Source organism: Janthinobacterium sp. EB271-G4-7A (assembly GCF_020858075.1).
Lineage (GTDB): Bacteria > Pseudomonadota > Gammaproteobacteria > Burkholderiales > Burkholderiaceae_D > Janthinobacterium > Janthinobacterium lividum.
The window spans coordinates 1-57,671 of the sequence record NZ_JACYMI010000009.1; the positions used below are offsets into that span (position 1 = coordinate 1).

The 57,671-nt window shown below is 62.5% G+C and carries 36 protein-coding genes, 1 pseudogene and 1 riboswitch (1 of these 38 running past the window's edge); of the genes and pseudogenes, 19 read left to right on the top strand and 18 right to left on the bottom strand.

Translation table 11 applies throughout. The annotated features are described in order from the left end of the window. The 4 genes and pseudogenes from IGS58_RS28640 to rpsL form a co-directional block, all read right to left on the bottom strand. Window positions 1-74, bottom strand: a pseudogene (locus IGS58_RS28640) (GTP-binding protein); the annotation flags it as partial. Between the two features lie 72 nt (window positions 75-146). Further along, on the bottom strand, window positions 147-2,252 hold the full coding sequence (gene fusA, locus IGS58_RS28645; RefSeq protein ID WP_034753184.1) for an elongation factor G: 2,106 nt from the start codon (window positions 2,250-2,252) through the stop codon (window positions 147-149). 108 nt (window positions 2,253-2,360) lie between these two features. Next, the gene (gene rpsG, locus IGS58_RS28650; protein ID WP_010394377.1) at window positions 2,361-2,831 is read right to left on the bottom strand and encodes a 30S ribosomal protein S7; all 471 of its coding nucleotides are present in this window, start codon (window positions 2,829-2,831) and stop codon (window positions 2,361-2,363) included. A gap of 152 nt (window positions 2,832-2,983) precedes the next feature. Continuing rightward, window positions 2,984-3,367 carry a 30S ribosomal protein S12 gene (gene rpsL / locus IGS58_RS28655; protein ID WP_010394376.1) on the bottom strand — a complete coding sequence of 128 codons (384 nt, stop codon included), beginning with the start codon at window positions 3,365-3,367 and terminating at the stop codon, window positions 2,984-2,986. Between the two features lie 425 nt (window positions 3,368-3,792). Between rpsL and IGS58_RS28660 the strand changes: the two genes are divergently transcribed. Next, window positions 3,793-5,718: a phosphoethanolamine transferase gene (locus tag IGS58_RS28660; protein ID WP_230523287.1), complete on the top strand. Its 1,926-nt coding sequence runs from the start codon at window positions 3,793-3,795 to the stop codon at window positions 5,716-5,718. A gap of 9 nt (window positions 5,719-5,727) precedes the next feature. Here IGS58_RS28660 and IGS58_RS28665 read toward each other — a convergent pair whose 3' ends face one another. Continuing rightward, window positions 5,728-7,314: a MutS-related protein gene (locus IGS58_RS28665; protein WP_230523288.1), complete on the bottom strand. Its 1,587-nt coding sequence runs from the start codon at window positions 7,312-7,314 to the stop codon at window positions 5,728-5,730. Between the two features lie 186 nt (window positions 7,315-7,500). On the opposite strand from IGS58_RS28665, the gene IGS58_RS28670 reads away from it, so the two are divergent. The 8 genes from IGS58_RS28670 (at window position 7,501) to IGS58_RS28705 (ending at window position 16,417) form a co-directional block, all read left to right on the top strand. Then, window positions 7,501-8,766 carry an efflux RND transporter periplasmic adaptor subunit gene (locus IGS58_RS28670; protein WP_230523289.1) on the top strand — a complete coding sequence of 422 codons (1,266 nt, stop codon included), beginning with the start codon at window positions 7,501-7,503 and terminating at the stop codon, window positions 8,764-8,766. A gap of 24 nt (window positions 8,767-8,790) precedes the next feature. Then, the gene (locus IGS58_RS28675) at window positions 8,791-9,504 is read left to right on the top strand and encodes an ABC transporter ATP-binding protein (protein ID WP_070259929.1); all 714 of its coding nucleotides are present in this window, start codon (window positions 8,791-8,793) and stop codon (window positions 9,502-9,504) included. 8 nt (window positions 9,505-9,512) lie between these two features. Further along, window positions 9,513-10,835 (top strand): ABC transporter permease, encoded by a 1,323-nt coding sequence (locus tag IGS58_RS28680; RefSeq protein ID WP_070259931.1) that lies wholly within the window; start codon window positions 9,513-9,515, stop codon window positions 10,833-10,835. Between the two features lie 28 nt (window positions 10,836-10,863). Next, complete coding sequence (locus IGS58_RS28685; protein WP_230523290.1) at window positions 10,864-12,102, top strand: ABC transporter permease; 1,239 nt, start codon at window positions 10,864-10,866, stop codon at window positions 12,100-12,102. 28 nt (window positions 12,103-12,130) lie between these two features. Next, entirely contained in the window at window positions 12,131-13,483 is a 1,353-nt protein-coding gene (locus IGS58_RS28690; protein WP_230523291.1) for a sigma-54-dependent transcriptional regulator, read from the top strand. Continuing rightward, window positions 13,483-14,814 (top strand): sensor histidine kinase, encoded by a 1,332-nt coding sequence (locus tag IGS58_RS28695; RefSeq protein ID WP_081345886.1) that lies wholly within the window; start codon window positions 13,483-13,485, stop codon window positions 14,812-14,814. The genes IGS58_RS28690 and IGS58_RS28695 overlap by 1 nt, the downstream gene beginning before the upstream one ends. A 239-nt stretch (window positions 14,815-15,053) precedes the next feature. After that, window positions 15,054-15,578: an FxDxF family PEP-CTERM protein gene (locus IGS58_RS28700; RefSeq protein WP_070259937.1), complete on the top strand. Its 525-nt coding sequence runs from the start codon at window positions 15,054-15,056 to the stop codon at window positions 15,576-15,578. 59 nt (window positions 15,579-15,637) lie between these two features. Further along, a complete protein-coding gene (locus IGS58_RS28705; RefSeq protein WP_230523292.1) occupies window positions 15,638-16,417 on the top strand; it encodes a spermidine synthase in 780 nt (259 codons plus the stop codon). 11 nt (window positions 16,418-16,428) lie between these two features. On the opposite strand, the gene IGS58_RS28710 is transcribed toward IGS58_RS28705, so the two are convergent. After that, window positions 16,429-17,034 (bottom strand): hypothetical protein, encoded by a 606-nt coding sequence (locus IGS58_RS28710; protein WP_230523293.1) that lies wholly within the window; start codon window positions 17,032-17,034, stop codon window positions 16,429-16,431. A 31-nt stretch (window positions 17,035-17,065) separates the two neighbouring features. After that, window positions 17,066-18,571: a MocR-like pyridoxine biosynthesis transcription factor PdxR gene (gene pdxR / locus IGS58_RS28715; RefSeq protein ID WP_230523294.1), complete on the bottom strand. Its 1,506-nt coding sequence runs from the start codon at window positions 18,569-18,571 to the stop codon at window positions 17,066-17,068. A gap of 105 nt (window positions 18,572-18,676) precedes the next feature. Between pdxR and IGS58_RS28720 the strand changes: the two genes are divergently transcribed. Continuing rightward, on the top strand, window positions 18,677-19,336 hold the full coding sequence (locus IGS58_RS28720) for a pyridoxamine 5'-phosphate oxidase family protein (RefSeq protein ID WP_230523295.1): 660 nt from the start codon (window positions 18,677-18,679) through the stop codon (window positions 19,334-19,336). A gap of 85 nt (window positions 19,337-19,421) precedes the next feature. Then, window positions 19,422-20,252: a class I SAM-dependent methyltransferase gene (locus IGS58_RS28725; RefSeq protein ID WP_081345890.1), complete on the top strand. Its 831-nt coding sequence runs from the start codon at window positions 19,422-19,424 to the stop codon at window positions 20,250-20,252. Window positions 20,253-20,320: 68 nt separating this feature from the next. On the opposite strand, the gene IGS58_RS28730 is transcribed toward IGS58_RS28725, so the two are convergent. The 4 genes from IGS58_RS28730 to IGS58_RS28745 form a co-directional block, all read right to left on the bottom strand. After that, on the bottom strand, window positions 20,321-20,698 hold the full coding sequence (locus tag IGS58_RS28730; RefSeq protein WP_139144276.1) for a hypothetical protein: 378 nt from the start codon (window positions 20,696-20,698) through the stop codon (window positions 20,321-20,323). A gap of 96 nt (window positions 20,699-20,794) precedes the next feature. After that, the gene (locus IGS58_RS28735) at window positions 20,795-22,432 is read right to left on the bottom strand and encodes a serine hydrolase (RefSeq protein WP_230523296.1); all 1,638 of its coding nucleotides are present in this window, start codon (window positions 22,430-22,432) and stop codon (window positions 20,795-20,797) included. 22 nt (window positions 22,433-22,454) lie between these two features. Further along, on the bottom strand, window positions 22,455-24,314 hold the full coding sequence (locus tag IGS58_RS28740) for a M1 family metallopeptidase (RefSeq protein ID WP_230523297.1): 1,860 nt from the start codon (window positions 24,312-24,314) through the stop codon (window positions 22,455-22,457). A 118-nt stretch (window positions 24,315-24,432) separates the two neighbouring features. Next, entirely contained in the window at window positions 24,433-26,826 is a 2,394-nt protein-coding gene (locus IGS58_RS28745) for a M1 family aminopeptidase (protein WP_230523298.1), read from the bottom strand. A 145-nt stretch (window positions 26,827-26,971) separates the two neighbouring features. Further along, window positions 26,972-27,151, top strand: a riboswitch (yybP-ykoY riboswitch). Window positions 27,152-27,161: 10 nt separating this feature from the next. Between IGS58_RS28745 and IGS58_RS28750 the strand changes: the two genes are divergently transcribed. Then, on the top strand, window positions 27,162-27,737 hold the full coding sequence (locus IGS58_RS28750) for a TMEM165/GDT1 family protein (protein ID WP_070278880.1): 576 nt from the start codon (window positions 27,162-27,164) through the stop codon (window positions 27,735-27,737). 113 nt (window positions 27,738-27,850) lie between these two features. After that, window positions 27,851-28,072 (top strand): hypothetical protein, encoded by a 222-nt coding sequence (locus IGS58_RS28755; RefSeq protein WP_070278878.1) that lies wholly within the window; start codon window positions 27,851-27,853, stop codon window positions 28,070-28,072. On the opposite strand, the gene IGS58_RS28760 is transcribed toward IGS58_RS28755, so the two are convergent. After that, window positions 28,058-36,685 carry a GH36-type glycosyl hydrolase domain-containing protein gene (locus IGS58_RS28760; protein WP_442908387.1) on the bottom strand — a complete coding sequence of 2,876 codons (8,628 nt, stop codon included), beginning with the start codon at window positions 36,683-36,685 and terminating at the stop codon, window positions 28,058-28,060. The genes IGS58_RS28755 and IGS58_RS28760 overlap by 15 nt on opposite strands. A gap of 404 nt (window positions 36,686-37,089) precedes the next feature. Continuing rightward, on the bottom strand, window positions 37,090-39,129 hold the full coding sequence (locus IGS58_RS28765; RefSeq protein ID WP_230523299.1) for an aminotransferase class V-fold PLP-dependent enzyme: 2,040 nt from the start codon (window positions 39,127-39,129) through the stop codon (window positions 37,090-37,092). Window positions 39,130-39,295: 166 nt separating this feature from the next. Here IGS58_RS28765 and IGS58_RS28770 point away from each other — a divergent pair, with 166 nt between their 5' ends. Both IGS58_RS28770 and IGS58_RS28775 read left to right on the top strand, forming a co-directional pair. After that, window positions 39,296-39,793 carry an Lrp/AsnC family transcriptional regulator gene (locus tag IGS58_RS28770; protein WP_034783259.1) on the top strand — a complete coding sequence of 166 codons (498 nt, stop codon included), beginning with the start codon at window positions 39,296-39,298 and terminating at the stop codon, window positions 39,791-39,793. A 169-nt stretch (window positions 39,794-39,962) separates the two neighbouring features. After that, the gene (locus tag IGS58_RS28775; protein WP_070259949.1) at window positions 39,963-41,930 is read left to right on the top strand and encodes a methyl-accepting chemotaxis protein; all 1,968 of its coding nucleotides are present in this window, start codon (window positions 39,963-39,965) and stop codon (window positions 41,928-41,930) included. Window positions 41,931-41,935: 5 nt separating this feature from the next. On the opposite strand, the gene IGS58_RS28780 is transcribed toward IGS58_RS28775, so the two are convergent. Then, complete coding sequence (locus IGS58_RS28780) at window positions 41,936-42,436, bottom strand: thioredoxin family protein (protein WP_071653750.1); 501 nt, start codon at window positions 42,434-42,436, stop codon at window positions 41,936-41,938. A gap of 149 nt (window positions 42,437-42,585) precedes the next feature. Here IGS58_RS28780 and IGS58_RS28785 point away from each other — a divergent pair, with 149 nt between their 5' ends. From IGS58_RS28785 to IGS58_RS28800, 4 genes are all read left to right on the top strand, one after another. Continuing rightward, window positions 42,586-42,882, top strand: a complete 297-nt coding sequence (locus IGS58_RS28785; protein ID WP_230523300.1) for a DUF3349 domain-containing protein — start codon at window positions 42,586-42,588, stop codon at window positions 42,880-42,882. An 80-nt stretch (window positions 42,883-42,962) separates the two neighbouring features. Then, the gene (locus IGS58_RS28790; RefSeq protein WP_034783256.1) at window positions 42,963-44,129 is read left to right on the top strand and encodes an HPP family protein; all 1,167 of its coding nucleotides are present in this window, start codon (window positions 42,963-42,965) and stop codon (window positions 44,127-44,129) included. Further along, complete coding sequence (locus IGS58_RS28795; RefSeq protein WP_230523301.1) at window positions 44,126-45,223, top strand: M48 family metallopeptidase; 1,098 nt, start codon at window positions 44,126-44,128, stop codon at window positions 45,221-45,223. Before IGS58_RS28790 ends, IGS58_RS28795 begins: the two co-directional genes overlap by 4 nt. 137 nt (window positions 45,224-45,360) lie before the next feature. Beyond that, entirely contained in the window at window positions 45,361-47,172 is a 1,812-nt protein-coding gene (locus IGS58_RS28800) for a DUF885 domain-containing protein (protein ID WP_151092218.1), read from the top strand. Between the two features lie 71 nt (window positions 47,173-47,243). Here the strand turns inward: IGS58_RS28800 and IGS58_RS28805 are convergent, their stop codons facing one another. From IGS58_RS28805 to rpoB, 4 genes are all read right to left on the bottom strand, one after another. After that, on the bottom strand, window positions 47,244-48,083 hold the full coding sequence (locus IGS58_RS28805; protein ID WP_070259968.1) for an HDOD domain-containing protein: 840 nt from the start codon (window positions 48,081-48,083) through the stop codon (window positions 47,244-47,246). A gap of 76 nt (window positions 48,084-48,159) precedes the next feature. Then, window positions 48,160-48,711: an ArsR family transcriptional regulator gene (locus IGS58_RS28810; protein ID WP_230523302.1), complete on the bottom strand. Its 552-nt coding sequence runs from the start codon at window positions 48,709-48,711 to the stop codon at window positions 48,160-48,162. Between the two features lie 790 nt (window positions 48,712-49,501). Further along, window positions 49,502-53,743 carry a DNA-directed RNA polymerase subunit beta' gene (gene rpoC, locus IGS58_RS28815; RefSeq protein WP_034753138.1) on the bottom strand — a complete coding sequence of 1,414 codons (4,242 nt, stop codon included), beginning with the start codon at window positions 53,741-53,743 and terminating at the stop codon, window positions 49,502-49,504. A gap of 122 nt (window positions 53,744-53,865) precedes the next feature. Next, a protein-coding gene (gene rpoB / locus IGS58_RS28820; RefSeq protein ID WP_034783248.1) for a DNA-directed RNA polymerase subunit beta crosses the window boundary here: on the bottom strand, window positions 53,866-57,671 show its 3' portion. Its footprint extends 301 nt past the window's final position; 3,806 of the gene's 4,107 nt are visible here — the last part of the coding sequence; its start codon lies off the right edge, out of view; the stop codon is at window positions 53,866-53,868.

Below are 57,671 nucleotides of genomic sequence, written 5' to 3' on the forward strand. Positions count from 1 at the left end.
TTACCGTGGTCGACGTGGCCGATGGTGCCGACGTTGACGTGCGGCTTGGTCCGTTCGAATTTACCTTTTGCCATTTTATTCTTCCTTAGAACAATGATTTAAATGTAGGGACCGGCATTCTCGTGAAAGCCGGCCCGGAACTTCTATTACTTAGCTTTCGAGCTTACGATTGCTTCAGTCACATGCTTAGGTGCTTCAGCATAGTGCTTGAATTCCATCGTGTAAGTCGCACGACCTTGGGTCGACGAACGCAACGACGTGGCGTAACCGAACATTTCCGACAGAGGCACTTCGGCCTTGATGATCTTGCCGCCACCGCCAGCAATTTCATCCATACCTTGCACCATGCCGCGACGCGACGACAGATCGCCCATCACGGTACCGGCGTAGTCTTCCGGCGTTTCCACTTCCACGGCCATCATCGGCTCCAGGATGACTGGCGATGCTTTGCGGCAGCCATCTTTGAATGCCATCGAAGCGGCCATGCGGAATGCATTTTCGTTCGAGTCAACATCATGGTACGAACCGAAGAACAGCGTGACTTTAACGTCAACGACTGGGTAGCCAGCCATCACGCCCGAAGTCAGCGTGTCGCGCACACCTTTTTCAACTGCAGGGATGTATTCGCGAGGAACGGTACCGCCCTTGATCGCGTCAACGAATTCGAAGCCCTTGCCCGGTTCTTGCGGTTCGATCTTCAGAACCACGTGACCGTATTGACCACGACCACCCGATTGCTTGACGAATTTGCCTTCCGACTCTTCGCACACTTTACGGATCGTTTCGCGGTAAGCCACTTGTGGCTTGCCGACGGTCGCTTCAACGTTGAACTCACGCTTCATGCGGTCAACGATGATGTCCAGATGCAACTCGCCCATACCGGCGATGATGGTCTGGCCCGATTCTTCATCGGTACGCACGCGGAACGATGGATCTTCTGCTGCCAGACGGTTCAGCGCCAGGCCCATTTTTTCCTGGTCGGCCTTGGTTTTTGGCTCGACTGCCTGCGAAATCACTGGCTCAGGGAAGACCATGCGCTCCAGAACTACGCTGGCTTTTTCGTCGCAAAGCGTATCGCCAGTGGTGGTGTCTTTCAGACCCACAACGGCGGCGATGTCGCCAGCGCGCATTTCCTTGATTTCTTCGCGTTCGTTCGCTTGCATCTGCACGATACGGCCGATACGCTCTTTCTTCTGCTTCACGGAGTTCAACACCGAGTCGCCCGAATTCAGGGTACCCGAGTAGCAACGGATGAAGCACAACTGGCCCACGAACGGATCGGTTGCGATCTTGAACGCCAATGCCGAGAATTTCTCATTGTCGTCAGCTGCGCGCTCGACTGGCTGCTCGTCCTCGTCCAGACCTGGGACAGGTGGAATGTCGATTGGCGATGGCAGGTACTCGATGACCGCGTCCAGCATGGCTTGCACGCCCTTGTTTTTAAAGGCGGTACCGCACAACATTGGAACGATTTCGCTGGCGATGGTACGCTGACGCAGGGCAGCCTTGATCTCTTCTTCCGAGAGGTCGCCTTCTTCCAGGTACTTGTTCATCAGGTCTTCCGACGCTTCAGCAGCGGCTTCAACCATGTTTTCGCGCCACTTGGCAGCATCAGCGGCCAGGTGTGCAGGAATGTCGCCGTATTCAAACTTCATGCCTTGCGAAGCGTCGTCCCAGATAACCGCTTTCATCTTGACCAGATCGATAACACCGGTGAAGACGTCTTCAGCGCCGATAGGCATCTGAATAGGTACTGGGTTGGCTTTCAGACGCGAACGCATCTGATCGTAGACCTTGAAGAAGTTGGCGCCGGTACGGTCCATCTTGTTCACGAAGGCCAGACGTGGCACTTTGTACTTGTTAGCCTGACGCCATACCGTTTCCGATTGTGGCTGCACGCCGCCGACTGCACAGTAAACCATGCAGGCGCCATCCAACACGCGCATCGAACGTTCCACTTCAATGGTGAAGTCAACGTGGCCTGGGGTGTCGATGATGTTGATGTGGTGAGCTGGGAAGTTGTTTGCCATGCCTTTCCAGAAGCACGTAACAGCAGCCGAGGTAATCGTGATACCGCGCTCTTGCTCCTGTGCCATCCAGTCGGTGGTGGCAGCGCCATCATGGACTTCGCCCAGCTTGTGGTTCACGCCTGTGTAGAACAGGACGCGCTCGGTCGTGGTCGTCTTACCTGCATCGATGTGAGCGGAGATACCGATATTACGATAGCGCTCAATGGGGGTCTTGCGGGCCATAATTAATCCTAAATGAATGGACAAAACCGAGCAGCATTTTTTTGCAAAAATGAGCCCGGCCTCGAACAACAGATGCTTGACAGCCGCCTTGCGGTAGCTGGCTTTATATTAGAAGCGGAAATGCGAGAACGCTTTGTTCGCTTCAGCCATACGATGGACTTCGTCGCGTTTTTTCATCGCGCCGCCGCGGCTTTCAGCCGCTTCCATCAGCTCACCGCCGAGGCGTTGTGGCATCGATTTTTCGCTGCGCTTGTTAGCAGCTTCACGCAACCAACGCATGGACAGAGCCATACGACGGACTGGGCGAACTTCAACCGGCACCTGGTAGTTTGCACCACCGACGCGACGGGATTTCACCTCAACCAACGGCTTGGCGTTGTTGATTGCGGTAGCAAAAACTTCGAGTGGATCTTTGCCCGATTTTGCTGCGATGTGCTCGAAAGCACCGTAGATGATGTTTTCTGCAACCGATTTCTTACCGGACAGCATCAGCACGTTTACAAATTTAGCGACATCAGTGTTGCCGAATTTTGGATCTGGCAAAATTTCGCGCTTGGGTACTTCACGACGACGTGGCATATCAATTCCTTTCAATCTTCAGTTGAGCGCGCGTTCTTCGCACACTCGCGGACGACCATCATAGTCCTCCACTTACTCGACCAGATGCGGTCGACTACATTCACTTAGCTAGTTGCCACTGAGCGAAACTTGGGTTTGCTGCGTACAACTTATTACTTCTTGCCTGCTTTAGCGCGCTTGGTACCGTACTTCGAACGCGATTGCTTACGGTCTTTAACGCCTTGGGTATCCAGGGCACCGCGAACCATGTGGTAACGCACACCCGGCAAATCCTTGACGCGACCGCCGCGCAGCAGCACAACACTATGCTCTTGCAGGTTATGGCCTTCACCGCCAATGTACGAAATAACTTCGAAACCATTGGTCAGACGAACTTTAGCGACTTTACGCAGAGCCGAGTTTGGCTTCTTTGGAGTCGTGGTGTAAACACGTGTGCAGACGCCACGTTTTTGCGGGCTGTTTTCCAGCGCCGGCGATTTGCTCTTCACGGTCAAAGCGACGCGTGGATTGCGAATCAATTGATTGATGGTTGGCATCGTTATAAATCCAACAAAAAACTACGATTAATAACCCGGGCAAGATGCCCGGCGACTAAAACCTCGTCCCGCTTTCATCTACTGCGCACCGGAGGCGCCCGCAGCCACTCGATAAGGAGCGGCCATGAAATGCCAAGCAATACGTAAACGATGAGCAGAATAAAATCGAGAACTCGCTAGTTTAGACCTTGTGTTACAGGGGGTCAATCAGTTTACCGCTTTTTGCTATAAAAAAAGGCAAAAAAGAGGCGCTTTTGTGGCATTTTGACTAATCTTTGGCCGCAGCGCGCGGACACCGGCACTACGCGGCAATTAATGATTTGGCATTCTTTCTCTGCGGCCAAGCACCGGACGCGCACATTCTTGTATGACCGCAAGATAACAAAAGGATTGATAATAGCGGACATTTTTCGCTGCCCTTCCTTATGCGCTCCTTGCTTCGCCCCGCCAATCTGTTCCTGCTCCTGACGTATGCCTTGCTGACGGCCGTGCCCTTCATTCCCGCGCTGCTGGGGCGCGCCCCCGAGCATCCCTGGCAGATACTCACCTTCGAGCTGCTGGCCTGGCTGGCCGTCTGGAGCGTGTTCAAGCGCCCCGCGTATTTCCACTGGCTGCTGGTGCCTGCCTTCCTGGCCCTGCCGACGGAAATCTACCTGTTCATCTTCTATGGCCAGGGCATTTCCACGCACCACCTGGGCATCATCTTTGAAACCAGCCCCAAGGAAGCGATGGAATTCCTCGGGCAAAAAGTGTGGCTGATGGGCGCCGTCATGCTGGGCGTGATCGCCTGGTGCCTGCTCGGCTGGTATGCGGCCACGCGCACGCGCGACCTCGACTGGCGCGGCAAGACGCGCCCGGCCGCCTTCGTGCTGCTGATCCTGCTGGGCGGCTTCTGGTGGTATGGCTATGAATTTGGTTTCGAGGCCAAGGTCCTGCACAGCACTGCCGCATCGGCCAAGGCCAGCGGGCCGGCGGTCAGCGGCAAGGCGGGCGCCTCCGGCTTCGGCGACGCCAGCTCGGCCGACGATGAAACGGCCGAGGAAGACGAAGAAAGCAGCAAGCCGGAAAACGCCAGCATCGCCGGCGCCGACGAGACGGGCCTGGGCTGGCCCAGCCTGCCCCACTGGGCGCGCTTGCCCTACGCCTTCGACACTGTCAGCAACTCCTGGCCTTTCGGCCTGACCGCGCGCGGCTTCGATTTCTACAAGGAGCGTCGCTACCTGGCCGAGCTGGGACAGAAAAGCAGCAGCTTCCGTTTCGGCGCGCACCAGCAGCAACCCGATCCCCATCCGGAAGTGGTGGTCATGGTAATCGGCGAATCGTCGCGCTACGACCGCTGGAGCCTGAACGGCTATGAACGCGACACCAATCCCCTGCTGAAGCAGGAAGCCAACCTGGTGCCGCTGGCCGACGTCATCACGGCCGTTTCCGCCACGCGCCTGTCCGTGCCCGTCATCATCTCGCGCAAGCCGGCCACGCAAAGCCTCAAGGACGGCTTCTCGGAGAAATCCTTCCTCACCGCCTACAAGGAAGCGGGCTTCAAGACCTACTGGCTGTCGAACCAGATTTCGTTCGGCCAGTTCGACACGCCCGTGTCCGTCTTTGCCAAGGAAGCGGACGTAGTGCAATTCCTGAACCTGGGCGGCTTTACCAACAATTCAAACTTCGACCAGATCCTGTTCGACCCGTTCAAGAACGCGCTGGCCGACCCCGCGCCGAAAAAACTCATCGTGCTGCACACCCTGGGCAGCCACTGGAACTACAGCCAGCGCTATCCGAAAGCGTTCGACAAGTGGCAACCGTCGCTGTTCGGCGTCGACAAGCCCGTCTACACGGACACGGCCATCAAGCCGCAGCTGAACAACAGCTACGACAGTTCCATCCTGTACACGGACTGGTTCCTGTCGAACGTGATCGGCATGCTGAAGGACGATGGCCAGCGCACCGCCCTGCGCAGCTCGCTCGTCTATGTGGCCGACCATGGCCAGACCCTGTACGACGGCACCTGCCGCCTGGCCTTCCACGGCCACAACACGCAGTTCGAATTCCACGTGCCCGCCTTCGTCTGGTACTCGCCGCAATTCCAGCGGCACTATCCGGACAAGGTGACACAGCTGCAGCGCCATCAAAAGGCGCGCCTGTCGACGGAAAACATGTTCCATACGCTGCTCGATCTGGGCGACATCCGCTTCGCCGGCGAACAGCCCGAGTGGAGCATCGCCAGCCCCCGCTTCAAGCAGCACAAGCGCTACGTCGACAGCTACGGCTGGACCAACTACGACAACGCCATCATCCGCGGCGATTGCCGCGAAGTGATCGACAAGAGCACGCCGGAAAAGCAGGAAAAATAAGCGCGGCTATCAGGCCCGTTCGAGCACGCCGCCGCAATCGGCCGGCTGCGCCATGTGCGTGCTGAGCCAGTCGAAGACGCGCCCGGCCTTGTCTGCGATACCGGCGTCAAAGCCGCGCTGCGCCAGCAGGGCAATGCCATTCGTGGCCTGCAGCACGCCCGGCGCCAGCAGCAGCGCGCCGGCGTCATCGCGGCCCACGCACCACGGCGCCAGGCAGTCTTCCAGCAGCGGCCCCAATACCAGATTGTGCGACGAGACGATCACCAGGTGGCGCGCGGCCAGGGAATGCAGCACGGCGGCGGCCGCCGCCACGGATTCGAGGTGGTTCGTGCCGCGGAAGATTTCATCGATCAGGAACAGCGCCGGCGCGCCCTCCTCGGCCAGCGCCAGCAATTCGCGCGCGCGCCGCAATTCGGCGATATAGAGACTTTCGCCGCCGTCGAGCGAATCGTCATTCTGCATGCTCGCATACACGGCCAGGCGCGGCACGTCAGCGCTGTCCGCATAACAGAAGCCAAAGGCCCGCGCACAGACCAGGTTCAAGCCTATGCAACGCAGCAAGGTACTCTTGCCGATGCCGTTCTGGCCGGAGATGAAGCCGCCCTTGCCCTGCACGCCGAACGACAACGGCGCAGCGTTCTCCAGCAAGGGATGCAGCATGCCCCGCAAGGCCAGCGCGCGCGGCGCCGCAATGCCCGCCCAGCAAAACACGGGGGCCGCACGCAATTGCCGCGCCAGCGCCAGGTCCGCTTCCAGCTGGGCCACCTGGGTAAAGCTATCGCGCAGGAAGGGCAACTGCTGCGCGACCAGTTGGCGCGTGCGGAAATAGCGCTTGACGTTTTTCAGCAGGAGCCAGTCGCCATATTCGACCAGCAGCGTATCGATGAAGGGCACGTAATGCAGCAGCGAGCGCTCGATGGCGCGCGTCAGCTTGGCCGCCTGCGCGCTGCCGGTAGCCAATGGCAAGGCTGCCGGTACACCGAGCCGCACCAGCGCGGCACGGGTTTTCAGCAGATGGCGCAAGGTATCAAGCGTGCGTTCCCATAGCTTGGCGCTTTCGTAAAAACGCACCTGCACGGTCATCAGCGCAACACAGGCGGCCAGCACGCCAAACAGCGCCGGCCAACCTGCCAGCCAGCTGGTGGCGATGGCCAGCAGCAAGGCCAGCGGCACCAGCCATAGCCAGGCACTCCACCATGGCGCCGCTGCCAGCGCCGCACCGAACAGGGTCTCGCTCACTTCCGTATCGGCCTGGCGCAAGGGCAGGCAGGCGCGCTGCAGGCTCGCCGCCTGGGCCGGGTCGTCCAGCAATCGCTGGACGCGCGCAATGGAGCCAGGATCGGCCTGGCCGCCGCTAAGGCGTCGGTGCAGCTCCTGCTGGCCAAAGATGCTGGTCTCGCGCGCCAGTTGCGACGCGTACTGGTCGAGCAACAGTTCGTTCCAGGTCTGACCATCGAGCGATGGCGCCTCGCCCGTCAGCCGCTGCAGCATCGCCACGTCGCTGCGCGCAAAAGGATAATCGAGCGCTGGCGCAAAGGCACGGGCAGGGAAAATTTGCTGGAAAAACGGATGCATGGCGCCTTGGGGAGGAGTCAAAAAAGAGTCGCCACAGCAGATGCTGGCGATTGCCAATTTATCAAGTGTAACCTGCGCGGACGGACACGCTGGACAGCGCGGACACGGCGGACAGCCGGACGCCAGAATTTTTCCCGATTCAAATCAATGACTTAACAACTGGCATGGATCGTGCATTAGAAACGCTATCCTTCACGAGACCCGACCATGATCCGCGATACTTCCTCCCAAGACGCCGTACTGTCCGCCCCGCCGGGCCAGCGCCACAAGAAACGCGCCCTGCTGCTGGCCGGCGCCGCCGTCGTCATCGGCGCCGCCATCGCTGCCGTAGCCGGCTGGCGCAACAGCGAGCATTCCGTCAACGCCGACCGCCTGCGCATCGCCGACGTCACGCGCGGCACCCTGATCCGCGACGCCGCCGTGAACGGACGCGTGGTGGCCGCCATCAGCCCCACGCTGTATTCGACCACGGTGGCCACCGTCACGCTGAAAGCGAAGGCCGGCGACACCGTCAAAAAGGGCGATATCCTCGCCGTGCTGGAATCGCCCGACCTGTCGGACGCGCTGAAACGCGAGCAGTCGAGCGTGCAGCAGCTGGAAGCGGAAGTGGCGCGCCAGCAGATCCTGGCCAAGAAACAGAAACTGCTGGCCCGGCGCGAAGCGGATACGGCGGAAATCGAGCGCCTGTCCGCCCAACGCACGCTGGAGCGCTATGAAAGCGTGGCGCAGGTGGGCATCATTGCCAAGATCGATTACCAGAAGGCCAAGGATGCCTTGAATTCCGCCGAGATCCGCAGCAAGCACGCTTCGCAGGCGGCGGGCCTGGAAGGCGAGGACGTGACCCTGGCGCTGAAGACCCGGGTCAACGAACTGGAACGCCAGCGCCTGAGCCGCGACAACGCGCAGCGCAGGGTCGACGAGCTGACCGTGCGTGCGCCCGTCAATGGCTTCATCGGCACGCTGTCGGTGGCCAACCGCAGCGTGGTGCAGGCCAACACGGCCCTGATGACCCTGGTCGACCTGTCGCAGCTGGAAGTGGAGCTGGAAGTGCCGGAAACGTATGTGGCCGACATCGGCCTGGGCATGAGCGCCGAGATCGAGACGGGCGCCATCAAGGCGACCGGCAAGCTGTCGGCGCTGTCGCCCGAAGTGGTCAAGAACCAAGTGCTGGCGCGCGTGCGCTTCAACGGCGAACAGCCGGCCGGCCTGCGCCAGAACCAGCGCGTCTCGGCACGCCTGCTGATCGACGAGCGGCCCAATGTGCTGATGCTGGCGCGCGGTTCCTTCGTCGAAGCCGAAGGCGGACGCTTTGCCTACGTGGTGCGCGATGGCGTGGCCGTCCGCACGCCCATCAAGCTGGGCGCCACCAGCATCTCTGCCGTCGAGATTCTCGGTGGCCTGAAACTGGGCGACAAGGTGGTGGTCGCCGGCACGGAAAATTTCGCGAACGCGGCCCGCGTCGCACTCAATTAATTTCAGTCAACAAGGAGGCTTCCCATGCTGCGCATGCAAAACCTGAGCAAGATCTACCGCACCCACATGATCGAAACGCACGCGCTGCGCGGCTTCGAGATCCACGTCCGCCAGGGCGAATTCGTCACCGTCACGGGACCGTCCGGCTCCGGCAAGACGAGCTTCCTGAACATCGCCGGCCTGCTCGAGGAATTCACGGATGGCGAATACATCCTCGACGGTGTCAACGTCAGGGGCATGGACGACAATGCCCGCTCGCGCCTGCGCAATGAAAAACTGGGCTTCATCTTCCAGGGTTTCAATCTGATTCCCGACCTGTCGCTGTTCGACAATGTCGACGTACCGCTGCGCTACCGGGGTTTCAACCGCGCCGAACGCAAGGAGCGCATCGAGGAGGCGCTGGCCAAGGTGGGCCTGGCGTCGCGCATGAAGCACTATCCGGCCGAATTGTCGGGCGGCCAGCAGCAGCGCGTGGCCATCGCGCGCGCACTGGCCGGCTCGCCGAAACTGCTGCTGGCCGATGAACCGACGGGCAACCTGGACACGCAGATGGCGCGCGGCGTGATGGAGCTGCTGGAAGAAATCAATGCGCAAGGCACCACCATCCTGATGGTCACGCACGATCCGGAACTGGCGCTGCGCAGCCAGCGCAATGTGCACATCATCGACGGCCAGGTGTCGGACCTGGTACAGCATGGCGCCACGCTGTCGCTCAAGCCGCAGCACGCGACCGCCTAGGAGCCGCCATGTTCCACTACTATTTCAAGCTGGGCCTGCGCAACCTGCGCCGCAATCCCGCCCTGACGGCGCTGATGGTGCTGACCCTGGCCGTCGGCGTGGCCGCCAGCGTGGCCACCGTCACCATCCTGCATGCGATGTCGGGCGATCCACTGCCGCACAAGAGCGACCGCCTGTTCGTGCCGATGATCGATGTAGTTCCCTTGAAAGGCTATACGCCGGGCACCAAACCCAGCTTTGGCCAGTCACAGCTCGCCTATACCGATGCGAAGAACTTCATGGCCAGCAAGATGGGCATCCGCCGCAGTGTCATGTACGGCGTGGCCGGCCCCGTGGAGCCGGCGCGCAGGGACCTCGGCGCCTTCCGGGCCCAGGGCCTGGCCCCCACGCGCGATTTCTTCGCCATGTTTGAAGTACCCTTCCTGTATGGCCAGCCATGGAGCGAGGCCGACGACGCCAGCGGCGCCGACGTCATCGTCCTGAGCCGCGCCCTGGCGGAAAAGCTGCTGGGCACAGTCAATCCCGTGGGCCAGCGCGTGACGGTGCTGGGACGCCCCTATCTGGTCAGCGGCGTGCTCGATCGCTGGGATCCCGTGCCGCGCGTGCACCGCATCATCGGCAGCAAGGGCGCCTTTGGCACGGAAGATGAATTCTTCATTCCGTTTGCCAGTGCCATTCGCCACGAAACGGGACATGACGGCGGCATGGCCTGCAGCGGCGTCGAGCGCAGCCCCGGTTACCAGGGTATCCTGGCATCGGACTGCACCTGGCTGCAATTCTGGTTTGAAATGGCCAGCGCCGGCGAACGCAGCGAGCTGCAGGCTTATCTCGACAGCTATGCGGCCGAACAGCGCAAGCTGGGCCGCATGCCACGCCATGCGCCCAACATGCTGTACGACGTCAGGCAGTGGCTCGATTTCCTCAACGTGGTCGACAACGACAACAAGCTGGCTGCCTGGCTGGCCTTCGGCTTCCTGCTGCTCTGCCTGGTCAACACCATCGGCCTGCTGCTGGCCAAGTTCTCCGCGCGGGCGGCGGAAGTCGGCATCCGCCGCGCACTGGGCGCCACGCAGCGCGACATCTTTCGCCAGTTCCTGATCGAGACCGGCGTCATCGGCCTGGCCGGCGGCGTGCTGGGCCTGTTGCTGGCCTATGCCGCCCTGGCCGTGGTGAGCGCGCAATCGAGGGAGCTGGGCACCGTGGCGCACCTGGATGTCCCGATGCTGCTGCTGACGTTTGCCGTTTCCGTACTGGCGGCTTTGCTCGCAGGGCTGTTGCCCACCTGGCGCGCCTGCCAGGTCACGCCGGCGATGCAGCTCAAATCCCAATGACACCCACCTTTTCACAATGAGGCCCCACATGGAAATCCGCCCCATCCTGTCGGCGCTGATGCGCAACAAGACCGGCGCCGTGCTCGTCGCCGTGCAAGTTGCCATCAGCCTGGCCATCCTGGCCAACGCCTTGTACATCGTCAACCTGCGCCAGGCCATCGCCGCCCGTCCCACCGGCGTAGCGGCCGAAAACGACATCTTCTATGTCAAAGTCCAGAGCATGGACAAAGGCAGCCCGCAGCGCCAGATAGCCGAACAGAAGCGCCAGGCCGCGATACTGCGCGCCCTGCCGGGCGTGGTCTCCGTGGCGCAAACCACGCAGGCCGTGCTGTCGCGTTCCGGCAGCAGCACCAACGTCGCGGCCAAACGCGGACAGGCCGAGGCCAGCGCCGGCACCTCGATGTACGTCACGCCCGATTCGCTGGTCAGGACATATGGCCTGAAGCTGGTGGAAGGGCGCGATTTCCATCCCGACGAGGTCCCGGAAATCAATGAAGACATCGATGAAACCTTCCCCAAGGTGGTGATCGTGACGCGCGCCGCGGCGCAAAAAATCTGGCCAGGCGAAACCAGCTTTGTCGGCAAACCCCTGTTCAATGGCACCGGCGACAACGATGACGAGATGCGCGTGATCGGCGTGGTGGAACGGCTGCAGACGCAGGTCGGCCAGGTCAGCGCCCAGGGCGAGTATTCGATCATCCTGCCGGCGCGCCTGACGGGCGGGCGCGATTCGCTGCTATTTGCCGTGCGGGCAGAACCAGGCCAGCGCAACCGCCTGATGAAGGAGGCGGAACAAGCCATCCGCACGTCCAGCACCGAGCGCCTGCTGGTGCGCACGGATACCCTGGAGCAGCACCGCAAGACACGTTATCTGGCCGACCAGGGCTTGTCCTGGATGCTCATCGCCGTCAGCACCCTGCTGCTGCTGGTGACGGCCAGCGGCATCGTCGGCATCGCCAGCCTGTGGGTCTCGCAGCGGCGCAAGCAGATCGGCGTGCGCCGCGCGCTCGGTGCGCGCCGCATCGACATCCTGCGCTACTTCCTGACGGAGAATTTCATGATCACCAGCGTCGGCGTGGCGGCTGGCGTGGTGCTGGCGCTGGGCCTGAATCAGCTGCTGGTCAGCCAGCTGGAAATGGCGCGCCTGCCGCCCGGCTACCTGCTGGCCGGCGCGCTGGTATTCTGGCTGCTGGGCGTGGGCGCCGTGTATGGGCCAGCCTGGCGCGCTGCCAGTATTTCGCCGGCCACTGCCACCCGCAGTACCTGAGCCGGCACCTGAGTGATATGCTGCGCGCATGCCTACCGTACTGATTATTGACGACAATGCCGCCGTGGCCATCGCGCTGGACGTGCTGTTCTCCCTGCACGAGATCGACGCCGTGCGCGCCGCCTCGCCCGAGGAAGGCCTGCAGCTGCTCGAGCGCCACGCCATCGACCTGGTGGTGCAGGACATGAACTTCACGGCCGACACCACTTCGGGAGAGGAAGGCAGCGCGCTGTTCCACGCGATCCGCGCGCGCTACCCGGATCTGCCCGTGATCCTGCTGACGGCATGGACACAGCTCGACGCGGCCGTCGACCTGATCAAGTCCGGCGCGGCCGACTACCTGGCCAAGCCATGGGATGACCGGCGCCTGATCGCTTCCGTGCAGAACCTGCTGGAACTGGGACAGGCCAGCCGCGCGCTGCGCCAGCGCGTGGTGGCCGAGCAGCGCCAGCGCCTCGCGCTGGAAAAAGACTTCGACTTGCGCGGCATGGTGTGGCAAGACCCGGCCACGGAAAGAGTCGTGCACCTGGCGTGCCAGGTGGCCCGGGCCGACGTGCCCGTGCTCATTTCCGGGCCAAACGGCAGCGGCAAGGAACGCATCGCCGCCATCGTGCAAGCCAATTCCCAGGTCGCCAGCGGCCCCTTCGTCGTGCTCAATTGCGGCGCCGTGCCGGTCGAGCTGATCGAGGCGGAACTGTTCGGTGCCGAGGCGGGCGCCTACACGGGCATCACGCGCGCGCGCGACGGCAAGTTCGACGCGGCGGACGGCGGCACCTTGTTCCTCGACGAGATCGGCAACCTGCCGCTGGCCGGGCAAATGAAACTGCTGCGCGTACTGGAAACGGGACGCTTCGAGCGCCTCGGCTCGAACCGCGAACGGCAAGTGAAAGTGCGCGTCATCAGCGCCAGCAACGCCGACCTGCCGGCGATGATCAAGGCCGGCACGTTTCGCGAAGACCTGTTCTACCGCCTGAACGTGATCGAACTGCGCCTGCCGCCGCTGGCCCAGCGCCCGCTCGACATCCTGGTGCTGGCACAGCATTTCCTGGGCAGCGAAAAAACCCTGGACGCGCAAGCGCAGGCCACCCTGCTGGCGCACGGCTGGCCCGGCAACGTACGCGAACTGAAAAACGTCATGCAGCGCGCCAGCCTGCTGACGACCGGTCCCGTGATCCGCGCACAGGAAACGGGCTTGCCGCTGGCGGGTGTGCCATCGCTGCGCGCGCCGCAGGATGGCGCAGCGACGGAGCCGGACCGCGACAGCGTCACTGCGGCGCTCGCGCGCGCACACGGCGTGGTAGCGCAGGCGGCACAGGAACTGGGGCTGTCGCGCCAGGCGCTGTACCGGCGCATGGAACGCCTGGGCATCGCGCGCGGCTGATGGCCTACCGTCCCATGCGCCTTTCCCTGCTCACGCGCTGGACGGCGCTGATCGTCACCCTGCTGGTGCTGGGCATCGTCATCGCCCTGCTGCTCGCGCATTTTTTACCCGGCCAGCCACTGCTGGTGCTGGCGGGTACCCTGCTGTGCGTGCTGCCGGTGGCCGTGATTACCATCCGCGCGCAGCTGCAAGCGATGCTGTCGCTGTTTCGCGCCTTGAGCGGCACCGTCGCCAGCTACCAGGACGGCGACTTCGGCTTCAGCCTGCGCTGGCCGCAGAATGACGAACTGGCCGACCTGGTGGCGGCCCATAATGCGCTGGGCGACGTGCTGCGCAAGCAGCGCCTGGACCTGGTGCAGCGCGAACTGCTGCTCGACACCATGGTGCAAAACACGCCGGTGGCCATGCTGCTGGTGGCCGAGGGCAGCGCTATCGTCTACGCCAACCTGGCCGCGCGCCAGCTGCTGCACCACGGCCGCCGGCTCGAGGGGCATCACCTGGCCGACATCGTGCAACAGGCGGCGCCGGCCCTGGCCGAAGCGCTGGCGCGCCGCCACGACGGCTTGTTTACCAGCGGCGAAGGGGAGCAGGAAGAGGTATATCACCTGGCGCGGCGCAGCTTCAGCCTGAACGGGCGCAAGCACGAACTGCTGCTGTTGCGCCAGCTGACCCTGGAACTGCGGCGCCAGGAAGTGCAGACCTGGAAAAAAGTCATCCGCGTCATCAGCCATGAACTCAACAACTCGCTGGCGCCGCTGGCCTCGCTGGCCCATTCCGGCGCCGAGCTGGTGCGCCGCGGCCAGACGGAGCGCCTGCCGCAAATCCTTGCCACCATCGAGGAGCGCACGCGCCACCTGGAAACCTTCATCCTCGGCTATGCGCGCTTTGCCAAGCTGCCCGCGCCACGCCTGGCGCCGTGCGAGTGGCAGCCTTTTCTCGACAGCCTGGCCTCGCAGGCGGCCTTCACGCTCGACTGCGTACCGCCCGCACAGGCGGCCGTGTTCGATGCGGCGCAAATGCAGCAGGCACTGTTGAACCTGCTCAAGAATGCGCTGGAATCCGGTTCGCGGCAAGAGCATATCGGCCTGCACGTCAGCCAGGCGCAAGGGCAGCTGCGCATCGAAGTGCGCGACCGCGGCCCGGGCATGAGCGGCGCCGTGCTGGAAAACGCGCTGGTACCGTTTTATTCCACCAAGCGCAGCGGCACGGGACTTGGCCTGGCGCTGGCGCGCGAAATCGCCGAAGCCCATGGCGGGCGCATCACCCTGGCCAACCGCGAAGGTGGCGGCCTGGCGGTGACATTGATTCTGCCCTTGCTGGACAGAAATTAGTTACTGGCGTAACGATTTTTTCATCACACGCTACGCAATTATTTTTCGGTACAATATTGACAATTAGAGTTTTTAATATTGCAACTTCATGGGCGCCATGCCCGTGTGTTAGAAATAAGCTATTTAAGTTTGCATAATGATATAAAAATAGCTCATTGACAATGAAATGTCCTGGCGATAATTTATCTGAGCGGCACGGTTTTTTTTGAAACATTAATCGTTTTTTCGCGGGGATAAATATGAAACTGAAATCACTCATCGCAGCAGCGGTACTGGGCGCTGCAACCATCGGTAGCGCATATGCTGCGTCGTACACCATCAACCTGACCAACACCACGGGCAACCTGTGGACGGGGGGCTTCAACGCCACTCCCACGCCGCTAGGCGTCTTTACCGATACGTTCACGTTCACTCCCGACGCGACTTTCGGTTCGACCGCGCAAGCCTTCCTGGCCAACCTGTCGGTCACGGGCAGCGACCCGGCTTCCATCAACTTCACCAGCGCCAATCTGAACGGCATCTCCCTGACCGGTTTTGGCGGCCCCACTGTCTTCGGCTATGCCCAGGGCGAGGTGCTGGCGCCAACCACACTGCTGTTCAACGGTCCGATGGTCCTCACCGTCATGGGCAACAGCAACGGCGGCAGCTATGGCGGCACCTTCAACCTGAACCTGGCGCCCGTTCCTGAACCGGAAACGTATGGCATGCTGCTGGCCGGCCTGGGCATACTGGGCTTCCTGGCACGACGCCGCAAGCAATCTTGAGCGCACCACCCAAAAGACGCTGCGGCGTCTTTTTTTCACCCGGCTGCTAAACTGGCGCCATGACGACCGACTTTACCTCCACCAGCCATACCGCTTTCAGCCACCCGGGCCACCCGCCTGCCACCACCACCGAACACCGCGGCATCCGTTACCTGCACCTGGGAACCAAGTGGGTGCAGGGCGCCATGCGCCTGGACAAGCCAGATGCCATCGAGCTCGAATACGTGCAGATGATGATGATGTGGATGCTGTTCAAGACGCAGCCCAAACGCATCGTGCAGCTGGGACTGGGCAGCGCCGCGCTGACCAAATTCAGCTACCGCCGCTTCCCCGAGGCCACGGTCACGGCCATCGAACTCAATCCGAACGTGATCGCCATCTGCGGCGCCCAGTTCGCGCTGCCGCCGAACGACGCGCGCCTCGATGTGCGTGAAATGAATGCGCTCGACTTCGTGCTCGATCCTGCCAACCACGGCACGGTCGACGCGCTGCAAGTGGACCTGTACGACGAAGACGCGCGCGGTCCTGTGCTCGACACGCCAGAGTTCTACCAGGCTTGCCACGACTGCCTGGCCGACGACGGCATCATGTGCACGAATGTCTTCGGCGACTTCCCCAACTACGACAAGAATCTACAGGCGATGGAACTGGTTTTCGACGCCGTCGTCTGGGTGCCGGAAATGGAAGATGAAAACATCGTCGTGCTGGCCTTCAAAAAATCGCCATCGCTCGACTTCAGCGATTTATACGAACGCGCCGCCGCCATCAGGAAGCAGTTCAACCTGCCCGCCAAGAACTGGGTCAATGGCTTGAAGCAGTGGATGCAGGACCAGCAGTAAGCCATGCGATCTCATTCCAGGACAGGCTGCCAGTTTCCTGCGGCGCGATAAAACCCCAGGCTCTTGCCGCCGTTGAAGCGCGCGGCTTTCATCAGGCCGGCGAGCTCGCTGGAGATCAACAGGTCGCCCGATTGCGCATCCCTGGCGATCTGCCTGGGCGCCAGTTCCTCGTCGCGCAAAAACGTCCGCGTGAAGTAGATGATGTTGCCCTTGTCATCTTTTTCCGCGATTGAACGTTCGAGGTCCACCGTCTGTACGAGTTGCGTCGCATTCACGATGTAAAACGGCTGCTCCACCGGTTCATCGCCCGCCATGATGCAGGCGGGGGCGAGCAATTCCACGTCCTGACCGACGGCGCCGGCGAGGAACCCGGCCAGACGGGCCGAGACCAGCGGCACGTCCCCCAGCAGCCACAGACAGTCGTGCTTCAGGAGCCTTTCCCTGGTGCAGACGAAATGCACGGGTGGCCTGTCCATGCCGAACGGATATGGAGCCCCCTGCAGCAGCGCCAGATAGTCGAAGTTCGATCCTGCCGTCTCATATGATCCACATTCCTTGTCGTAGGAGCCGGTCAGTTTGTCATGGTAATCAACCGGGGCTTTCCAGCTCAGTATCATGGGTAGTCCTCTTCCTCGTCCTGGCAAAGGCCTATTGTGACCGCTTCGCCTGCCCAGCCGCGCCAGCTTGCGCAAGCAGCGCGCCCAGGCGGCGTGCCAGGCCGTCCATGTTCTCGGCCGGCACCTGCGCATAACCGAGCAGGAACCCGTTCCAGCCCATCCCTTCTCCCGTTCCATGCGCGGACAGGGCGAGCGCCACGATGCCGTCCTGCGCGGCGCTCCGGCTCAGCGCCAGGTCATCCCATTCCGCTTCATGAAAACGCAGCGCCAGGTGCATGCCGGCCGTGCCGCCATGGATGGCCGCGCCGCCACACGCATGGCGCTGCAAGGCCTCGCTCAAGGCGTCGCGGCGCTGGCGGTACAGGCGGCGCATGCGGCGCACGTGGCGCGCAAACAGGCCGCTGCGCAGGAAGTCGGCCAGCGCCAGCTGTTCGGCTACCCGTCCGCGCGCGGCGCCCTGCGCCTGCATCTGCGCGAAGGCGCCGGCCAGCGCGGACGGCACGACGATAAAGGCGATGCGCAAGGCGGGAAACATGGTCTTGCTGAAGGTGCCCAGGTACACGACGGGCGCGTCGGCCACCAGTCCCTGCATAGCGGCCAGGGGCGGGCCGCCATGGCGAAATTCGCTGTCGTAATCGTCTTCGATGATCAAGGCGCCGGCCGCGCGCGCGCGTTCGAGCAGCGCCATGCGGCGCGCGGGACTGAGCACGCTGCCCGTCGGATACTGGTGCGACGGCGTGGTGTAGATCAGGCGCGGCGGCGTCTCGCGCCAATCGTCATCCGTCGGCGCGATGCCATCCATGTCAACGGCGATGCCCGTCACCTGCAAGCCGGCGCCGCGGCCCGCAGCCAGCGCGCCGCCATAGCCGGGATGCTCGATCCACAAGGTATCGCCCTGGTCGGCAAAGGCGCGCAGGCAGACATCGAGGCTGCTCTGCGTGCCGTCCGTGATGAACACCTGGCCCGCATCGCAGACGACGCCGCGCGCGGCGCGCAAATGCTCGGCGATGGCCATGCGCAGCTGCGGCTCGCCGGCAGGGTCGCCGTAATTGAGCTGGCGCGGCGTCAGCGCCCGCCATGCGCGGTCCAGCATGCGCCGCCACTGCGCCAGCGGGAATTCATCGAGCGCCGGCACGCCAGGCGCGAACGCGCCCATGGCGTCGGCGGGAAACACCAGCGCCGCATTCACATCCTGTCCCGCCACGCCGCGCAAATGCCGGGCGCGGCGCGACAAGCCATCCTTGCTGCCGGCCGCCGGCACGGCTTCCGGCATGCCGGCGCTGCCGGCGACGACGGTGCCGCGCCGGTCCGGCAAGACAAACCCTTCGCTGGCCAATTGCTCGTAGGCGTACAGCACGGTATTGCGCGCCAGTCCCAGTTCGGCGGCCAGCACGCGCGTGGCGGCCAGCCGCGTGCCGGGCGCCAGCTGCCCGTTGCGGATCGCCGCGCGCAGGCATTCATGCAGCAGGCGCTGGCGCGGCCAGCCCCGCTCGCGGTGCGTGCGCTCGAATGCATCAAGCAGCAAAGCAAAATCCATGCGTTTCCTTGGTGGCTCCAAATTATTTGTCGGTTCTGGATCTTTTTTCAGGGCCAGATGCCGATTATAGTGCGGCCTGCTTCTTCAACCAACCGGACTTCCGCCATGACCGCTACCGCCCTGCCTCCCAGCCCCCGTACCCGCGTGCGCCGCGTCGCCGAACTGGCCAGCTACGAGCAAGCCAGCCTGTACACCATCGTCGATGCCGCCTACCTGTGCCATATCGCCTTCCGCGACGACACGGGCAGCCATTGCATCCCGACCGCCTGCTGGCGCATCGGCGGCTACCTGTACATCCATGGCTCGAACGGCAGCCGCATGCTCAAGCAGCTCTTGCACGATACCGATGTGTGCGTGACGGTGAGCCATCTCGACGGCCTGGTGCTGGCGCGCTCCGCCTTCAATCACACGATGAACTACCGCTCGGCGATGGTGTACGGGCAGTTTGAAAAAGTAAGCGATATCGGCCAGCAGCATGCGGCCATGGATGCGCTGATGGAAAAACTGGCGCCGGGACGCCTGGCCCAGGTGCGCGGCGGCAGCGCCAAGGAATACGCGGCCACCACCGTGCTGCGCATCGCGCTCGACGAATGCGCCGTCAAGCAGCGCAAGGGCGGCCCGCTCGACGACGCGGGCGACATGGCGCATGCCGTCTGGACGGGCGAACTGCCGTTTACGCACGGGCGGGGCACGGCCATCGCCGATGCACTCAACACCAGCGAAATTCCCGCATATGCCGCCGCATGGCGGACGGAATCCGCTTGACCGGCCAGCGTCCTTGCCCGATGATCGGCGTTGATGGCGATCGCCACCAATTGAGCAACCGACCCAATCACGCATGGAGCATATGATGATGAAGCGAGTAACCCTGGCCGCGGCCTTGACGGTCATGCTGGCCTGTGGCGGCAGCGGTGCGGCACTGGCCGCCGATGCGGGCGACGCGGCCCTGAAGGCGGCCATCGCCGGCAGTGCGCGCACGCCGGCCAACGCGCTGCGCGACAGCGCCCGCCATCCGTATGAAACGCTGGCGTTCTTCGGCATCAAGCCGACCATGACGGTGGTGGAACTGGCGCCCGGCGGCGGCTGGTACACGGAGATCCTGGCGCCCTACCTGCGCGACAACGGCAAGCTGATCGCCGCCGGCAACGACCCGCAGTCAAGCAGCGAAGGCGCCCGCCGCGGCGCGGCGCGCTTCCAGCAAAAGCTCGACGCCAACCCGGCGGCTTTCGGCAAGGTGGAAATCGGCGCCTTCGCGCCCCCCACCACCTACCGCATCGCGCCCAAGGGCACGGCCGACATGGTGCTCACCTTCCGCAATATCCACAACTGGATACCCATCGGCGAAGCCGGCATGCAGACCTTATTCAAGGAAGTGTATGACAGCCTGAAACCGGGCGGCGTGTTCGGCGTCGTCGAGCACCGCCTGCCGGCCAACAAGGCGCAGGATGCCACGGCCAGCAGCGGCTACATGCACGAAGCGTATGTGATCAAGCTGGCCGAAGGCGCAGGTTTCAAACTGGCGGCCAAGTCGGACATCAACGCCAATCCGAAAGACCATGCCGACCACCAGGGCGGTGTGTGGGCGCTGCCACCGACCTATGCCAACAAGGATGTGGACCGGGCCAAATACACGGCCATCGGCGAGAGCGACCGCATGACCCTGAAATTCGTCAAGCCCTGAGTCACTGACAAGACGATGGCGGCGGGCCGAAACGGTGCGCCGCCATCGTCCTGTGCGCGCAGCGCGCCTTACAGGTAAATGCCGTACACGCCACACAGGCGCTTGACCAGGGAGCAGGAGCTGGCATCGCCATCCGTCACGCACGCGGTATAGGCTTCCTCGCAGGTTTCACGGGTTGGCAGGGCATATGCGGAAGAACTGATGGCGCCGGCAAAACCGACGGCGGCGCAAAAGACAAATACGGCTTTTTTCACATTGATCATTTTTATCCCGTTCCCAAAGAGTTGAGTTGTTATATAAAACCACTGGAAGACAAAGACGCCAGCCGCCAGAAACTGCCTGTCGAGAGACGAATTTCGTGGCGCACGGAAATAGTAACACCTTGAAAAGTTAATAAATACGCAAACAAGAAAACAAGATAACGTTTCTTTTTCATCCCATTTCATGGAATAAAAACTGGCCCGCCGCCCTCCTGCCGTGCATTTACATGGAAACAGGCGAAAAAAAACCGCAGCACAGGCTGCGGTTCTTGTATCGATACCTTATTTCTTTACTTCCTTCGGCTTCACCGGCACCAGGCTCAGATCCTGGAAGTCGTAGCTGAAATCCGTCTCGGCCGACACCGGCGCCATTTTTACCCGGTCGATGCTGCCATCGGGATTGAGCGAGAACGTCACGTAGGCATCGGCGTTGAAATTGCGCTCCTTCCAGCGCACGATGAAGGTGTCGTGCTGCCAGTGTTCCAGCTCGCCCGTCAGGTCCGGCGTGCGCGTAAAGCTGAGGATGTGCTTCTTGCCTTCCGGACGGATAGTGACCTTGCCATACCAGGCATCCTCATACTCGCCGTCATACGCCGCCAGCGGCAGCGATGGCTGCGATCTGGCCGCACGTGCGCTCGACGCCTTGCCCTGCTTTTTCACTTCCTCGGCATGCTGGTCCTGCTCCACCTTGGCCACCAGCGCCAGCCAGTCCGACGGCGCCGCCTGCAGGTAATGGTCGAGGATGCGCCATTGCAGCGCCGTCATGGAACCGCCATTTTCCGCATTGGTCAGAATGGCCACGCCCAGCTTTGCTTCCGGCACCATCACCACGCGCGAATAAAATCCTTGCAGCGCGCCGCCGTGCATGGCCACTTTCATGCCCTTGTAGTCGCGCAGCTGGAAGCCCAGTCCATACGCGCTGAAATTCGGTTTCGTTGCGGCCAGCGCCGGCTTCGGCTCGGAAATCTTGATCGGCGTTTGCGCCGTCCACATCTCGCGGCCCTGCTTTTCACTGAACAGGCGCGCGTCCTTGCCATCCTTGTCCTTCACGCCGGCGATCTTGCCGCCGTCGAGCAGCACCATCATCCACTTGGCGATATCTTCCGCATTCGTGTTGATGCCGACGGCACCCACGGCATTCGGCACGGGCATGGACTTCACGGCGGCGATCTTGCCGTCGATCTTGCTGTGGGCACTGGCGACGTCGGACTTGCCCGCGTTTTCAAGCAGGCTGGTGGTGGTGCCCGTCATGCCCAGCGGCGCCAGGATGCGTTCATGCATGGCCTCGCCCCAGCTTTTCCCCGCCTTGTCGGCGATGATCTTGCCGGCCACGATATACAGCAGGTTATCGTAGGCATAGCTGTTGCGAAAACTCGTGGCCGGACGGATGTAGCGCAGCTTCTCGATGATCTCGTCGGTGCTGAACGTGGTGGTCGGCCACCACAGCAAGTCGCCCGCGCCCAGGCCCAGGCCACTGCGGTGCGTGAGCAGGTCGCGGATGGTCATGGCACCCGTCACGTAGGAATCGTGCATCTGGAAACCGGGCAAGTGCTTGGTGACGGGATCGTCCCAGGCCAGCTTGCCCTCGTCGACCAGCATGGCCAGCGCGGCGGCCGTGAAGCCTTTCGAATTCGATGCCACTTCGAACAGGGTCTGCGCATCGACAGCGGCCGGTTCACCCAGCTTGCGGACGCCAAAGCCCCTGGCGGTGACGACCTTGCCATCCTTGACGATGGCGATCGCCATGCCGGGCACGTCGAACACTTTCAGGGCGGTGGCAACGTCGCGGTCAAGATCGAAGGCGGGCGCGGGCGTCGGCGCAGCGGCAACAACGGGTGCGGCGTCAAAAGCCAGCGCCGGCACGGTGATGCTGGAAAACGCCAGCACGATGGCGGCGGCAAGACAGTTCATGGTATGCATGGTCAGGATGTCCAAAGAAGGTTCAATGCGCTTGCGCGGCCATCAATTTATCGACGCTTTCCTGCGTCACCGGGTGGTAGCGTTCACGCGCCTTCGCATACACGTCCTTGGCCCAGGCATGGCCTTGCGGCGTCTTCATCAAGGCGCTGTACAGGGGCACGACGAACTTCTGGCGGCCCACGCTCATCAGGAATGCCTGCAAGGGTTGGCGCACATCGTAGCCGGCGTTCACGGAGGCCAGATAAAAGCGGTAAGCGACTTCATTGTTGCCGCTCTTGCCCACGCCGTAGGCCTGGTCCAGCTCACGCAATTGCGCTGCGCTGGCCTTGTTGTTGATATCGTTCAGGAAGTGCATCGATTCGATGGCGATCCACTTGTCCATGCCCAGGTCCTTGGTCGCCAGCTCGCCTTTCAGCCAGGCGTCGCGGTGCTGGTCGAGCAGCGCCAGGCGCGGCGAGACGACGCGCTGCGCGCTGGCCGGCACGCCCGTGCCATACAGCCATTCATCGAGTTCCGCTTCCGGCATCACGTCCGGATGCTGCGCCAGCAGGTTCTTGCGCAGGTAGGCGATGAACTGCTCCGTCGTCACGCTCTGGAACGCGTGCTGGTCGAACCAGCCGCGCAGGAAGGGGTCGAATACGGCGCGGCCGGCACGGCGCTCCATGGTGGCCAGGAACCAGGCGCCTTTCGGGTAGATGATGCCATCGTCCGTGTAGGTTTCAGCGGGGTTGGCGTCCGCATCGCGCGTGATCAATGCCGTTTTTGCTGCCGGCAATTCGCGGATCGCAGCGGCCAGTTCCTCCTGGTCGACCTGCACGCCCATCTGCGCCACTTCGCTGCCATACAGCTGCTCGACGATGCGCGTGGTGACGTAGGTAGTGAAGCCTTCGTTGAGCCACATGTGCTTCCACGAGGCATTGGTGACCAGGTTGCCAGACCACGAGTGGGCCAGTTCATGCGCGATCAGGTCGACCAGGCTGCGGTCGCCCGCGATCATGGTCGGCGTGAGGAAGGTCAGGCGCGGGTTTTCCATGCCGCCGTAGGGGAACGATGGCGGCAGCACGATCATGTCGTAGCGGCCCCAGCCATACGGACCGTACAGCGCTTCGGCTGCCTGGATCATCTTTTCCGTGTCGGCCAGCTCGTATTCGGCCGCCTTGATGCGCGGCGGCTCGGCATACACGGCAGAACGGGGACCGAGCTTGCGCACTTCCAGTTCGCCGATGGCGATGGCCAGCAGGTACGAGGGGATCGGCTGCGGCATCCTGAATTTCCAGCCGCCCTTGCCCGTCGCTTTTTCGTCATTCTCGGCGCTCATCACGACGCGCATGCCCGCTGGCGCATCGATGCGCGCGCTGTACGTAAAGCGCACGGCCGGCGTATCCTGCGACGGCACCCACGAGCGGGCGTTGATGCTTTGCGACTGGCTGAACATGAAAGGCAGCTTGCCCGACATGGTCTGCTGCGGCGTGAGCCACTGCAGCGCGATGGCGTTCGGCGCCGTGTGATAGTAGACGCGCACCTTGCCCGGCTGGCCCGTGGTGGTGATGCGCAGCGCCTGGCCTTTTTCCGGATCGGCCTTGTCCAGCTGGTACGGCGCCATCTGCCATGCGCCGCGCTTGTCCTGTACCTGCACTTTCGCGATCGACAAATCGCGCGTATCGAGCACCAGGGTGCGCGCCGCCGGATCGATCCAGTTCAAGGACAGCTCCGCATAGCCGGACAGGGTCTTTTGCTTGAAGTCCGCTTTCAGGTCCAGCTGCAGGTCGCGCGTGCGCACCTGGTCGTAGCGCGCGTAGCTGAGGGGGTCGGCGTGCGCGGCCAGGGTTACCTGGCAAAGTAGCGCACAGCCCAGCGCGCGCAGGAAGGTCAAAGTTTGCATGGTCGTCTTTTGAATGATTTGCGAAAGCCCCGGTCCGTGTGCGCCGGGGCGTCGCGCAGAATAGCACTTCCGGCGCAGGCCGGCAGAAAAAAGCGCCGGACTGGCCGGCGCCGTTTCCCTATTTCGTCTCGGCCTTGGCTTCCGGCTTGGCCTCGGGTGCCTTCAGCGGCGCATTGAAATCCTTCATCAGGTTGTTCTTGTCGCGGTCCTGCTTGAACAGTTCGAGGCGCGATGGCGTGATTTTTCTCGGCCACGCATTGTTGCTGGTGTCGATATCGGCCGTCTCCCAGTACGGGTCCTGCACCAATCCCACCATCGGCTCGTCCGTAACGATCACCTTGCTGATCTTGTGCGGCGCATAGCGCCACACTTCGGCAGGCACGCGTTCGATGATCTTCTTGCCGCTTTTCAGTTCAATCTCCAGTATCAGCGGCATCACCAGGCCGCCGAGATTCGAAAAGTCGACCAGGTACAGATGCTTGCCCATGTTGCGCTGTTCCAGCAGCTGTCTCTCCCACGGCTCCAGCGCTTCCTGCTCTTCCGCATAGCTGTTGCGGTCCTTGTTGGTGACCGTGAATTCATCGTGCCGGTTATAGAAATCCTTCAGCGCGGGATCGACATCGACCTTCTTCGGCAGCGCCTTGTTGCGCTGGTCCGAGATCGAGATGGGCTGCCCGGCCTTCTGCGCCTTCTTCCACGCTTTCTCGACTTCCGGATTCTTCGTGCTCACGCCATATTCGCTGATGCCGTCGATGCTGATGTCGACCGCGTCCGTGGTATAGAACCAGCCGCGCCAGAACCAGTCCAGGTCCGTGCCGGAAGCGTCTTCCATGGTGCGGAAAAAGTCGGCGGGCGTGGGGCGCTTGAACTTCCAGCGCAAGGCGTACTGCTTGAAGGCGAAGTCGAACAGTTCGCGCCCCAGGATGGTCTCGCGCAGGATGTTGAGTGCCGTGGCCGGCTTGTCGTAGGCATTCGCCGTGAACTGCAGCAAGGACTCGGAATTGGTCATGATGGGCACTTGGTTCTGGCTGCGCATGTAGTCGACGATCTTGCGCGGCTCGCCATTCCAGGAGGGGAAATGCTCTTCCCACGCCTGCTCGGCCAGGTACTGCAGGAAGGAATTCAAACCCTCGTCCATCCACGTCCACTGGCGCTCGTCCGAGTTGACGATCATGGGAAAATAATTGTGGCCCACTTCATGGATGATCACGCCGATCAGGTCATATTTGGCCGTCTTCGAATACGTGAGTTCTCCCGTCTTCTTGTCCTTCACGGGGCGTCCGCCATTGAACGCAATCATCGGGTACTCCATGCCGCCGACGGCGCCATTGACGGAGATCGCGTTCGGATACGGATAGTCGAAGCTGTACTTGTTGTACTGCTCGATCGCGTGCACGACGGCGCGCGTGCTGTACTGCTGCCACAGCGGATTGCCCTCGTTAGGATAGTAGGACATGGCCATCACGCGCTTGCCGCCGCTGTCCAGTCCCTGCGCATCCCAGATAAACTTGCGGCTCGAGGCCCACGCCACGTCGCGCACATTGGCCGCCTTGAAGTGCCAGGTTTTCATCCCCACCGCTTTACTCTTTTCCGCCGCCAGCGCCTCGGCGGGCGTGATCACCAGCAGCGGCGTATTGCTGTTCTTCGCCCGCGCCAGGCGTTCGCGCTGCGCCGCGCTCAACACGCTAGCAGGGTTTTGCAGCTCGCCCGTGGCGGCCACCACATGGTCGCCCGGCACCGTCAGGTACAACTCGTAATCGCCAAACTCCAAGGTGAATTCGCCGGAGCCGAGGAACTGCTTGTGCTGCCAGCCGACGGCGTCGTAATACGCAGCCATACGCGGGAACCATTGCGCGATCTGGAAAATCGTGTTCTTGTCGTCTTCAAAGTACTCATAGCCGGAGCGCTCGACCAGCACCTTCTGGTCATTGATCTGATACGACCAGTCGATGTTGAAGGTGACGCTCTGGCCAGGCGCCAGCGCCACCGGCAAATCGATGCGCAGCATGGTCTGGTTGACCACATGCGGCAGCGGCTTGCCGTTGGCCGCTTTCACGGCGGTGAGCTTGAAGCCGCCGTCAAATTCGCGGCCCGCATGGATGGCGCGCAAGTCCTCGAATTTCAGCGCTTCGTCCTCGCTGCCGCTCAACCAGGCCTGGCGCGAGGGCGCGCTCAGTACGCGGCGCTGGTCGGCATCCTGGCGCAAGCCATTCTGGTCCAGCTGCAGCCACAAGTACGCAAGGCTGTCGGGCGAGCGGTTGTGGTAGGTGATCTGTTCGCTGGCCGTGATGGCGCGCCGTGCCTCATCGAGCGTGGCGCGGATCACGTAATCAGCGCGCTGCTGCCAGTAGGCGTGACCCGGCGCACCGGACGCCGTGCGGTAGGCATTCGGCGTGGGCAGCAGTTCTTCCAGCTGGCGGAACTTGTCGTCGAAGGGCGCGGCGGCGCACAGGCCGGGCAAGGGAGCAAACAAGGTCACACATAAGGCAAGCAAGCGGACAAGGACCGGCATGGCGCATTCCATCTGGGAGTCGTGGGCACACTGCATTCTAAGTCGAGTCTGTTTGCAAATCGATCATTGTTGTCGAAGTCCCACACACCAGGCCGTGACGTGCCCCGCCGGTACTGGCGCCGGCGCGGGCATTGGCGTATGATGCGCCTCGAACATTGGGGAGTAGTCGTCCCGCGGTCCTGCCGCGGGAACCTGTATCAACATGATTGGCCCGCAGGCCATGGTGCAGGTGGTTGCAGAACTTGACGAGACCATTGATCCAGGGCGGCCGCATGGGCCGGAGTCGCCCGTGGATCATTGGTTAATTCGTCCGGCCCGCGTACTCTTGCAATCTCATGGAAGCATTCCTCATCTCCACCGGCATCGTCGGTCTCGCTGAAATCGGCGACAAAACCCAACTCCTGGCCTTTTTGCTGGCCGCCAAATTCCGCAAGCCCCTGCCCATCGTGCTGGCGATCTTCGTCGCCACCATCGCCAATCATGCGTTTGCCGCCGCCGTCGGTACCTGGATCACCAGCATGCTGGGGCCCGATGTGCTGCGCTGGGTACTGGGCGTATCATTCCTCGCCATGGCCGCCTGGACCCTGATCCCCGACAAGCTCGATGAAGGCGAAACGAAGCTGGCCAGGTATGGCGTCTTCCTGACCACTCTGATCGCCTTCTTCATGGCGGAAATGGGAGACAAGACGCAGGTGGCGACCGTAGCGCTGGCGGCGCGCTATCACGACATTGTCTCTGTTGTGCTGGGCACCACCTTCGGCATGATGCTGGCCAACGTGCCGGCCGTCTACCTGGGCGACAGGATCGCCAACCGCGTGCCGCTGCGCCTCGTGCACGGCATCGCGGCGCTGGTCTTTGCCGTGCTGGGCGTGGCCACCCTGCTGGGCGCGGGCGCGGCACTAGGGTTCTGAGGCAGCCTGATATAATTTCTCATTTACAATATTCATGCTCATAATTACAATGTCGGCGACATGAGTACCGGCGCGCCCATCCCGAGCGGGCAGCGCGCCTTCTTGAGGAATGTATGCAGTTAAACAGAAAAGTGGCGGCGCTGTGCCTGGCCGCTTGCGCCAGCCAGCCTATCGCCGCCCTGGCGATACCCTTGAACTACCACCGCCAGACAGCAGCGCAGTCCGCGCCCGAAGTACGCACGCGCGACCTGCTGCTGTTCGGCGCCGGCTTGATCCTGCTGGCTGGCCGCCGCCGGCCCGAACACGACACCTGGACAATACTAGAGCAGCAGTAGCACCGCATACTCGCGGCCCTCGTCGCGCAAGGCAATGCTGTTGCCGCCCTGCGCGACGCCATCGAGCGACAATCCCGCAGGCCGCCCCTGCGCCTGCTCCACCGTGATGGCATAACTGCTGGCACCGAAGCGGTAATGCAGCTTGAAGCTGTCCCATTCGGCCGGCATGGTGGGCGCCATGCGCAGCACGTTCGCTTCACGCGTCAAGCCCAGCAGGGATTCGACGATCAGGCGGTACAGCCAGCCCGACGATCCCGTGTACCAGCTCCAGCCGCCGCGTCCCACGTGCGGCGCGACGGCATACACATCGGCCGTCACCACATACGGTTCCACCTTGTAGCGCGCCACCGCCTGTGCGTCCATGCCATGGCGCACGGGATTGATCAAGCGCAGCAGTTCCCACGCCTTTTCGCCGTCACCCAGGCGCGCAAACGCCATCGCCGTCCAGATGGCCGCATGCGTGTACTGGCCGCCGTTCTCGCGCACGCCCGGCACATAGCCGCGGATATAGCCGGGATTGAGGCCGGCTTTGTCGAACGGCGGATCGAGCAGCTGGATCACGCCGGAATCACGGCGCACCAGGCGCGCATCGACCTGGCGCATGGCGCCGGCAACCCGCTCCTTGTTGGCCGCGCCCGACAGCACGCCCCAGCTTTGCGAAATCGAATCGATCTGGCACTCCTCGTTCGTGTGCGAACCCAATGGCGTGCCGTCGTCGAAATACGCGCGCCGGTACCACTCGCCATCCCACGCATGTTCCTCGACGCTGGCCGCCAGTTTCACAGCTTCGTCGCGGCAGAACTGGGCAAACGCAGCATCGCCGCGCAGCACGGCTACCTCGGCAAAGCGCTGCAGCACTTCGTACAGGAAGAAGGCCAGCCACACGCTCTCGCCCTTGCCATGTTCGCCCACCTTGTCCATGCCGTCATTCCAGTCGCAGGAACCGATCAACGGCAAGCCGTGCACGCCCAGGCGCAAGCCATGGCGGATGGCGCGCACGCAGTGCTCGTACAGGTCGGCCGACTCGCCCGAACGCACGGGCAAGTCGTAATACGAATCCTCTTCCGGCTTGACGGCGCGGCCCTCGATGAAGGGCGCCACTTCCGACAGCACGTTGACGTCGCCCGTGGCGATCACATAGCGGCAGGCGGCCAGCGGCAACCACAGGTAATCGTCGGAGCAATGCGTGCGCACGCCGCGGTCCGATGGCGGATGCCACCAGTGCTGCACGTCGCCTTCGACAAACTGGTGCGCCGCACACAGCAGCAGGTGATTACGCAGCAGCTGCGGCGCCGTGTGGATCATCGCCATCGCATCTTGCAGCTGGTCGCGGAAACCGTAGGCGCCGCCCGACTGGTAGTAGCCGCTGCGCGCCCACAGGCGGCAGGCGATGGTCTGGTACATCAGCCAGCCATTGGCGATCACGTCCAGCGATGGATCGGGCGTTTCGATGCGCACGGCGCCCAGGGTATTTTCCCAATGCGCGCGCACCGCGTCGAGCGCACTGCGGGCCGCATCCTTGCCCGCATGGCGCTGCACCATGGTGCTGGCGTCGGCATTGCGGCGCCCGCCCACACCGAGCAGGAAGACGATTTCACGTTCCTGCCCCGGCTGCAATTCAAACGGGACCTGGATGGCCGCGCACGGATCCAGTCCCGTGCCCGCCTTGCCGGACAGGCGCACGCGGCGCAAGGCGGCCGGCTGCGCCAGGCTGCCATTGCGGCCGATGAATTCATTGCGGTCGCAAGTGATGGAGCGGATGCTGGCATCCGTATTGAAGAAGCCGACCCGGCCCGAAAACTCCGTGTTGTAGTTATTGCGCGCAAACAGGGCGCCGCTGATCGTGTCGACCTCCGTGGCCACATGCATGCCGGACTTGGCGCGCAGGTCGGCCATCACCCATTCCACATAGCCCGTGACGGACAGGCGGCGCGGCACGCCGCTGTCGTTGCGCACCTTGATGACCGAATATTTGACGGCCGCATCGAGCGCCACATAGGTGCACAGTTCCGTGGCGATGCCGCCTTCGCTGTGTTCAAACACGCTGTAGCCGAAGCCGTGGCGCGTGACGTAGTCGCCGCTGCCGCGCGCGGGCAGGGACGAGGGTGACCAGAACTGGCCCGTTTGCTCATCACGCACATAGAACGCTTCGCCGGACAGGTCGGACACGGGGTCGTTCTGCCATGGCGTGAGGCGGAATTCATGCGCATTCTCGCTCCACGTATACGCCTGGCCGGCTTCGGACACCACCGTGCCGAATTGCGCATTGGCCAGCACGTTCGACCACGGCGCCGGCGTCTGCTTGCCCTCTCCCGTGGTAATCACGTATTCGCGGCCATCGGGCGTGAAGCCGCCGAGGCCATTTTCCAGGATCAGCTCGCGCGCCTGCGCCCGGTGCGGCACGCCGCCATGTTCGCGGGCCGGGTCCTGCAGCAGCGGCGGCATGCGCAGCACGGGGCTCGGCGGACGCTTGACCTGCTCGGCCAGAGTGCCGCGCAGGTCGCTGATGATGGCGCGTGCCACCGATTGCAGCAAGATGCGGTCCTCGTTGGCGATCTGCTCGGCCAGGCGCACGAAGATGCCGCCCGGGCGGTCGATCGCCTGCGCGTCGATGCCCGAGGCGATCAAGCCCATGATCTGGTCGTGCAGCAGCTGGCGGTAGCCCGACTGCTCTTCATACCAGATCACCAGGTCGACGATCAGGCCTTTCAGGCGCCAGTAGGCATGCGCCTGCACCATCTGGCGCGCCAGTTCGATATTGGCCGCGTCGCGTATCTGCAGCAGCACGATGGGCAAGTCGCCGGAAATGGCATACGCCCACAGGCCCGACTGGCCACGCTGGTTCTTGATCAGGATGCTGGCCTCGGCGCGCAGGGCCGCATTCGGATAGATCACGGCATTGGCCAGGCGCGCATACAGCTGCGCGTCCGCTTCGCTGGCATTCAACTGGCGCAGCACCACCTGGCTGTGCGTCCAGGCCAGTTCGAACACGCGGTCGGCCAGGTGGCGGTCCTGATATTTGTCGATCAGGTGCAGTGCCGCGTCGCGCTGCTCCACCATGCCGGTGACGCTGTCGACCGTGACGGCCTGGTCGGGTTCGAGCGTGATGACATAGCGGATGGCCACGATGGGATCGAGCACGGAGCCGTGGCCGCCACTGAGCGGGCCACTTTCCTGCAGCGCCTGCGGCAGTTGCACCGTATTGCCGCGGCCGATGAAACGCGCGCGGTCCGTCTCGAACGATACTTCGTAGCGCTCGATATCGTGCACCGTCATCACATGCAGCAGCCACGGCATCTGCTCTTCCTTGGAGCGGGGCCGGCGCGTACATAAAATCGCTTTTTCATGCGCGAGGATTTCTGTCTGTACGAACAGCTTGCTGAACGCGGGATGGGCCGCATCGGCCGCCGCCGGCGCCATCACCACTTCGGCAAAACTGGTGATCTCGATGCGTCGCTGGCGGTTCGAATTATTGCTGATGCGCGTGCGGCGGATTTCGATGTCGTCCTCGGGCGAGACAACGATTTCCGTGTACAGGTCGAGGCCATGGTCGGCACGGCGGAACTCCGCCCGCCCCTCGGAAAAGATCACTTCATATTTCTTCGGTTCGGCCAAGGTGGGCTGGTACATGGTGGACCAGACGGCACCGTCGTCGAGGTCGCGCAGGTAGCAGAAATTGCCCCAGTTATCGCGCGTGCTGTCTTCGCGCCAGCGCGTCACGGACAGGTCTTTCCAGCGGCTGTAGCTACCGCCCGCATTGCTCACCATGACGTGGTAGCGGCCATTCGACAGCAGCTGCGTTTCCGGCACGGCGCTGTTGGCTTGCGTGAGGATGCGCATCGGCATGGCTTGCTCGGGCGCGCCGCTGCGCAGCACCGCCAGTTCGGCCGTGTTCGAGTAGAACGCGCCGGCCTGCGGCGTACGCTCCTGCAGCACCAGCAAGGCCGATTGCAGCAGCGGATCGGACTCGAAACGGCGCTGCATCGGACGGTCGTGCAGCAGGTAGCTGAGGGCCAGAAAGCCCATGCCCTGGTGGTGCACCATGAAGGAGCGGATGATGGCGCTGCCCTGCCCGCGCGGCAGGCGCGCCGTCGTGAAATCGATGGCTTCAAAGAAGCCGTAACGGCCCATGTAGCCGGCCGCCTGCATGCGCTGCAGGTTCTGGCAAGACGCTTCCGGCTGGACCATCAGGCCCATCATGCTGGCATATGGCGCCACCACCAGATCGTCAGCCAGGCCCCGTTTCAAACCCAGTCCCGGCACGCCGAAGGCGCGGTATTGATAGTTCAAACTGGCGTCGACCGTGTTGTAGCCGGATTCGGAAATCCCCCATGGCACGTCGCGCTGGCGGCCATAGTCGATCTGCGCCTCGATGACGGAGTGGTAGGTCTGGTCAAGCAGGGTATTCGGGTAGTTCGGCATCACCAGCAGCGGCATCAGGTACTCGAACATCGAGCCGCTCCACGACAGCAGCACGGGCTGGCCGGCCACCATGCACAGCTGGCGGCCCAGGGCGAACCAGTGCTCCTGCGGCAGCTGGCCCTGGGCGATGGCGATGAAGCTGGCCAGGCGCACTTCGGAAGCCAATAAATCGTAGTAGCTGGGGTCCAGGCGCCGCTCGCTGACGTTGTAGCCGATGGCCAGCAGTTTTGTCGATGGGTTGTACAGGAACGCGTACTCGATCTGCGCGAAGTCGCGCGCCTGGCCCGCCGCGTGGGCGATATCGCGCATGTGGCGGCCAGCCTGTTCGCGGCCCTGCGCCAGCAAGGCGGCCAGCTCCGAAGGCGTGCCTTCCGGCGTTTCCAGGTTGGCCAGTTCGCGCAGGGTGGGCACGCGCAGCCACGCAGGATCGACGCCCGCCTGCGCCGCCCATGGCGCCAGCTGCAGCAACTCGGCCAGCGCCGCGCGGCACTGGCGCGCCAGCGCACCGCTCCACATGGACAGCTCGCCATCCTCGCTTTGCAAGGTCAGCGACAGCAGCGCGTCGGCGGCGCCATTCGCGGCGGCGAGATAGGCATGCCATTCGGCCAGGCTGGCGGGCGCGGCCTGCGCCTGCAGCAGGCTCATGCTCTCGCGCATGGCCTTGCCCTCGCCTTCGGCGGCGATGAATTCCTGCAGCACTTGCGCCGTCGTGCGGATGCCCTGCACCACCTGCGCGCCGATGATCGGGGCGTCATACAGTTCCACCAGTCCCGGCTGCAAGGTCAGCAGATGGCCGGCCAGGTTGCCGCTGTCGACCGTCGAGATGTACATCGGCTGCAGCGCCTTCAGGGTCTGCGTGTCGTACCAGTTATAGAAGTGGCCCTGGAAACGTTCCAGCTCACCCATGCTGTGCAGGGTGGCGCGGCTGCGCTCGATCAACTGGCCCAGGGTGAGATAGCCGAAATCGTATGCCGTCAAATTGGCCAGCAGCGCCAGGCCGATATTCGTCGGCGAGGTGCGGTGCGCCACCACCAGGTTCGGATGCTCCTGCATGTTATCGGGCGGCAGCCAGTGGTCGTCCGGCCCGACGAAGGTATCGAAATAGGCCCAGGTCTTGCGCGCCACGCCATGCAGGAAGCGTCCCTGCTCGGCCGACAGGCGCGCCACGGCACGCTCGATGGGGCGGCTGATCCACCAGGCGATGGCGGGTGCGGCCAGCCACAGCAGCAGCACCACGGCGGCGGCGGGCAAGGCATCAGGGCGCCAGTAGAGCAAGGCGCCGAAGGCGGCCAGCGCCAGCGCGGGCGAGCACCACATGGCGCGCCAGCTGTCGGCCTGCGAACCCGACGATACATGCAGGTTCGAGGCGCGCCAGTCGAGCAAGTGCTTGTGCGACACGCCCAGGCGCCACAGGGTGCGCACGATGGCGTCCAGGCTGATCCACGCTTCATACGGCAGGAAGACGAGGGTCAGCATGGCGTGCGAAAACTGCACGCCGCAGCGCCGCTCGAAGGCGGCCAGGTGCTGGCGCCACAGGGTGTCGCGCGGTTTGCGCAGCAAATCGTACAGGGCCGAAAACACGGGCGGCAGGAAGATGATGGCCAGCACGGCCGCGCTCCAGAATGCCACCTGCGGCAGGAAGCCCCACGCCAGCAGCAGCGACAAGGTGGTGGCCGGCGCCACGACGCTGCGGCGCAGGTTGTCGAACAGCTTCCAGCGCGACAGCATCGACAAAGGATTGCGTTCGCGCTTGCCGGCGCGGCCCGGCACCCGGCCCAGCAGCCAGCCGATCAGCTGCCAGTCGCCGCGTATCCAGCGCTGGCGGCGGCTCACGTCGGCGTCGTAGCGGGCCGGATATTCCTCGTACAGTTGCGAGTCGCTCAGCAAGCCGGCGCGCAGGTAGCAGCCTTCCAGCAAATCGTGGCTGAGGATTTTATTGTCGGGCAGGCGCTGGCCCAGCACGCGCTCGAACATGTCGAGGTCATAGATGCCTTTGCCGATGAAAGAGCCTTCATAGAACACGTCCTGGTACAGGTCGGAGACGGTGCGCGTGTAGGGGTCGATGCCCGGCTCGCCGCCGCACAGCAGCTCGTAGCGCGAGGCGTTGGCGCTGGGCAGCGCCACGGCCACGCGCGGCTGCAAGATGCCGTAGCCGGCCACCACGCGCGTGCCGGCCGCGTCCAGCACGGGACGGTTCAGCGGGTGCATCATGGTGGCGATGAATTCGCGCGCCGCGTCGCGCGGCAGCTGCGTATCCGTGTCGAGCGTGATCACGTATTTGATCGTGCGCAGGCCGCGCAACTCGCCTTCCACCAGCGAGAATTTGTCGCGCGCGCCGCCCCGCAAAAATGCGTGCAGGTCGGACAATTTACCGCGCTTGCGCTCCTGCCCCATCCACGCATTCTGCTGCGAATTCCACAGGCGCGGACGGTGCAGCAGCAGGAACGGCCCCACCTGGCCCAGCTGTTCCGGGTCGGCCGGGTCGCCGTTTTCCTTGGCCGCCACGCCCTCCACGCGGTATTTCTCGTTCAAGCCACGGATGGTCTCCTGCGCCTGGCGCAGCAAGGCTTCGTCGCCCGGCATCGTTTGCGCTTCCGCGTCGACGAAGTCGGTCAGCAGGCAAAAGCGCAAATTCGGATCGCGGTTGGCGAGATAACGCACTTCCAGCGCCTCGCACAGGGCCGCCACGTTTTCCTGGCTGTAGATCAGGGTCGGCACCACGACCATGCCGCGCGCATCCGATGGAATGCCGGCCTGGTAATCCATGCGCGGCAGCGGGTGCGGCGACGTCATCAGGGTCGCCAGCCAGTTCACCACGGCCACGGCCAGCTGGCTGCTGCCCAGCAGCGCCAGCGCGCCCAGCGCCGCCAGGGGCCAGCCCTGCACGCCATGGCGCACGGCGCGCTCGAGCAGCAAGGCGCTCGTCGCCAGGGTCAGGAACGAAATCGCGCCCAGGTAGACGGCCAGCGGCGCGGCGCGCGCCGTATGCTGCAGCGCCTCGATGAAAGGCAGCCTGGCGCCGGCCTGCTTTTCCAGCACCAGCACGCCGCGCCCCACCAGGTAAAAGCCGATGTGCCCGCGGCGCGCGTCATTGCCGTTGCCGTGCGTGTGCGCCAGTTGCACCACCATCTCGGCCACCTCCACTTCGCTGCGCGCGCTGCGCCTGGCGATGCGTTCAATGGCATGGCGGTAGCTGTCGCGCGTGGCAAAATCCATCAAGCCATACGTGCCGGCCGGGTCCAGGCGCAAGGTCTGCTCGACCACGCTCATGGTTTCGACGAATTCCTGCCAATCCATGGTGCCGAGAAAACGCAGGCTGCCGATGCTGTTGGCGATCGACACCTGGTCGGCCGCCTGCTGCCCGATCTCGGACTGGATCTGCTGCTCGATGGTGAGGCCCGACTCGGCCAGCTTGTGCGTCAGCCACGATAGCGCCAGGGTCAGCGAGGAACTCTGTCCCTGCAGGCGGCGCGACAATTCGGCCACGAAGGCGCTGGTCATCGGCGGATTCGAACGTGCCATGTCTGCCACCAGCAGTATCAAGCCGCTGGGATTGCGCTCGGCGATCTCCGTCATCTGGTCGGCCCAGGTATTGGCCAGGTCGCGCTGCATGCGGTCATCGGCCACGCGTACGGCGACGCGGCGCAGGTTTTCGATCAGGGCTAGGCGCAGCATGATGGGCACGGCCCACAGCTCGCCCAGGGTCAAGGTGGCCACATCCTGGTAAGCCTCGACGAAGTGGCACAGGTTTTCCAGGTCGACGCGGCCATCGCCATGCGAGATGATTTCCAGCGCGATCTTGTACACGCGCGGACAGCCGGCATCCGCCCCAGAGGTCAGCCGTGGCAGCTCCTTGCTGTAGTTCTTCGGCAAATGCCGCCGCGTGGTGCGGATCTGCTCTTCGATCAGGTAAAAATTATCGAGCAGCCATTCCGAGGCGGGCGTGACCTGGCGCCCGCTTTTCACCGTGGCCGTCAGCTCGTTGACGGTAGCCGTGATCAGGGCCGCATTGTCGGCCAGGCGCGCCAGCAGGCGGTCGCGGCCATGATGCCGACCTACCGCATGGCCGGCGGCCACGTGCTTGCCGTGGGCGGCCATCTGGATGGCGCTGAATAATTCGGAACGCAGGGGCAAGGCGTCGTCGCGCGCGGCGTCGAAGGTGTCCGGTGCGAGGGAATGGTCGCGGAAGATTTCCCTGACTTTGGAAATCTGTTCCTTGATCTGCTGCGTGACAACTGCTGTGTACTCTTTCAACTTGGCCTCGCTAGGTGCGCGCAGGCAGCCAGCGGCCGCCGTCACGCTGGCCCAGTATGAAGAACACGATCGGACACTGGCGAAGACGGAAAGCGAAGCGCCGGAGCGTTGCGACGAATCTCAGGGTATAGGGAGATTTTCTGAACTTCATCGTAGGGGCGCCCTGTGCGCAAGACCGTGCGCTAGCGTACATACCCGGCGCTTTAGGGGCGTGCCGGCAAAGAAATCAGCGAGTAAAACGGGAGAAAAATTCCTGGAGGAAATGAACAGAGGGAAATGAGTACCAGCACCGTGCCAATGATGGCACGGCGCAATATTTCACGGAAGAAAGTTCAAGCCGCTCAGGCAGCGATGGCCAGCGGATGGCGTGTCGCCTCCGCCATCGCCATGCCGCCGTTGAGTTGCCATGCCGCGCCGTGACCGAGGCGGCGCAGGCAGGCAGCGGCGCGCGCGCTGCGGTTGCCGCTGCGGCAGAAAAAGACCAGCGGGCGCTGCGGCTGCTGCAGCCACGCGGCTACCTGGCCCGCCAGGCGGCTCAGCGGTACGCTGTGCACGGCGCAGCCCTCGAATACCGTGCCGGCGCAAGCCGCGTGTTCATACGCTTCGCGCACGTCGACAAGGATGGCGTCGGGATGCTGGCGCAGGAAGGCGGGCAAGGCGGCCGCATCGAGCTGCAGTTCGGCGGCAGGCACGATACCTTCCTGCACGCTGCACACGGTGCCGCAAATGCTGCCGTCGTCGCCTGACGCGCACAGCACGGTGCCTTGCGTCAGCAGCGCCGCATCCAGCAGGGGCGCCAGCGCCTCGGGCGCCAGGTTGCCGATGAAGGCGAAGCGCTGATCGAGCAGGTACACATGGTTTTCACCACACTCGACGCGGCGCAGGCGCTGCTGGCCCAGTGCCAGCTCACCGTCGATATCGATGCGGCCCACCTGCTCGATGGCGAGTTCCTGCAGCAATGCCAGGCGCGCCACGCCATGGTCGGCGGGCGGCGCCGTGTGCACGATGGCGCGCAAGGCCAGCTGCTGGCAGCGGATGAAGGCGGCCAGGCGCGGCACGAGCGCGGCGACCGGATCGATGACGACACAACTGGCGCTGGCAGCGTCGCTGATCAGCCAGGTGCACTGGCCATCCACGCCCAGCTGGATTATGCCGTCCTGCGCGCCGTCCTGCGGCGATGGCGCCAGCGCCGACGGCAGCAGACAGCTGCTGCGCAGGGCCTCGCCACAGCGCTCGATGCGCGCGCAGGCAGCGGCAATCGTCGCCGCGTCGATCAGGGGGCCGAACGACAGACGGATGGCCGAGCTGGCGCGCCATTGCGGCACATGCATCGCTTCGAGGACATAGCTGGGGAGCGCCTTGGCGGCGGAACAGGCGCTGCCCGAACTGACGCGCACGCGCGCCGCGTCGAACAGGTCCAGCAGCTCTTTTGAGGACAGGCCCGGCACGGAAAAATTGAGCGTCGTCGACAAGGACAAGTCGAACGGCATATTGAAAACGATGCCGGGAAACGCCCGTTCCAGGCTGGCCACCAGCTGCTCGCGGAAAGCGGCGAGGTCGGCGTGGCTGCGGAAGGTCTTGCCATCGTCGAGCGCGGCCAGCACGGCGCCCAGCGCGGCGATGCCGGCCATGTTTTCCGTGCCCGAGCGCAGGCCACCTTCCTGGCCGCCGCCCATCATCAGGGGCGTAAACGGCGCGCCGGCGCGCACGTACAGCATGCCGATGCCCTTGGGCGCATACAGCTTGTGGCCGGAAAACGGCGCGTAATCGATGCGCGTGGCGGCCAGGTTCAACTTCAGCTTGCCCAGCGCCTGCACGCAATCGACCATCCAGTAGGCGTCGGCGCCCCGTTCCTGCAGCAACTGGGCGATGGCGGACAAATCGCTGACGACACCCGTTTCATTATTCGCCGCCATCGTGCACAGCATGGCCGCGTCGCCGATCAGCGCGCCCAGGGCCTGCAGATCGTGGCGCCCTTGCGCATCGACAGGCAGCTTGCGCACTTCCAGGTTCAGGCCCAATAAGCGGTTCCAGTGCGCCAGGCTTTCCGGCACGGCCTTGTGCTCGGTCGCGCCATACAGCAGCAGGCTGCCGATGCGCTTGCCCGCATCGCGCCGTTCGCGCAGCGCGCACAGGGCGGACAGCACGGCCGTCTGGATACCTTCGGTGGCGCCGCTATTGAACATCAACCGGCCGTCGCCCACGCCCAGCAAGCCGCTGGCGCGTCGGCGCACGCCATCCATCATGGCCTTGGCCTGCAATCCCGTGGCATGGGTGCTGCTGGGATTGCCATAGCCCTGCTCCATCGCTTGCCGGGCGGCGGCAACGGCGGCGGGCAGCACGCAGGTGGTGGCATTGCTGTCGAGGTAGATTTCTTTCATGATGGCAGTCTGAGTATTCTATAAAAGGGCACAGCTAAAAAGGGGCAGAGCAAGCGGCTGAAACATATGGATAGTCTACCGGCCTGCGCCCGTGAAGATATGCCAAAAGACACTGCAACTACGGTACTATGCAGCATGTTCATGCCATAAAAACCGAAATAACAAAATGAATTCACCAAACACCTCGCTCGACAAATTCGACTGCGCCATCCTCGCAGCCCTGCAGCAGGACGGTACTCTGTCGATCGCCGCCCTCAGCGAAAAGATCGGCCTGTCCAGCACGCCATGCTGGAAACGGGTCAAGCGCCTGGAGGAAGAGGGTTATATCGAGAGCCGCGTGGCCATCGTCAACCGGCAAAAAGTGGGGTTGCCCGTGACCGTCTTCGTCAGCGTGCGCACGGGCCAGCACGATGAGAAATGGCTGCGCCGCTTTGCCGCCGCCGTCATCGTCTTGCCGGAAGTACAGGAATTCCACCGCATGAGCGGCGATATCGACTACCTGCTGAAAGTCGTCACCACCGACATCAAGGGCTACGATACCTTCTACAAAAAGCTCATCAAGGCCGTGCAGCTGACGGGCGTGTCCTCCGCCTTTTCCATGGAACAGATCAAATGCAGCACGGAATTGCCGCTGGAATTGATCGCCCACGGCTTGCCTGCCTGAAGCGTTTTCCATCCACGCCAGGCGGACGTGGAAAATCACGTTGCTGCAATGCAACATAAATGAACGAAAAGCAGCAATGGTGCGGCGGGACGCGCAGCGCGGCCGGTATACTGTCCGCTTGTCTGCCCGCTTTTCTGCACCTTGTGCAGGCCACCATCCAAGGTCTTCCATGTCTCTGCTCCGCCGCCTCTCCATCCAGAAAAAACTCCTGTTCAGCATGGGCTTGTGCCTGCTGCTCTTCATGGCGATCTCGTCCTTCCTCAGCGTGCGCATGAGCAGCGACTACGTGCGCGAGCGCGTCGTCAGCCAGGAATTGCCGGCGCAAGTGGGCGAGATCCGCAACGACGTGCTGCGCCAGATCAGCCAGCCGCTGTCCGTGGTGCAGACCATGGCCAACGATGTCTACCTGCAAGACTGGGAAGACGCAGGCTTGCCCGACAGCGGCATCGCCACCTTCCAGCGCTACGCCAGCGTGGTCAAGGAAAAGAACAAGGCGGCCTCGATCAACTGGGCTTCCGCCAGCACGGGCAAATACTTCACCACGGACGGCTTGCTGCGCACCTTGGACAAGAACCAGGCGGCCGACCAGTGGTTTTATGGCTTGCTGGCCGGCGACAAGGCCTATACGCTCGACATCGACAAGGCGGAAAACTCCAGCGACCTGATGTTGTACCTGAATGCGCGTGGCCAGACGGCGGGCGGCAAGCAGATCGCGGCCGGACTGGGCCTGTCCATCAATGCGCTGGCCGACACTATCCGCAGCTACAAGATCGGCCAGACGGGCCATGTCTACCTGGCGCGCGCCAACGGCGTGCTGCTGGTGCACCGTGACACGGCCCTGGCCGATGGCAAGCATCAACTCAAGGATTTACCGGGCTTTAGCGATACCCTGAGCCAGAGCCTGTTGACGGGCAACAAGTACGCGTACGCCATCTATGACGCGCCCGCGGGACGCCAGTTCGTCGCCGCTTCCTTCGTGCCGGAATTGAATCTGTATGTGATGGCTGAAGTACCGGAAGCGGAAGTGCTGGGCAATGTGACGCGATCGGCCCTGATCGCCGCCCTGATCGCCGGCCTGGTCGGTGGCGGCATCGCCCTGCTCATCATTTATGTCATCAGCCGCGCCATCGCCGCCCCCGTCGCGCGGGCGGCCGACATGCTCAGCGAGATCGCCAGCGGGAATGGCGACCTGAGCCGCCGCATGCCTGTCGAATCGGAAGACGAGGTCGGTGCGCTGGCCGCCGCCTTCAACCGCTTCGTCGCATCGCTGAATGTGACGATACGCGAAGTTCGCGACAGTACCGGGGCCATTGCCAGCGCATCGAGCCAGATCGCGTCGGGCAACCTGGACCTGTCGGCGCGCACGGAAGCCCAGGCGTCGAGCCTGGAAGAAACAGCGGCAGCCATGGAAGAACTGACGTCGACGGTGAAACAGAACGCGGACAATGCGCGCCAGGCCAATCAGCTGGTGGTGTCGGCGTCGAGCCACGCCGTCAAGGGCGGCGAAGTGGTCGGGCAAGTCGTGCAGACGATGGGCGCGATTACGGAAAGTTCACGCAAGATCGCCGACATTATCGGCGTGATCGACGGCATTGCCTTTCAAACCAATATCCTGGCGCTGAATGCGGCGGTCGAGGCGGCCCGCGCGGGTGAACAGGGCCGCGGCTTTGCCGTGGTGGCGACTGAGGTGCGCAACCTGGCGCAGAGGTCAAGCCAGGCGGCCAAGGAAATCAAGGACTTGATCGTCGACTCGGGCAGCAAGGTGGAAGCGGGCAGCAAGCTGGTCGACTCGGCCGGCGCCACCATGCAGGACATCGTCGTCTCCGTCCAGAGAGTCGCCGACCTGATGGGCGAAATCGCCTCGGCCAGCCAGGAGCAAAGCCAGGGCATCGCGCAGGTCAATGCCACTGTCACGCAGATGGATGACGCCACCCAGCAAAACGCGGCCCTGGTGGAAGAAGCGGCGGCAGCAGCCCAATCCCTGCAGGATCAGGCTGGGCGGCTGGCGCAGGTGGTCAGCGTCTTCAAGCTGGAAGAAAGCGGGCATGTGGCACCGCAGTCGCCGGCGCACAAGCCCATGCTGCCCACGCCGTCCCGCCCGAAAGTGCCGGCCAGCGATGCGTGGGAAGAGTTTTAAGGAAATTACAGGGCAGGTGACTTCACGCTCGCCGCTTGCTTGAAGAAATCATAAATGCCGCTTTCGCTCATGCGGCGGGCATTTGCCAGTTCGCCGCCCTTGGTGGCGTACAGCACCTGGTTGTTGTCGCTCGATACGAGCACGGCAGCGGGGATGCCTTTCTTGAGCGGATTGCCATAGGCTTGCGCCACATCGAGGTTATGGTCGAAGTTACCCACGTCGACCTTGACGACCTTGAACTGCTGTTGCATCAACTCGGCGTTCTTGCCTTCCTTCAAAGCCCTGTCGAGCGCGCGGCAATCCTCGCACCAGTTCGCGCCAAAGATCAGCAAGACAGGTACGTGCGCCGTCTTGGCCTCGGCCAGCGCGCGCGCCACGTCGGCCTTGGCGTCGGCCGCCGCGTTGTACGGCAAATGCGGCGTGGCGACAGGGTTGCCCGGTGTGGGGGCGGCGGCAACGGCGGTGCCGGCAAGCAGCAGGCTGGCAAGGAAAAGGGAAACGCGCATGCGGGGCTCCTGAGAGAAATCGTAAGGCCAGCTGAACAACTGCCAGCGGGCGTGATTGTCTAGAATATGCCTGCTTGTAGGAAATATCCACCATTTAATTGCAGTGTGCTTATGCGGAAAACGTATAAGCACCGCCAAGGAGAAGCCGCTTGAGCACGCCAGATACCCTGCCCCCGATTTTGTCCGGCGCCGCGCGCATGCTGCGCAGCGCCTATCCCGGCGGCATGCCAGACACGGCGTATTTCGCCGTGCTGGCCCTGCTGTATGACCACTTTTCCGACCGCAACCTGGCCGAGCTGATGGCCGCCGTCACGCACAAGGATGCTGAGACGGTCCTCAATGACCTCTATGCCTGCGCCAGCAGCCAGCCGGAGCCTTCCAGCGTCGAGGCCGCCAAGAACTTGCTGGCACAGCATGGCTTGCAGGCCGTCTGCGCCGAGGATTAGTGCCCGCAGGCAGCGAAATGGAACGCATGGGATAATATGGGGCTCACACCGAGCAACGCGGCCCGAACGCGCCCTCCCTCATGACGACTTCTTTCCTGGCACGCTGGCTGCCGCAACCGAACAACGGCAGCCGCCGCGAACAATTACGCGCCTGCGCGGGCGCCATCTGCGGCTTGCTGCTGACGGGCCTGATCTGCCATTTCCTGCTGGCCCCCGACAGCGCCAGCGTCTACCTGATCGCACCCATGGGCGCCTCGGCCGTCCTGCTGTTCTGCCTGCCGGCCAGCCCGCTGGCGCAACCGTGGTCCGTGGTGGGCGGCAATGTCGTCTCCGGTCTGGTCGGCATGGCCTGCGTGAAATGGCTGGGCCCCAGCGTGGGCGTGGCGGCGCTGGCCGCCTGCCTGGCCATCGGCGCCATGTTTGCCCTGCGCTGTTTGCATCCGCCGGGCGGCGCCGTGGCGCTGACCACGGTGGTTGGCGGCGCCAGCGTGCATGCGGCCGGCTTTGAATTCGTCTTCATCACCGTGCTGTTCAATTCCGCCGTGCTGGTCGCTTGCGCCGTGCTGTACAACAACCTGACGGGGCGCCGCTACCCGCACATCCAGCAACTGGTCGCGCCGCATCCGCACGACACCAAGGATGAGGTGCCCAGCAACCGCCTGGGCTTTTCGCCGGACGACCTCGATGCCGTGCTGCGCCAGCACAGCGAAGTGCTCGACATCAGCCGCGACGACTTGCAAGCCATCTTCCTGCAAACGGAAATGCGCGCCTACCAGCGCCGCTTCGGCGTCGTCACCTGCGCCGACATCATGTCGAAAGACGTGCTCAGCGTGGAATTCGGCACGCCGCTCGATGTTGCCTGGCGCACCATGCGCGAGCATCAGGTGGGCGCCCTGCCCGTGCTGAACCGGGCGCGCCGCGTCATCGGCATCATCACGCAGACGGATTTCCTGCGCCACGGAGGCCTCGACGATTATCAGGGCATGCGCCAGCGACTGCGCGGCCTGCTGCAGCGCAGCGGCTTGTCCCACAGCGACAAACCGGAAGTGGTGGGCCAGCTGATGACGCCGTCGCCGCACACGGCCCGCCTGGGCACGCCCATCATCGACCTCGTGCCCCTGATGGCCGATGCCGGCTACCACCACATTCCCATCCTCGACGATGAAGAGCGCCTGGCCGGCATCATCAGCCAGTCCGACCTGATGGCGGCTCTGTACGAAAGCCGCTTTGCCGAGGCGGTGGCATGACGCCATTCCAGGCACTGCTGGCCGGCCCCGATGGCGGCTCCGCCGGCACGGTCGTCAGCGCGCACTTCTTCGGCAGCCAGCTGGCCATCGATGCACCCGGCTCCACTGTCGATGTGACGCAGCTGGTCGTCAGCGTGGGCGGTGTCGATGGACCGGAACTGTTCCTGAACTGGCTCGACGGACAAGGCCGACAAGCCTCGCTCAAGCCGCTGACAGCGGACGACATCGCCACCGTCTTGCGCGAAGCGCCGGCCGCGCTGCAGCCGCAACTGCAGCGCCTGTGGGGCGAGCGCCAGCGCAACCGGCGGCAAGTATCGGGCTGGCTTGCCGGCTTGGCGGGCGCGACCATCGTCGCCGCCGCCCTGCTGTGGTGGCAGGGCGGCCATGCCGTCGGCGCGCTGGCGGGGTGGATCCCCTTGTCGACGGAAAAGCAGCTGGGCGAACTGGCCCTGGCACAAGTGCGCGCGCAGGGCGGCATCGGCGAAAGCGGCGTGGCGCAGCAGACGGTGCAGGAGATCGGCCGCAAGCTGACGGCCGGTTCGCGCTACCAGTACCGCTGGCTGGTCAAGCAGGACGACACGGTCAACGCGTTTGCCATGCCGGGCGGCATCATCGTCGTACATACGGGCTTGCTGCGCCAGGCAGCCGACCCGGGCGAACTGGCCGGCGTGCTGGCGCATGAAGTGCAGCATGTGGAGCAACGCCATTCGCTGCGGCAAATGATCAGCAGCCTGGGCTGGGGCGCCTTGGTGGGCGTGACCATCGGCGACATCAGCGCCGTGGCTGCCATGCTGGCGCACCAGGCCGGCACCCTGTATTTCAGCCGCGACATGGAAGAAGAGGCGGACCGCCTGGGTTTGCTTGCCTTGCAGCGCGCACAGATCCGTCCCGACGGCATGTTGCGCTTTTTCCAGAAGCTCGACGACAAGGACAAGGCCAGCGTGCCGGGATGGATTTCCTCTCACCCGCAGACGGCGGCGCGCGCGCAGCAGATCCGCAGCCTGATCGCCGCCACGCCCTGCCCCGCCTGCGTCCCCTTGAACAGCCAGCACTGGCAGGCGATGAAAGCCGTGGTCGCGCCAGCGGACAAATAGCAACATTCCTCCCCAATAATTTGTCCAAACGCACTGGGCAATCGCGTATGCTTACGCCCCGGCTGTTCCATCGCGACCGGCCACCCTGACCTCGCTACGCCTCCGTTCATTCTCCTTCCTTACAAAGGACATCGCGCATGAAGCATCGTATTGCCGCCGGCACCCTCGGCACCCTGGCCATCTCCCTGTTGCTCGCCCATGCGCCCATGGCGCAAGCGGCCCAGCCCGCTACCAAAACCGTCGCCGTCAGCGCGCCGCAAGCCAAGCAGCGATTGCAGGTCGTGGCCGATCAGTACTACGATGCGCTGGCCCGTTTCGAGCCGATCAATGCCACCGAGAGCGGCGACAACCGTTTTGACGACCAGCTCGGTTCAGCCATCGTGCCCGCCGCGCGCGCAAAACAGTTCGCGCTGTACCGCCAGTACCAGAAGACCCTGCGCAGCATTGCCCGCGCGCAGCTGTCGCACCAGGACCAGATCAACTACGACATTCTCGACTATGAACTGGCCACGGCACTGAGCTTCGAGCGCTTCCCCGAATACCTGCTGCCCTTGAACCAGATGGACAGCATGCCCGTCACCCTGGCCAACTATGCGGGCGGCGAGGCATCGCAGCCTTTGACCACGGTCAAGGAGTATGACGCTTACCTGAGCCGTATTGGCCAGTTGCCGGGCTGGATAGACCAGGCCATCGCCAACATGAAAGTCGGCATGCAAAAGGGCATCGTGCTGCCGAAGGCGCTGACGGAGTCGGCCCTGCCGCAATTCAAGAAGCTCGTCAGCGCTACGCCGCAGGACAGCGTCTATTACACGCCCATCAAGAACTTGCCGGCCAGCTTTTCCGACGCGGACAAGGCGCGCCTGACGCAAACCTACACCGTCATCATCGGGGCCAAGCTGATGCCCGCGCTGCAGCGCCTGGCCACCTTCATGGAACGCGATTACCTGCCGGCCGGCCGCGCGAGCAGCGGCTGGAGCGCCCTGCCCGATGGCGCTGCCTGGTACCAGGCGCGCGTGGCCAGCAGCACCACCACGGATTTGAAGCCGGAGCAGATCCACGCCATCGGCTTGAAGGAAGTGGCGCGCATCCAGGAACAATATGCGATCGTGGGCCCGAAGATGGGCTACAACGGCCCGGCCGCCGGCTTGCCCGTGTGGGTGTCGGAGCAGGCAAAATACCGCCCGTTCAAGACGGAACAGGAAGTGCTCGACGTCTACCGCAAGCTGAACGTGCTGCTCGACAGCAAATTGCCCGCCCTGTTCACCCTGGTGCCGAAGGCGCCGCTGGACTTGCGCCTGGAGCCTGAACTGAGCCGCGACACGGCCGCCGACCACTACACGGCGCCGGCCGCCGACGGTTCGCGCCCCGGCGTGTTCTGGTCCGTCGTCACCGATCCAAAACTGTATGGCGACACGGGCATGACCACCTTGTTCCTGCACGAAGGCAAGCCTGGCCACCATTTTCACCTGGCGCTGGTACAAGAGATGGACTTGCCGAACTTCCGCCGTTTTGGCGGCAACAATGCCTTCACGGAAGGCTGGGCCCTGTATGCGGAAACCCTGGGCAAGGAAATGGGCCTGTTCGAGGATCCGGCCCAGTATTTCGGCCATTTGAACGACGAGATGCTGCGCGCCGTGCGTCTGGTGGTGGACACGGGCTTGCACACCAAGGGCTGGACGCGCGAACAGACGATCAAGTACATGCGCGACACCCTCGGCTATGACGCCGTGGCGAAAAGCGAAACGGAGCGCTACATGGCGTGGCCGGGCCAGGCCCTGGGCTACAAGATCGGTTCGCTGAAGATCGTCGAACTGCGCCAGCGCGCGCAGCAAGCGCTGGGAGACAAGTTCAGCCTGCCGAAGTTCCACGAAGTGGTACTCGGCGACGGCACCCTGCCTTTGAAACTGCTGGAAGCCAAGGTCGACCGGTGGATCGCGCAGCAGAAGTAAGCGACCGCACCTGAAAGCAAAACGGCAGCCCTTGACGGGGTTGCCGTTTTTTTTCGCCTGAACGTTTGATATTACACCAGCAGCGCGGCACTCATCGAGCGCACTTCCTCGGCCGATTCGGCCAGGATGCTTTGCAGGGTCTCGTTGTCGATAATGAAATCGATGACGGAATCGGATGGGGTGAGCATTTCCACGTACGTCACCTGCAAGGGCGACGGCACGGGCGACAGTTGCTTGGCCAACAACAAGGTATCGAGCAGGGAATCGGGCGGGATCGATAGCAAGCCATCGCGCAAGCCTTCGATGGCCTCGCTCACGGCCGCCGGGATCAGCAGCTTCTTCATGACTTCGCGGGAAATGATCTCTTCGGCGGACTCCATCCAGTGATCCGCATCGTCATCGAGCAGCCCGGGGAATTCATCGGCACGCGACAGCAGGTAAAAACCGCCCACCTCATGCACGATGCCGGCGAACAGCGCCGTGTCGGCATCGACGTGCGTCACGCGGCGGGCCAGCACGTGCGCCAGCGCCGCCACGTGGGCCGTGTGCTCCCACAGCTGCGTCGCCTTCTGGCGCAGGATGGGGTCGATGATCTTGCTGCCGAACTGGCGCACCACCATGGCCGCCACCAGCGCGTACAGATTGCGGTAGCCCATGCGCATGACGGCGGCGCGCACGCTGGTCACGGGCGCCGCATCGCCGCGGCTGTACACGGCCGAGTTGGCCAGCGCGACCGTGCGCGCCGCCAGCAAGGGCTCGGCCAGTACCAGTTTGATGGCATGGTCGATATGGCAATCCGGTTCAGCCAGGGCCAATTGCAATTGCAGTGCGGAATTAACACTTGTGGGAAATGTTAATTCACCGCGCACCGCCTGGGAAACAATTAAACCGAAAGCCTGTAGTTTATTCATCATACGATCAATCCGCCTCAGATATTTTCCTGGCCAACAATGTCATGCATTAAAAATTGAATGCCAGGCCCGGCCTTTAAAATACAGATGGCATGTCATTCGTCTGCATTGAGGAATCTGGCAAAGCCAGCGCTTGCAATAGCGATTCATCGCCGATGACAAACAACTTCGGCTGCTGTAATACCTGCAGCAGAAATGGCTGGCCTTCACGCAGGCGTCGGCGATAATCGGCCAGCGTATATAAGTTGGGATTGATTTTACGCCTTAAGGTTCGCTCGGCCGGGACCAATCCCGTCAACAGATCGCCATAATTGGCTTCTTCGCCCACCAGCAGCAAATCGATGGCGCTGCCAGGCATGTCCTGTCCCTTCGCCGTGGCGCCAGACACGAATGCCAGGTGCAGCTGGGTACGCAAGGGCGCCAGCGTCATGCTGAGCACGCCGACGATGCCGAAGGTTTTCTGCACCAGTCCGCACAACTCCGGATACACGAGACTTTCCTTGTTGGGCCAAAAGCGCCGCACATTACCGATCCGCTCCGACGTGATCAGCCCGGACTCATGCAGCCGGCGCAGTTCCCGCTGCGCCGATGCACTGCCCAATCCCGTCAAGCGCATGATCTCGTTCAAGTGAAAGCCTTCATTCACGCGGACAAAGAGCAGTCCCAGCAATTTCTGCTGGGCGGGAGTAAACAGGGCTTGGGCAATCATGTGCCAAATCTTAGCATGAATAAACTGGAAACTGGCGTGGCAGGGCTAATCGCAGGCGGTGGCGCAACAGTGCGCCGCCACGCCGTCTCCGGCCGGCCGCGCCGGCACGCGCCGCGCCACGGCGCCAGCTTGCGACGGCCCCGCCTCGGCAGAAAAGCGGGCGGCACCAGGCAAGCTTGTGAGCGCTCACTACTATGACGGCTTCCAACCGTAACTTTCCGCGCCTCGCCTCGCCACGCAGCGGCAACCGCGGCAACTCGATAAAACGCCGGGCAATGCCACCCGATAAACCGCCAGGATCAATGCCTGTATTTGCCATGTCCGTGCAACAGATTATTGAATGCTCCGTTCTTCAATAATGCCATTCAATAGCCCGCCTTAATAAAACAGGAAACCCGTTCCATTCAATTGATTAACACTTGCATGATTCAAATTGGCCAGCTTTTCATTGAATGCCCGATACCGGACAAATCGGCGCATGAAGGAAATACGGGCATAAAAAAACGGCACCAGGAATTTCTCCCAGGTACCGTGATTATTAATTGCCGAGGTAGCCGATTCCCCTTTAGCAGCGTGGCAACTGACGCTCTTCACTTTCCCACGCTGCTAGCTCTTTGCGTATTCGGTGCAATTTACCGGTGCAAATTACGGCAGCGCGCATAAAAAAACGGCACCCGCAGGTGCCGTTCTTGTCAGCTAGCAGCGTAGATTACGCTTCGTCGCCGTGGTGTTGCTGGGTTTCGATGTCCTGCAGCGCTTCGGCAGCTTCGCCAGCCATCGAGGCTTTCTCGGCCAGCAGCAGTGCTTGACGCTCTTCCACTTCCCACGCTTCTTTCTCTTTGCGTGCGCGGTGGAAGGCCAGGCCCGTACCGCCAGGAATCAGGCGGCCGACGATGACGTTCTCTTTCAGGCCGCGCAGACCATCGCGCTTGCCCATGATCGCCGCTTCGGTCAGCACGCGGGTGGTTTCCTGGAACGATGCGGCCGAGATGAACGAATCGGTCGACAGCGATGCCTTGGTAATACCCAACAAGACGTTTTCGTAGGTCGCTGGAATCTTGTTCTCAACGGCCATGCGATCGTTCTCGTCCAGCAGTTCCGAACGCTCAACCTGCTCGCCAACGATGTAGTTGGTGTCGCCGGCATTGACGATCTGAACACGGCGCAGCATCTGACGCACGATCACTTCGATGTGCTTGTCATTGATCTTCACGCCTTGCAGACGGTACACGTCTTGCACTTCGTCAACGATGTAACGTGCCAGCGCTTCGATACCCAGCAGGCGCAGGATGTCTTGCGGATCGGCCGGGCCGTCCACGATCATCTCGCCCTTGTTCACGACTTGGCCGTCATGCACCAGCACTTGTTTGTCCTTGGTGATCAAGAACTCATGCTTGTTGCCGTCCATGTCCGTGATTTCCAGACGCTGCTTGCCCTTGGTTTCTTTACCGAACGCAACCGTACCCGTGACTTCCGCCAGCATACCGGCATCTTTCGGCGAGCGCGCTTCGAACAGTTCCGCAACGCGTGGCAGACCACCGGTAATATCGCGCGTTTTTTGCGATTCGGTAGGAATACGTGCCAGCACTTCACCAACCGATACCTGTTGACCGTCCTTGACCATGATCAGCGCGCCGACCTGGAAGCCGATCGCCACCGAGTGTTCGGTGCCGGCGATCTTGACTTCTTCGTTCGCGTCGTTGATCAGCTTGACTTGCGGACGCAACGTTTTCGTCAACGAACCGCGACGTTTCGCATCGATCGCCACCAGGGTGGACAGACCGGTCACTTCGTCGACTTGACGGGCTACGGTGACGCCTTCTTCAACGTTCTCGAAACGCACTTGACCGGCGTATTCGGTAATGATCGGACGGGTCAGCGGATCCCACGTTGCCAGGGCCGTACCGGCCTTGATGACCATGCCGTCCTTGACGATCAGGGTCGCACCGTACGGTACTTTATGACGCTCACGCTCACGGCCATGGTCGTCGGTAATCAGCACTTCGCCGGAACGGGAAATGACGATTTGCGCGCCCTTGCCGTTCGTCACGTAACGCATGGTTGCCGTGAAGCGGATGGTACCGTTCGACTTGGCTTCCACCGACGATGCCACTGCTGCACGCGATGCCGCACCACCAATGTGGAACGTACGCATGGTCAGCTGGGTACCAGGCTCACCAATCGACTGCGCTGCCACCACACCGACGGCTTCGCCGGCGTTGACCAGCATGCCGCGGCCCAGGTCGCGGCCATAGCACTTGGCGCACAGGCCGAAGCGCGTGTCGCAAGTCAGTGGCGTGCGGACCTTGACTTCATCGATGGACAGACGCTCGATCTCTTCGACCATGTCTTCATCCATCAGCGTGCCGGCTTCGTACAGCGTTTCCTGGGTTTCAGGATTGACGACGTCATGCACCACCACGCGGCCGAGGATACGGTCACGCAACGGTTCGATGACCTCACCACCTTCGACCAGTGCCTTCATGACGGCGCCGTTCATGGTGCCGCAATCGTCCTCGATCACCACCAAGTCTTGCGTCACGTCAACCAGACGACGCGTCAGGTAACCGGAGTTAGCCGTTTTCAGCGCCGTATCGGCCAGACCTTTACGAGCGCCGTGGGTCGAAATGAAGTACTGCAAAACGTTCAGACCTTCGCGGAAGTTCGCGGTAATCGGCGTTTCGATAATCGAGCCATCCGGTTTGGCCATCAGACCACGCATACCGGCCAACTGGCGAATCTGGGCTGCGGAACCGCGCGCGCCGGAGTCGGCCATCATGTAAATGGCGTTGAACGATTCTTGCGTCGACTTGGTGCCGTCGCGGCGGATCACGTCTTCGACTTTGAGCTGGTCCATCATGGCCTTGCCGACTTCATCCGAGGTCTTGCCCCAGATATCGACTACCTTGTTGTAACGCTCGCCGGCGGTCACGAGACCCGAGGCGTATTGCTGTTCGATCTGTTTGACTTCCGACTCGGCCGTCGCGATCAGCGTGACTTTTTGAGGCGGTACCAGCATGTCGTCGACGCAGATCGAGATACCGGCGCGTGTCGCCAGGCGGAAACCCGATTGCATCAGTTTGTCTGCGAACACCACGGTGGCGCGCAGGCCGCACTTGCGGAACGACGTGTTGATCAGCTTGGAAATTTCTTTCTTTTTCAGCGCGCGGTTCAGGACGGAGAACGGCAAGCCTTTCGGCAGAATTTCCGACAGGATCGCACGGCCGATCGTCGTTTCGTAGCGGGTAACCGTTTTCTCGAATTCGCCCGTTTCGGCGTTTTTCGGGTATTCGGTAATACGCACGGTGACGCGGGTCGTCAGTTCGACTTCCTTGTTGTCGTAGGCGCGGATCACTTCCGACACGTCAGGGAACATCATCCCTTCGTTCTTCGCATTGATCGCTTCGCGGGTCGCGTAGTACAGACCCAGCACGATATCCTGGGAAGGAACGATCGATGGTTCGCCGTTCGATGGGAACAGGATGTTGTTCGATGCCAGCATCAGGGTGCGTGCTTCCATCTGCGCTTCGATCGACAGAGGAACGTGGACCGCCATTTGGTCACCGTCAAAGTCGGCGTTGAATGCGGCGCAGACGAGCGGGTGCAACTGGATGGCCTTGCCTTCAATCAGGACTGGCTCGAATGCCTGGATACCCAGACGGTGCAGCGTAGGTGCGCGGTTCAACATGATCGGATGTTCACGGATCACGTCTTCCAGGATGTCCCACACGACCGGCTCTTGAATCTCGACCAGCTTTTTCGCGGCCTTGATCGTGGTCGCCAGACCCATCAGTTCCAGTTTATTGAAAATGAATGGTTTGAACAGTTCCAGCGCCATCAGTTTCGGCAAGCCGCACTGATGCAGTTTCAATTGCGGGCCCACGACGATGACCGAACGACCGGAGTAATCGACGCGTTTGCCCAGCAAGTTTTGACGGAAACGGCCGCCCTTGCCCTTGATCATCTCTGCCAGCGATTTCAGCGGACGCTTGTTGGCGCCGGTCATCGCTTTGCCGCGACGGCCGTTGTCCAGCAGCGAATCGACCGCTTCTTGCAGCATGCGCTTTTCGTTGCGCGTGATGATCTCTGGAGCACGCAGCTCCATCAGGCGTTTCAGACGGTTGTTACGGTTGATGACGCGGCGATACAGATCGTTCAGATCCGAGGTCGCGAAACGGCCGCCATCCAGCGGTACCAGCGGACGCAGTTCCGGCGGCAGCACTGGCAGCACTTCCATGATCATCCAGTCAGGCTTGATGCCCGAACGTTGGAACGCTTCCAGCACTTTCAGGCGCTTCGCGTATTTCTTGATCTTGGCTTCGGATTTCGATTCCTTCAGTTCCACTCGCAGGGTTTCGGCATCGCGGTGGATGTCGATCGAGCGCAGCAGTTCACGGATACCTTCGGCGCCCATGAAGGCGGTGAAGTCGTCGCCGTACTCTTCGTACTTGGCGGCGTAGTCGTCTTCCGACATGATCTGGCACTTTTTCAGCGGGGTCATGCCTGGATCGGTCACGACGTATGCTTCAAAGTACAGCACGCGTTCGATGTCCCGCAGGGTCATGTCCAGGACCATGCCCAGACGCGACGGCAGCGATTTCAGGAACCAGATGTGGGCGGTCGGCGAGGCCAGCTCGATGTGGCCCATGCGCTCGCGGCGCACCTTGGCCAGCGTGACTTCGACGCCGCACTTTTCGCAGATCACGCCGCGGTGTTTCAGGCGCTTGTACTTGCCGCACAGGCATTCGTAATCCTTGATCGGGCCAAAGATCTTGGCGCAGAACAGGCCGTCGCGCTCAGGCTTGAAGGTACGGTAGTTGATGGTTTCCGGCTTCTTGACTTCGCCGTAGGACCACGAACGGATTTTCTCAGGCGAAGCGAGACCGATCTTGATTGCATCGAAGGTCTCGTTGGTCTGTACTTGCTTGAATAGATCGAGCAGTGCTTTCATGTATCACTCCAGAGGTGATTAAATTTCTATATTCCTGAGACTACATTGCCCGGCGTGGTTTCCCAGCCGGGCTTTGTGTTTCCCAAACCAAATGACGCTTATTGGGTCAATAAGCCTGTCGTTTAGTTGCGTTCGAGGTCGATATCGATACCCAGCGAACGGATTTCCTTGACCAGCACATTGAACGATTCCGGCATGCCGGCGTCGATCACGTGGTCGCCCTTGACGAGGTTCTCGTACACTTTGGTACGGCCATTCACGTCATCGGACTTGACGGTCAACATCTCTTGCAAGACATACGACGCGCCATACGCTTCCAGTGCCCAGACTTCCATCTCACCGAAACGCTGACCACCGAACTGGGCTTTACCGCCCAGTGGCTGTTGCGTCACCAGCGAGTAAGGACCGGTCGAGCGCGCATGCATCTTGTCATCCACCAAGTGATGCAGTTTCAGCATGTGCATGACGCCGACAGTAACCTTGCGCTCGAACGCTTCACCGGTGCGACCGTCATACATGGTCACCTGGTTTTTCGAAGCGGTCATGCCCAGGTTCTTGGCGATGTCGTCCGGATACGCCAGGTCCAGCATGCGGCGGATCTCTTCTTCATTGGCGCCGTCGAACACTGGCGTGGCGAATGGAACACCTTTTTTCAGGTTTTCCGCCAGCTTCATGATCTCTTCGTCGTCGAAGTCGTTCAGCTCTTCGGCACGGCCGTTGTCGTTGTAGATCGTCGTCAGGTACTTGCGCACTTGCTCGACCTTGGTTTGCGCCTTCAGCATTTCGCCGATGCGGATACCCAGACCCTTGGCAGCCCAGCCCAAGTGAGTCTCGAGAATCTGACCAACGTTCATCCGCGAAGGAACGCCCAGCGGGTTCAGCACAACGTCGGCTGGCGTGCCGTCGGCCATGTATGGCATGTCTTCCACAGGAACAATACGGGAAACCACACCCTTGTTACCGTGGCGACCTGCCATCTTGTCGCCCGACTGCAGGCGGCGTTTCACGGCCAGGTACACCTTGACCATTTTTTGCACGCCTGGTTGCAGCTCATCGCCTTGCGTCAGTTTCTTGCGCTTCTCTTCGAAGGCCAGATCGAACTGGTGACGCTTCTCGTTGATCGATTCCTTGATCGCTTCCAGCGCTACCGCAGCATCGTCGTCCGCAGGGCGGATGTCGAACCAGTGGTATTTGTCCAGATCGGCCAGGTAATCCTTGGTGATCTTGGCGCCTTTGGCCAGCTTTTTAGGGCCGCCGTTGACAACTTTGCCGATCAGCATTTTTTCCAGACGCTGGAAGGCATCGCCTTCAACGATACGCATCTGGTCGTTCAAATCCAGACGGAAGCGTTTCAGTTCGTCATCGATAATTTGCTGGGCACGCTTGTCGCGCACGATGCCTTCACGGGTGAAGACTTGCACGTCGATCACGGTACCGATCATGCCCGAAGGCACGCGCAGCGACGTATCTTTCACGTCGGATGCTTTTTCGCCGAAAATCGCGCGCAGCAGCTTCTCTTCCGGGGTCAGCTGGGTTTCGCCTTTTGGCGTCACTTTACCAACCAGGGTATCGCCGGCTTGTACTTCAGCGCCGATGTAGACGATACCGGACTCATCCAGACGTGCCAGCTGATTTTCAGCCAGGTTCGAGATGTCGCGCGTAATTTCTTCCGCGCCCAGTTTCGTGTCACGGGCAACAACCGACAACTCTTCGATGTGAATCGAGGTGTAGCGGTCGTCCTTGACGACGTTTTCCGAGATCAGGATCGAATCTTCGAAGTTCAGACCATTCCATGGCATGAAGGCCACGGTCATGTTCTGGCCCAGAGCCAATTCACCCAGGTCGGTCGATGCGCCGTCGGCGATCACGTCGCGCTTGGCAACACGGTCGCCCACTTGCACGATAGGACGCTGGTTGATGTTGGTGTTCTGGTTCGAACGGGTGTACTTGATCAGGTTGTAGATGTCGACGCCCACTTCACCAGCGGTAGCTTCGTCATCGTTGACGCGAATCACGACACGGCCCGCATCGATGTAATCGACGATACCGCCACGCAGCGCTTGCACGGTGGTGCCCGAGTCGACCGCAACAGTGCGTTCGATACCGGTACCGACCAGCGCTTTTTCCGGACGCAAGCAAGGCACAGCCTGGCGTTGCATGTTGGCGCCCATCAATGCACGGTTTGCATCATCGTGTTCGAGGAACGGAATCAGCGAGGCAGCGACGGAAACGATCTGGCCTGGCGCCACGTCCATGTACTGGATGCGTTCCGGGGAGACCAGGATGGTTTCGCCGGCTTCACGGGCCGAGACCAGTTCATCGGACAGCATGCCTTCGTCGTTGATGGTCGCATTCGCCTGAGCGATGATGTAGCGGCCTTCTTCAATGGCGGACAGGTAGTCGATCTGATCGGTAATCTTGGAGCCTTCGACCTTGCGGTACGGGGTTTCCAGGAAGCCGTATTCATTCAGGCGGGCATACAGAGCCAGCGAGTTGATCAGACCAATGTTCGGACCTTCCGGTGTCTCGATCGGGCAGACGCGGCCGTAGTGGGTCGGATGCACGTCGCGCACTTCAAAGCCGGCGCGTTCGCGTGTCAGACCGCCGGGTCCCAGAGCCGATACGCGGCGCTTGTGGGTAATTTCCGACAGAGGATTGGTTTGGTCCATGAACTGCGACAGCTGGGACGAACCGAAGAACTCGCGAATCGCGGCCGAAATCGGCTTCGAGTTGATCAGGTCGTGCGGCATCAGGTTGTCCGCTTCGGCTTGGCCGAGGCGTTCCTTGACGGCGCGTTCAACACGCACCAGGCCGGCGCGGAATTGATTCTCGGCCAGTTCGCCCACGCAACGTACGCGACGGTTACCCAGGTGATCGATATCGTCGACTTCGCCGCGGCCATTGCGCAATTCCACCAGGATCTTGATCACGGCCAGCACGTCTTCGTTCGACAGGGTCATGGCGCCGGTCAGTTCATCGCGGCCAATGCGGCGGTTGAACTTCATGCGGCCCACGGCCGACAGGTCGTAGCGGTCCGAGTTGTAGAACAGGCCATTGAACAGCGCTTCAACGGAATCTTCCGTTGGCGGTTCGCCTGGACGCATCATGCGGTAGATCGCCACTTTCGCAGCCATCTGATCGGCGGTGTCGTCGATACGCAGGGTTTGCGAGATGTAGGCGCCCTGATCCAGGTCGTTCGTGTACAAGGTCTGGATTTCGGAAATGTTGGCATCGCGCAGGCGGCCCAGCAGATCTTCGGTCAGCTCATCGTTCGCGGAAGCGACGACTTCACCGGTATCGCCATCGACGATGTTCTTCGCCAATACGCGGCCCAGCAGGTAGTCTTCCGGTACGGAAATGTGCTTGATGCCGGCAGCTTCGATATCACGCACGTGTTTCGCGTTGATACGCTTGTCTTTCAGCACCAGGGTCTTGCCCGACTTGTCGACGATGTCGAAACGCGCCACTTCGCCGCGCAGACGCTCGGAAACGAATTCCATTTCCGCGCCTTCGGAGCGCAGGTTGAAATTGTCGAAGACGAAGAAGTTCGCCAGGATTTGCTCATGCGACATGCCGATGGCTTTGAGCAGGATCGTCACTGGCATCTTGCGGCGGCGGTCGACGCGGAAGAACAGGATGTCTTTCGGGTCGAACTCGAAGTCCAGCCACGAACCGCGGTAAGGAATGATACGCGCGGAGAACAGCAGTTTGCCGGACGAGTGGGTCTTGCCGCGGTCGTGCTCGAAGAACACGCCAGGCGAACGGTGCAACTGGGAAACGATAACCCGCTCCGTGCCGTTGATCACGAACGAACCGGTGGTCGTCATGAGCGGCAATTCGCCCATGTAGACTTCCTGTTCCTTCATCTCTTTGACGACGGGCTTGGTTGGCGATTCCTTGTCCAGGATCACCAGGCGCACTTTCGCGC

Excerpts from the sequence above, each read along its gene's own strand:
- fusA (WP_034753184.1), bottom strand. The coding sequence starts at position 2,252 with ATGGCCCGCAAGACCCCCATTGAGCGCTATCGTAATATCGGTATCTCC.
- rpsG (WP_010394377.1), bottom strand. The coding sequence starts at position 2,831 with ATGCCACGTCGTCGTGAAGTACCCAAGCGCGAAATTTTGCCAGATCCA.
- rpsL (WP_010394376.1), bottom strand. The coding sequence starts at position 3,367 with ATGCCAACCATCAATCAATTGATTCGCAATCCACGCGTCGCTTTGACC.
- IGS58_RS28660 (WP_230523287.1), top strand. The coding sequence starts at position 3,793 with ATGCGCTCCTTGCTTCGCCCCGCCAATCTGTTCCTGCTCCTGACGTAT.
- IGS58_RS28670 (WP_230523289.1), top strand. The coding sequence starts at position 7,501 with ATGATCCGCGATACTTCCTCCCAAGACGCCGTACTGTCCGCCCCGCCG.
- IGS58_RS28675 (WP_070259929.1), top strand. The coding sequence starts at position 8,791 with ATGCTGCGCATGCAAAACCTGAGCAAGATCTACCGCACCCACATGATC.
- IGS58_RS28680 (WP_070259931.1), top strand. The coding sequence starts at position 9,513 with ATGTTCCACTACTATTTCAAGCTGGGCCTGCGCAACCTGCGCCGCAAT.
- IGS58_RS28685 (WP_230523290.1), top strand. The coding sequence starts at position 10,864 with ATGGAAATCCGCCCCATCCTGTCGGCGCTGATGCGCAACAAGACCGGC.
- IGS58_RS28690 (WP_230523291.1), top strand. The coding sequence starts at position 12,131 with ATGCCTACCGTACTGATTATTGACGACAATGCCGCCGTGGCCATCGCG.
- IGS58_RS28695 (WP_081345886.1), top strand. The coding sequence starts at position 13,483 with ATGGCCTACCGTCCCATGCGCCTTTCCCTGCTCACGCGCTGGACGGCG.
- IGS58_RS28700 (WP_070259937.1), top strand. The coding sequence starts at position 15,054 with ATGAAACTGAAATCACTCATCGCAGCAGCGGTACTGGGCGCTGCAACC.
- IGS58_RS28705 (WP_230523292.1), top strand. The coding sequence starts at position 15,638 with ATGACGACCGACTTTACCTCCACCAGCCATACCGCTTTCAGCCACCCG.
- IGS58_RS28710 (WP_230523293.1), bottom strand. The coding sequence starts at position 17,034 with ATGATACTGAGCTGGAAAGCCCCGGTTGATTACCATGACAAACTGACC.
- pdxR (WP_230523294.1), bottom strand. The coding sequence starts at position 18,571 with ATGGATTTTGCTTTGCTGCTTGATGCATTCGAGCGCACGCACCGCGAG.
- IGS58_RS28720 (WP_230523295.1), top strand. The coding sequence starts at position 18,677 with ATGACCGCTACCGCCCTGCCTCCCAGCCCCCGTACCCGCGTGCGCCGC.
- IGS58_RS28725 (WP_081345890.1), top strand. The coding sequence starts at position 19,422 with ATGATGAAGCGAGTAACCCTGGCCGCGGCCTTGACGGTCATGCTGGCC.
- IGS58_RS28730 (WP_139144276.1), bottom strand. The coding sequence starts at position 20,698 with ATGAAATGGGATGAAAAAGAAACGTTATCTTGTTTTCTTGTTTGCGTA.
- IGS58_RS28735 (WP_230523296.1), bottom strand. The coding sequence starts at position 22,432 with ATGCATACCATGAACTGTCTTGCCGCCGCCATCGTGCTGGCGTTTTCC.
- IGS58_RS28740 (WP_230523297.1), bottom strand. The coding sequence starts at position 24,314 with ATGCAAACTTTGACCTTCCTGCGCGCGCTGGGCTGTGCGCTACTTTGC.
- IGS58_RS28745 (WP_230523298.1), bottom strand. The coding sequence starts at position 26,826 with ATGCCGGTCCTTGTCCGCTTGCTTGCCTTATGTGTGACCTTGTTTGCT.
- IGS58_RS28750 (WP_070278880.1), top strand. The coding sequence starts at position 27,162 with ATGGAAGCATTCCTCATCTCCACCGGCATCGTCGGTCTCGCTGAAATC.
- IGS58_RS28755 (WP_070278878.1), top strand. The coding sequence starts at position 27,851 with ATGCAGTTAAACAGAAAAGTGGCGGCGCTGTGCCTGGCCGCTTGCGCC.
- IGS58_RS28765 (WP_230523299.1), bottom strand. The coding sequence starts at position 39,129 with ATGAAAGAAATCTACCTCGACAGCAATGCCACCACCTGCGTGCTGCCC.
- IGS58_RS28770 (WP_034783259.1), top strand. The coding sequence starts at position 39,296 with ATGAATTCACCAAACACCTCGCTCGACAAATTCGACTGCGCCATCCTC.
- IGS58_RS28775 (WP_070259949.1), top strand. The coding sequence starts at position 39,963 with ATGTCTCTGCTCCGCCGCCTCTCCATCCAGAAAAAACTCCTGTTCAGC.
- IGS58_RS28780 (WP_071653750.1), bottom strand. The coding sequence starts at position 42,436 with ATGCGCGTTTCCCTTTTCCTTGCCAGCCTGCTGCTTGCCGGCACCGCC.
- IGS58_RS28790 (WP_034783256.1), top strand. The coding sequence starts at position 42,963 with ATGACGACTTCTTTCCTGGCACGCTGGCTGCCGCAACCGAACAACGGC.
- IGS58_RS28795 (WP_230523301.1), top strand. The coding sequence starts at position 44,126 with ATGACGCCATTCCAGGCACTGCTGGCCGGCCCCGATGGCGGCTCCGCC.
- IGS58_RS28800 (WP_151092218.1), top strand. The coding sequence starts at position 45,361 with ATGAAGCATCGTATTGCCGCCGGCACCCTCGGCACCCTGGCCATCTCC.
- IGS58_RS28805 (WP_070259968.1), bottom strand. The coding sequence starts at position 48,083 with ATGAATAAACTACAGGCTTTCGGTTTAATTGTTTCCCAGGCGGTGCGC.
- rpoC (WP_034753138.1), bottom strand. The coding sequence starts at position 53,743 with ATGAAAGCACTGCTCGATCTATTCAAGCAAGTACAGACCAACGAGACC.